The 57,671-nt window shown below is 52.0% G+C and carries 44 protein-coding genes and 1 pseudogene (2 of these 45 running past the window's edge); 27 read left to right on the top strand and 18 right to left on the bottom strand.

What is annotated here, in order from left to right; genetic code table 11:
• Together IPQ00_06410 and IPQ00_06405 are read right to left on the bottom strand one after the other, a co-directional pair.
• Positions 1–127, bottom strand: partial view of a DUF177 domain-containing protein gene (locus tag IPQ00_06410; GenBank protein ID MBL0240195.1) — the start only. Its footprint begins 386 nt before the window's first position; the window shows 127 of its 513 coding nt (coding positions 1–127); the start codon lies at positions 125–127; the stop codon falls past the left edge of the window.
• 101 nt (positions 128–228) lie between these two features.
• The gene (locus IPQ00_06405) at positions 229–1,299 is read right to left on the bottom strand and encodes a quinone-dependent dihydroorotate dehydrogenase (GenBank protein ID MBL0240194.1); all 1,071 of its coding nucleotides are present in this window, start codon (positions 1,297–1,299) and stop codon (positions 229–231) included.
• Positions 1,300–1,394: 95 nt separating this feature from the next.
• Between IPQ00_06405 and pyrR the strand changes: the two genes are divergently transcribed.
• The 4 genes and pseudogenes from pyrR to IPQ00_06385 all read left to right on the top strand — a co-directional run bounded on the left by pyrR (position 1,395) and on the right by IPQ00_06385 (position 5,392).
• Positions 1,395–1,958 carry a bifunctional pyr operon transcriptional regulator/uracil phosphoribosyltransferase PyrR gene (gene pyrR / locus IPQ00_06400; GenBank protein ID MBL0240193.1) on the top strand — a complete coding sequence of 188 codons (564 nt, stop codon included), beginning with the start codon at positions 1,395–1,397 and terminating at the stop codon, positions 1,956–1,958.
• 674 nt (positions 1,959–2,632) lie between these two features.
• Positions 2,633–3,528: pseudogene (locus tag IPQ00_06395) on the top strand (aspartate carbamoyltransferase catalytic subunit).
• A 30-nt stretch (positions 3,529–3,558) separates the two neighbouring features.
• On the top strand, positions 3,559–4,842 hold the full coding sequence (locus IPQ00_06390) for a dihydroorotase (GenBank protein ID MBL0240192.1): 1,284 nt from the start codon (positions 3,559–3,561) through the stop codon (positions 4,840–4,842).
• A gap of 37 nt (positions 4,843–4,879) precedes the next feature.
• Positions 4,880–5,392 carry a hypothetical protein gene (locus IPQ00_06385; GenBank protein MBL0240191.1) on the top strand — a complete coding sequence of 171 codons (513 nt, stop codon included), beginning with the start codon at positions 4,880–4,882 and terminating at the stop codon, positions 5,390–5,392.
• A gap of 461 nt (positions 5,393–5,853) precedes the next feature.
• Here IPQ00_06385 and IPQ00_06380 read toward each other — a convergent pair whose 3' ends face one another.
• Positions 5,854–6,630 carry a hypothetical protein gene (locus IPQ00_06380; protein ID MBL0240190.1) on the bottom strand — a complete coding sequence of 259 codons (777 nt, stop codon included), beginning with the start codon at positions 6,628–6,630 and terminating at the stop codon, positions 5,854–5,856.
• A 310-nt stretch (positions 6,631–6,940) separates the two neighbouring features.
• Between IPQ00_06380 and IPQ00_06375 the strand changes: the two genes are divergently transcribed.
• Positions 6,941–7,939 (top strand): hypothetical protein, encoded by a 999-nt coding sequence (locus tag IPQ00_06375; GenBank protein MBL0240189.1) that lies wholly within the window; start codon positions 6,941–6,943, stop codon positions 7,937–7,939.
• Here the strand turns inward: IPQ00_06375 and IPQ00_06370 are convergent.
• A complete protein-coding gene (locus IPQ00_06370; protein MBL0240188.1) occupies positions 7,924–8,817 on the bottom strand; it encodes an RluA family pseudouridine synthase in 894 nt (297 codons plus the stop codon). The genes IPQ00_06375 and IPQ00_06370 overlap by 16 nt on opposite strands.
• A 69-nt stretch (positions 8,818–8,886) precedes the next feature.
• Between IPQ00_06370 and IPQ00_06365 the strand changes: the two genes are divergently transcribed.
• The 5 genes from IPQ00_06365 to IPQ00_06345 all read left to right on the top strand — a co-directional run bounded on the left by IPQ00_06365 (position 8,887) and on the right by IPQ00_06345 (position 15,729).
• The gene (locus IPQ00_06365) at positions 8,887–10,371 is read left to right on the top strand and encodes a sigma-54-dependent Fis family transcriptional regulator (protein ID MBL0240187.1); all 1,485 of its coding nucleotides are present in this window, start codon (positions 8,887–8,889) and stop codon (positions 10,369–10,371) included.
• Positions 10,368–13,094, top strand: coding sequence for a hypothetical protein (locus tag IPQ00_06360; GenBank protein ID MBL0240186.1), 2,727 nt, complete (start codon positions 10,368–10,370; stop codon positions 13,092–13,094). Before IPQ00_06365 ends, IPQ00_06360 begins: the two co-directional genes overlap by 4 nt.
• Before the next feature lie 90 nt (positions 13,095–13,184).
• Positions 13,185–13,691: a hypothetical protein gene (locus IPQ00_06355; GenBank protein MBL0240185.1), complete on the top strand. Its 507-nt coding sequence runs from the start codon at positions 13,185–13,187 to the stop codon at positions 13,689–13,691.
• A gap of 9 nt (positions 13,692–13,700) precedes the next feature.
• Positions 13,701–14,792: a VWA domain-containing protein gene (locus tag IPQ00_06350; GenBank protein MBL0240184.1), complete on the top strand. Its 1,092-nt coding sequence runs from the start codon at positions 13,701–13,703 to the stop codon at positions 14,790–14,792.
• A 55-nt stretch (positions 14,793–14,847) separates the two neighbouring features.
• Positions 14,848–15,729, top strand: coding sequence for a hypothetical protein (locus IPQ00_06345; protein MBL0240183.1), 882 nt, complete (start codon positions 14,848–14,850; stop codon positions 15,727–15,729).
• Positions 15,730–15,877: 148 nt separating this feature from the next.
• Here the strand turns inward: IPQ00_06345 and IPQ00_06340 are convergent, their stop codons facing one another.
• A complete protein-coding gene (locus tag IPQ00_06340) occupies positions 15,878–16,081 on the bottom strand; it encodes a hypothetical protein (GenBank protein ID MBL0240182.1) in 204 nt (67 codons plus the stop codon).
• An 80-nt stretch (positions 16,082–16,161) separates the two neighbouring features.
• Here IPQ00_06340 and IPQ00_06335 point away from each other — a divergent pair, with 80 nt between their 5' ends.
• From IPQ00_06335 to IPQ00_06325, 3 genes are all read left to right on the top strand, one after another.
• On the top strand, positions 16,162–18,972 hold the full coding sequence (locus IPQ00_06335) for a hypothetical protein (GenBank protein ID MBL0240181.1): 2,811 nt from the start codon (positions 16,162–16,164) through the stop codon (positions 18,970–18,972).
• Complete coding sequence (locus IPQ00_06330) at positions 18,972–19,460, top strand: hypothetical protein (GenBank protein ID MBL0240180.1); 489 nt, start codon at positions 18,972–18,974, stop codon at positions 19,458–19,460. The genes IPQ00_06335 and IPQ00_06330 overlap by 1 nt, the downstream gene beginning before the upstream one ends.
• 263 nt (positions 19,461–19,723) lie before the next feature.
• Positions 19,724–21,115: a hypothetical protein gene (locus IPQ00_06325; protein ID MBL0240179.1), complete on the top strand. Its 1,392-nt coding sequence runs from the start codon at positions 19,724–19,726 to the stop codon at positions 21,113–21,115.
• A 453-nt stretch (positions 21,116–21,568) separates the two neighbouring features.
• On the opposite strand, the gene IPQ00_06320 is transcribed toward IPQ00_06325, so the two are convergent.
• From IPQ00_06320 to IPQ00_06305, 4 genes are all read right to left on the bottom strand, one after another.
• A complete protein-coding gene (locus IPQ00_06320) occupies positions 21,569–23,524 on the bottom strand; it encodes a CocE/NonD family hydrolase (GenBank protein ID MBL0240178.1) in 1,956 nt (651 codons plus the stop codon).
• Between the two features lie 147 nt (positions 23,525–23,671).
• Complete coding sequence (locus IPQ00_06315; protein ID MBL0240177.1) at positions 23,672–24,421, bottom strand: SDR family oxidoreductase; 750 nt, start codon at positions 24,419–24,421, stop codon at positions 23,672–23,674.
• Positions 24,422–24,517: 96 nt separating this feature from the next.
• Positions 24,518–25,696, bottom strand: a complete 1,179-nt coding sequence (locus IPQ00_06310) for a glycosyltransferase (protein ID MBL0240176.1) — start codon at positions 25,694–25,696, stop codon at positions 24,518–24,520.
• 17 nt (positions 25,697–25,713) lie between these two features.
• Entirely contained in the window at positions 25,714–26,874 is a 1,161-nt protein-coding gene (locus IPQ00_06305) for a radical SAM protein (protein MBL0240175.1), read from the bottom strand.
• 223 nt (positions 26,875–27,097) lie between these two features.
• Here IPQ00_06305 and IPQ00_06300 point away from each other — a divergent pair, with 223 nt between their 5' ends.
• Positions 27,098–28,288: a cysteine desulfurase gene (locus IPQ00_06300; GenBank protein ID MBL0240174.1), complete on the top strand. Its 1,191-nt coding sequence runs from the start codon at positions 27,098–27,100 to the stop codon at positions 28,286–28,288.
• Between the two features lie 73 nt (positions 28,289–28,361).
• On the opposite strand, the gene IPQ00_06295 is transcribed toward IPQ00_06300, so the two are convergent.
• Entirely contained in the window at positions 28,362–28,646 is a 285-nt protein-coding gene (locus tag IPQ00_06295; GenBank protein MBL0240173.1) for a hypothetical protein, read from the bottom strand.
• A gap of 426 nt (positions 28,647–29,072) precedes the next feature.
• Here IPQ00_06295 and IPQ00_06290 point away from each other — a divergent pair, with 426 nt between their 5' ends.
• The 4 genes from IPQ00_06290 (at position 29,073) to IPQ00_06275 (ending at position 35,153) form a co-directional block, all read left to right on the top strand.
• Complete coding sequence (locus IPQ00_06290) at positions 29,073–31,310, top strand: EAL domain-containing protein (protein ID MBL0240172.1); 2,238 nt, start codon at positions 29,073–29,075, stop codon at positions 31,308–31,310.
• A gap of 80 nt (positions 31,311–31,390) precedes the next feature.
• The gene (locus IPQ00_06285; GenBank protein ID MBL0240171.1) at positions 31,391–33,511 is read left to right on the top strand and encodes a S9 family peptidase; all 2,121 of its coding nucleotides are present in this window, start codon (positions 31,391–31,393) and stop codon (positions 33,509–33,511) included.
• Between the two features lie 72 nt (positions 33,512–33,583).
• Positions 33,584–34,057 (top strand): hypothetical protein, encoded by a 474-nt coding sequence (locus IPQ00_06280; protein ID MBL0240170.1) that lies wholly within the window; start codon positions 33,584–33,586, stop codon positions 34,055–34,057.
• Between the two features lie 316 nt (positions 34,058–34,373).
• Positions 34,374–35,153, top strand: a complete 780-nt coding sequence (locus IPQ00_06275; GenBank protein ID MBL0240169.1) for a tetratricopeptide repeat protein — start codon at positions 34,374–34,376, stop codon at positions 35,151–35,153.
• A gap of 52 nt (positions 35,154–35,205) precedes the next feature.
• Here IPQ00_06275 and IPQ00_06270 read toward each other — a convergent pair whose 3' ends face one another.
• A complete protein-coding gene (locus tag IPQ00_06270) occupies positions 35,206–35,451 on the bottom strand; it encodes a hypothetical protein (protein MBL0240168.1) in 246 nt (81 codons plus the stop codon).
• A 183-nt stretch (positions 35,452–35,634) separates the two neighbouring features.
• Here IPQ00_06270 and IPQ00_06265 point away from each other — a divergent pair, with 183 nt between their 5' ends.
• From IPQ00_06265 to IPQ00_06255, 3 genes are read left to right on the top strand one after another with little or no spacing between them, the layout of a single operon-like run.
• A complete protein-coding gene (locus IPQ00_06265) occupies positions 35,635–37,572 on the top strand; it encodes a CocE/NonD family hydrolase (protein ID MBL0240167.1) in 1,938 nt (645 codons plus the stop codon).
• 30 nt (positions 37,573–37,602) lie between these two features.
• On the top strand, positions 37,603–38,622 hold the full coding sequence (locus tag IPQ00_06260; protein ID MBL0240166.1) for a tetratricopeptide repeat protein: 1,020 nt from the start codon (positions 37,603–37,605) through the stop codon (positions 38,620–38,622).
• A gap of 55 nt (positions 38,623–38,677) precedes the next feature.
• Positions 38,678–39,046 carry a hypothetical protein gene (locus IPQ00_06255; protein ID MBL0240165.1) on the top strand — a complete coding sequence of 123 codons (369 nt, stop codon included), beginning with the start codon at positions 38,678–38,680 and terminating at the stop codon, positions 39,044–39,046.
• On the opposite strand, the gene IPQ00_06250 is transcribed toward IPQ00_06255, so the two are convergent.
• Positions 39,043–40,422, bottom strand: a complete 1,380-nt coding sequence (locus tag IPQ00_06250) for a HAMP domain-containing protein (protein MBL0240164.1) — start codon at positions 40,420–40,422, stop codon at positions 39,043–39,045. The two genes, IPQ00_06255 and IPQ00_06250, sit on opposite strands and share 4 nt — an antisense overlap.
• Entirely contained in the window at positions 40,419–41,108 is a 690-nt protein-coding gene (locus tag IPQ00_06245) for a response regulator (GenBank protein MBL0240163.1), read from the bottom strand. The genes IPQ00_06250 and IPQ00_06245 overlap by 4 nt, the downstream gene beginning before the upstream one ends.
• Before the next feature lie 164 nt (positions 41,109–41,272).
• Between IPQ00_06245 and IPQ00_06240 the strand changes: the two genes are divergently transcribed.
• Entirely contained in the window at positions 41,273–41,776 is a 504-nt protein-coding gene (locus IPQ00_06240) for a Spy/CpxP family protein refolding chaperone (GenBank protein MBL0240162.1), read from the top strand.
• A gap of 53 nt (positions 41,777–41,829) precedes the next feature.
• Here IPQ00_06240 and nagA read toward each other — a convergent pair whose 3' ends face one another.
• From nagA to IPQ00_06220, 4 genes are all read right to left on the bottom strand, one after another.
• Positions 41,830–42,981: an N-acetylglucosamine-6-phosphate deacetylase gene (gene nagA, locus IPQ00_06235; GenBank protein MBL0240161.1), complete on the bottom strand. Its 1,152-nt coding sequence runs from the start codon at positions 42,979–42,981 to the stop codon at positions 41,830–41,832.
• Between the two features lie 91 nt (positions 42,982–43,072).
• A complete protein-coding gene (locus tag IPQ00_06230) occupies positions 43,073–46,690 on the bottom strand; it encodes a carboxypeptidase regulatory-like domain-containing protein (GenBank protein ID MBL0240160.1) in 3,618 nt (1,205 codons plus the stop codon).
• Positions 46,691–46,886: 196 nt separating this feature from the next.
• On the bottom strand, positions 46,887–49,466 hold the full coding sequence (locus IPQ00_06225; GenBank protein ID MBL0240159.1) for a DUF1343 domain-containing protein: 2,580 nt from the start codon (positions 49,464–49,466) through the stop codon (positions 46,887–46,889).
• 68 nt (positions 49,467–49,534) lie between these two features.
• A complete protein-coding gene (locus IPQ00_06220; protein ID MBL0240158.1) occupies positions 49,535–50,452 on the bottom strand; it encodes a LysR family transcriptional regulator in 918 nt (305 codons plus the stop codon).
• A gap of 127 nt (positions 50,453–50,579) precedes the next feature.
• Between IPQ00_06220 and IPQ00_06215 the strand changes: the two genes are divergently transcribed.
• The 5 genes from IPQ00_06215 to lysA are packed head-to-tail and all read left to right on the top strand — an operon-like array spanning position 50,580 to position 57,294.
• Positions 50,580–51,557, top strand: a complete 978-nt coding sequence (locus IPQ00_06215; GenBank protein ID MBL0240157.1) for a hypothetical protein — start codon at positions 50,580–50,582, stop codon at positions 51,555–51,557.
• The gene (gene murQ, locus IPQ00_06210) at positions 51,541–52,458 is read left to right on the top strand and encodes an N-acetylmuramic acid 6-phosphate etherase (protein MBL0240156.1); all 918 of its coding nucleotides are present in this window, start codon (positions 51,541–51,543) and stop codon (positions 52,456–52,458) included. Before IPQ00_06215 ends, murQ begins: the two co-directional genes overlap by 17 nt.
• Positions 52,459–52,501: 43 nt before the next feature.
• Entirely contained in the window at positions 52,502–54,016 is a 1,515-nt protein-coding gene (locus IPQ00_06205; protein MBL0240155.1) for a sodium/solute symporter, read from the top strand.
• Complete coding sequence (locus IPQ00_06200; GenBank protein MBL0240154.1) at positions 54,000–55,826, top strand: glycoside hydrolase family 3 C-terminal domain-containing protein; 1,827 nt, start codon at positions 54,000–54,002, stop codon at positions 55,824–55,826. The genes IPQ00_06205 and IPQ00_06200 overlap by 17 nt, the downstream gene beginning before the upstream one ends.
• Positions 55,827–55,884: 58 nt before the next feature.
• Positions 55,885–57,294, top strand: coding sequence for a diaminopimelate decarboxylase (lysA, locus tag IPQ00_06195; protein ID MBL0240153.1), 1,410 nt, complete (start codon positions 55,885–55,887; stop codon positions 57,292–57,294).
• Positions 57,295–57,297: 3 nt separating this feature from the next.
• Here lysA and IPQ00_06190 read toward each other — a convergent pair whose 3' ends face one another.
• Positions 57,298–57,671: the end of a hypothetical protein gene (locus IPQ00_06190; GenBank protein ID MBL0240152.1), read on the bottom strand. It continues 1,126 nt past the right edge of the window; only the last 374 of its 1,500 coding nucleotides appear in the window; the start codon falls outside the window, past its right edge; it ends in the stop codon at positions 57,298–57,300.

The following is a 57,671-nucleotide window of genomic DNA, read 5'->3' as shown; positions in this document are numbered from 1 at the left end:
CCTCGCCGCGAAATCGCACGTTTTCGACCAACTCCGTACCTGTTAAATCCAGTCCGATCTCGGCGGCCGTGATCGATTCATCGATGGCCTTAGCCCGGGCCCCGATGTTTTCAAGTTCGATGTTCATCACCTTTCGTGCAAATATCCGTTTTTGCTCTTGGTTAAGGCAAAACAAGTATTATAGCTTCTCGGAGAACTGTGTCAAACAAATAAAGCCGCAATCGCTACTCATTTCGAATCCGACCCGACCGCGTCGTCGAGGTGTTTGAAACCACGCTGGCTCAAAATCGCTGCCAAACCTCGTTTGATCGAGTTCGCAAATCCCGGCCCCGCGTACACAAACCCCGTATAGGCCTGGACAAGACTTGCACCTGCGGCGATCTTATCGAATGCATCTTGCGCATCAAATATTCCGCCAACACCAATTATCGGCAATTTGCCGCCCGTATATCGATAGACGGTTCTGATTACATCCGTCGAACGCTCCCGTAGTGGTCGTCCGCTTAGTCCGCCAGCGCCGATCTCGTTGACATTTGCAGAATGGAGTCCATCGCGGCTTACGGTCGTATTTGTAGCAATTAGCCCCTCAAGCTGGTGTCGGATCGCAATGTCCGCGATCGCCTCGATCTCGCCCACCGTAAGGTCGGGAGCGATCTTCACTAACAGCGGCCGTTGCCCAAGTTCTCGGTTCCGCTTCTGAAGGCTAGACAGAAGTTCTTCAAGATTTTCGGCCTTTTGAAGTTCACGCAGGTTTGGCGTATTCGGTGACGAGACGTTGACGGCGACATAATCCGCGTAAGGGTGAATAAGTTCAAGACATTTAATATAGTTCTCCGTTGCTGCCTCCACGGGAACATCTTTGTTCTTACCGATATTTACGCCGACCACACGGGTTCTCTTTAACGCCCTAAGCCGCTCACTTACGGCGGCCGCACCGTCATTGTTAAACCCAAGTCGATTGATCAGAGCCTTGTCGGCCGGCAAACGAAAGAGACGCGGTTTCGGATTTCCGGGCTGCGGTTCCAATGTTACCGTACCGACCTCAACAAATCCGAAGCCGAGCTTCGCAAGCGGTTCCACGACAACGCAATTCTTGTCAAAACCCGCCGCGAGGCCGATTGGACTATCAAATTTCAAGCCAAATCGTTCGATCGGTCCAAAGTCGAACGGTTCGCACTTGCCTGACACAAATGCACCGGCACCTGCCTTAAGTGCCGCGATACCGAGCTCGTGGGCCGTTTCCGCTCCTAGGCTAAACATCACCGGCCTGATCATTTTTTCCCAAACTTTCGATAACATCAATGACGACAATTTTAGTCGAATCACTCCGTATTCGAAACTTCCCGAAGTCATCTTTGAACTTTACCTTTTCCTTTGTTACGATTTCTCTGCAAATGGGTGACGAAATACATCTTTTAGAAAAATCACGAATTATGAATTCGGCGGATATGGAACGAGTCCTTTCGAGGCTCGCATCTGAGATCGTCGAATCAAATCAAGGTACAGAAGATCTTTACATTGTCGGAATTCGGCGTCGCGGGGTTCCGCTTGCTGAAAGACTTGTCGACAAGATCGAGGCGGTCGAGGGCAAACGCCCTCTGTACGGCATCATCGACATCACTCTATATCGAGACGACCTCTCGACAGTCGGAGCGAATCCTATCGTTAATCGCACAGAACTCGAATTCGACATTGAGGGCAAAAATATTGTTTTGGTCGATGACGTCTTATATACGGGACGCACGATCCGTGCCGCCCTCGACCAACTGATGGATTTCGGCCGCCCTCGAAAAGTGCAACTGGCGGTTCTGATCGACCGCGGTCGCGAACATCGCGAATTGCCGATCCAGGCCGACTTTAATGGTAAGCTTGTGCCGACCAAACAAACCGAGATAATCAAGGTAATGTTAAAGGAATACGACGACATCGAGGCCGTTGGAATTTTTGAGAGACCGTGATCGAAGAACTAATTATAAGAAAAACCCCCCCCCCCCGGCCCCCCCCCCCAACCTCCCCACGCCGCCCCCCCAAGGCCCCCGGAAGCCTCTCAGGGCGCCGGGGGCAGCAACGGGGGCGGGGGCCCCCCGATAAAAAAATTTTAATAAAAAAAAATTTAGAAGAGTCAAACGGGGGGAATCCCTGTGGGCCCGCGTTGGGGTTGGCCGCCCCGCCGGGCTAACAAGGGGGGAAAAGAAAGGGGAAAACACCCCCAAACACCCGGGCGGGCCCCCGTAAATATGGAAAATACAAACAAATAAAACGAAAAAAGGAAAAAAAACAAAACAACCAACCCCACGACACAAAGAATTAAATATTAAATAAAATTTAATAATGAAGGAGAAAGGAAAAAAGCGGCAACAGGCGCCCCGGCCCCTCCCTCCCCCCCCCCCCCGGAACCCCCCCAAAAAGACAAAAACCCCAAAATTAAAAATTGGAGCTCCCCCCCCCGCCCCCGAGAAGGGGGGGGAAAAGGGGCAAACCAACCCCCCGGGGGGCCCCCCCCCCCCACCACCACCCCACCGGGGAAGGGCCGCCCCCCCCCGCACCGCCCGGGCCCGGCCCTCTACTTTCAATTACACAAAGCAGGGGGGAGAGCAAGGTTAACGCCTTGCTTTTTTTATAATATTTTTTAATGGATAAACCGTTCCAACGACGAGACTTACTTGGAATCCGCGACCTGACCCCCGCGGAGATAACGGGCATCTTGGACACGGCGGAAAACTTTAGTGAGATATCGACCCGCGAGGTCAAAAAGGTTCCGGCACTTCGCGGCAAGACGGTCATCAATCTCTTTTTCGGCTGACTCGCTTCGTTAACATCAGCGTTTCGTCATCAAGCGTGAGCAAGGGCGAAACGCTGCTCGACACGGCAATGAATCTCGACGCGATGGCTCCGGACTGCATAGTCGTTCGGCACGGATCAGCCGGTGTTCCGCATCAACTCGCCAAGGTCAGCCGCGCCGCGATCGTGAACGCCGGTGACGGCTCAAACGAACATCCAACACAGGCACTACTAGATGCGATGACAATCCGGGAGCACAAAAAACAGATCGCCGGCCTCGAGGTCGCGATAATCGGTGACATTCTCCACAGCCGCGTCGCTCGCTCAAATATTCACCTGCTCACAAAAATGGGAGCAAAGGTCCGCGTCGCGGGTCCGGGAACGCTCGTTCCGAGTGATTTTCAACATCTAGTCAAAGATAATTTACAGGTTTGTCCGCACGTAGAAGACGCCATCACCGGAGCCGATGTGGTAATGATCCTCCGCATTCAGAGCGAACGCCAGGACGCCGCGTATTTTCCTTCGCTACGCGAATACTCGATCCACTACGGACTGACGAACGAACGCCTCGAACTTGCCAAAAAGGACGCGATCGTACTGCATCCGGGCCCGATGAATCGAGGCATCGAGATCGCTTCCGATGTTGCCGACAGTTCGCGTTCACTTATTTTGGATCAGGTAAAATACGGCGTCGCGGTACGTATGGCCGTTTTATACCTAGCGACCGGAGGTAGCCCGAGTCGATAATCCGCCCGAGGAAATGGGTTTAATTTGAGAATGAAATTACTGATCGCAAACGGCCATCTGATCGATCCGGCCGCACAAGAAAATACGGGGATGAACGTCCTGATCGAGGACGGCAAGGTCACGGCTTGGATCAAACCAAACGACGATCAGCCTACCGACTGCGAGATATTTGACGCCTCGGGGTTGCTTGTCGCTCCGGGATTTATAGATATCCACGTCCATTTGCGTGAACCCGGGCAGGAACATAAGGAAACGATCGCAAGCGGTTGTGCAGCAGCGGTCGCAGGTGGCTGGACAAGCGTTTGTCCGATGCCGAATACCAATCCGGTCAATGATAATGCGGCGATTACGCGGTACATGATCGAGCAAGCGGAACGTGCCGGCCTTGCTAACGTATTCCCCATCGGAGCCATCACCAAATCATCCGACGGCTCGGAACTCGCCGAAATGGGCGAGATGAAAGACGCGGGTGCAGTTGCAGTTTCGGACGATGGTCGGCCGGTGCCAAATGCCGGGATAATGCGGCGAGCTATGCAGTATGCAAAGGATTTCGACCTGCCCGTGATCGACCATTGCGAAGACAAATCGCTTTCATCGGGAGGCGTTATGCACGAGGGCCGCATTTCGCTCCTGCTCGGCTTAAAAGGGATGCCCGCACTCGCCGAAGACATTGATGTCATCCGCGACATCATACTTGCAAAGGACACCGGTGCACACGTTCATATCGCCCACGTATCGACGAAAGGAGCTGTCGAGGCCGTTCGCCGTGCGAAAGCGGAGGGCATCAACGTAACGTGCGAGGTCACACCTCATCATTTTACGCTCACGGACAAGGCTGTCGAGGGGTACGACACCAACACCAAGATGGCTCCTCCACTGCGTTCGGAAGATCATCTCGAAGCAGTTCTTCGAGGTATAAGCGATGGGACGATCGACGCCATCGCCACCGACCACGCCCCACATCACGCTGATGAGAAGGCTCTTGAGTACGATAGAGCTCCCTTTGGCGTTACGGGCCTTGAAACGGGGCTTGGACTGGCGTTCACTGAGCTTGTCCACAAAGGCCTGATCGATCTCGTGCGGTTGGTCGAGTTATGTTCCACAAATCCCGCTCGTCTCTTCAAACTAATCGGACGCGGGACCCTCGCCCCGGGTTCGTTCGCAGATATTACGGTGATCGACCCCGATCTTCATTGGAAATATGCAAATGCCAGTTCGCACTCCAAGTCGAAGAATTCTCCATTTGACGGACGGCAGTTCACAGGTGCCGCCGTCGCAACGATCGTCGGCGGGAAGATTGTCTATCGCCGCTGATTGTGGCAGAATGCCCTGTAAAAACTGGGAGAAACTTATGAAAATATCTATTTTTGCGTCTATTTGTGTGTTCGTGTTTAGCGGTCTTGCCGTCGGTCAGAACAGGAGTGTTTATACCAGCACCAAGACCGGCGCTTGCAGGACTATTAAGCAATCATCCGAAGGTGCAGGACACTATATCGGCGAGTGTCCCGGAACCGCCGGCTACAAGGTTCAGGTACTTGAAGACGACCTCCGGCAGTCGATAAACATCATCACTCCGTCTAAGAAGAAGTTCGAACTTGATTTTTGGGGATTTTATTCAGGTTTCTCAACTGTTGGGGAAAAGATCGAGTGGCGAGTCAAGGGTAGCGTACCGGTCGCATTGATCTCACGTTTTAACGTCGCCGATGCAGAAGACAGCACGAAAAATACCTCATATCTTATAGTTTCAAAGATCTCAAAGACGATGTCTTGTGTAACCGATATTGTTGAACCTGGGGCCGGGCAGAACGAAACCGCCCGTGCTCTCGCCGACGCCGCTCTCCGCAAACCGTGTAAATCTATGTAGCATTCGAGTTCCTTAAGTAGGCGTTGCCCGACAATTGCTAATTCTGTGTGGCAGATCGTTCACTGCGGGCGCCGCGACGGCCGTTTGAGCTCAGGCCCGAGATTATGCAGACTTCTTGCGTATTATGCGTCTTTTTCCGCATTTTATGAATGAATCAGCACTTTAGTCATTATTCAAACTTGCTCAAGGAGGTATACGGCGCTATATTTGGGGTGGATAGTTAAGGCTCCCCGCCGATGCTGTCCAAAAACGGGAACGGACGTCCTTTGCGGTGTGGGAGACGCAATTGATGAATGTTCCTAAATTGGAAAGGGCGTCGTTCGAGGAGTGGGAGACTCGTCCGATGCCCTTTCCGCTTTGGAGATCAAGGGACTGCGAGTCGAAACCCGCAGCCCGATTCGGTACTGCATAACGTGTCGTGTGGGACGCTACGGCAGCAATACCGAATGGGAGATCAATCGTCAGGGGCCAGGCGGCGGATCGATCACGACCGGATCACAATTTCCGTCACGCCCCATCATTTTCTCATCGAGCGGTGCTCCTTTCGCGAATTTGCTGTGAAGTTTACCGGCGATAAACTTTCGGGTTCCCGGCGGAAATCCACTCTTGTCCGTCACCCAATCATAATAATTCAGAAAATCGTTGCGGTTGCCCGGCAAATGGCAATCGTTGTCAAACAACAGGTGAATATCGCCAGCTTTGCTTGCGGCCCACGACATCACCTCACGGCCATTTTCGTCCCTTTCGTGAATAGCGACCCTTCCTCCATCATTGAGGCTGAACGTAAGTCTTGCTAGTTTCGCGACCGCGTGTCCGTGAGCGGCCGGGACGCCGCCCGGGTACTCTGCGATCCAATAATCCGGGGCCGGAGATTCGCCGCCGAGGACTCCGATCGGGATCTCAAGATGTACATACTGTCGGCCGTTAGCCGGGGTTGGCATTTCGTTGAGATTGGATTTGCCCATTGCATCCGACCCGTGAAGATCGGAATCGTTAAGATTTAGAATTGTGTCGTAACCTCGGCCGTGACTGCGGGTCATAGTCGCGGCTCCGGTCGGTTTGAAGTATAGTTTTGTTGGCCGATTCGCGTCGGCAAGTTCGATGTCCGGCTTTGTTGGGCCGTTGTTGTAGACCTTCACCATGTGGTCCTTATCGGTTATGAATACAATGTTCCAGACTCTGTTCTTTTCATAAATGATTGCGTCCCCGCCGATGTCTATCGTTACTGCGATCGTCATTAGAATTATCTCCTTGGTTTGAGGGATTGTGGGTTGAACGCATTCGAAGCGACGGAGAAAGTTTGGTCATTACCAAACAATTTGTTTTTCGCTTTCGAACCAATACTTGTTCATCCAACCAATATATGCCGTTTTTTAGATTTTCATTACATATTTCTCAGATTTTTTTTTGTTTGCTGACGAGATAGCAGTATTCGAGATATTTGTGACAACTTGTCTATGCTCAGATGGCATCAATAGCCACATAGCTTCGCGGGTGCTGCAGTTTACCATTCGCGATCGTAGATATTGCCTCCCCAAACGGTAAAATATGACGATCAGACTTCGCTGGTTTGCAGTACTTTTTTTTCTTTTACTAATTGGTAATTCGATCGAGAGTTACGCTCAATCCGATATGCGTGCAGACGCCAGTTCGGGTGCTGGATGGCAGTGGCCTGCAAGTAGCGATGGAATAACCTATATTCCCGTGTGTTGGGAAAATCCGATCGGCTGGGAAACCGAGTCGGGATGGGTCAAAGCAGCGGTGATCGACACGTGGCAACGCTCCGCCAAGGTAAATTTTTACAATTGGACACCCTGTACCCGAACGAGCAAAGGGATCCGTATTCTGATCACAGACACGCGTTCAAACTCCGGCGTCGGACGCAATATGGACGGACGAAAGAGCGGAATGGAGCTCAACTTTTCCTTCAAAAACTTCTCGCCCGTCTGTCAGGCTTCGAATAAGCGGCAGTCATGCATTACTTCGATCGCGGTTCACGAGTTTGGGCACGCACTCGGTTTGATGCACGAGCAGGATCGAACTGATTCAAGTTGTAAGTCCGAAGCCGCTAAAAGCGGCGGTTGGCTACTTACGGCATATGACCCATATTCGGTGATGAACTATTGCAACCCGCGTTGGAATAATGACGGTCAACTCAGCACTCTAGACGTAAAAGGTATCCAGATCCTTTATGGGGCGAGGGCCGAGGCTCCGCTTGGGCGATTTTATGTGACGGACGTACTCAATACGGCGGGCGGTCAGAAGTGGGAGCGTATCGTGATGGAATTTGGAGCGGGCGGCACACGCCGGGAGTTTGTTCTCGACGGTTCCAAAAAAACACAATCTAATTACTGGACTTTCAAATTGCCCGGACGCTATTGCTACAAGATATGGTCGAACACGCTCTATACTGACGGCTTATATCGGGACGGTTATGGTGAGGGATGTTACACGCTGCAGGCCGGAAAGTCGTACTCGCTATCGCTCGCCTTCACGAAAAGCACGGCCAAGCGATCGTTCGACATCATTCTTCAGGCGGCAAACTGATCACTAGCGGCAAATCCGACGGGACATTCAAAATCTAATTGTCGCCCACCGCTCGGATGGCGAAAGGACAGCCGCCAAGCGTGTAGCAAAAGGCGGTCACTCTCACTACCGCCACGTTCGGTATCACCGATGATCGGATGCCCGATCGAGGAACAATGAATACGAAGTTGGTTAGTACGGCCCGTGACCGGTTCGAGTTCGACCAGAGTTCGGGTGGCAGTTCGTGCTTTTACCCAAAAGCGAGTTTCAGCCGCCTTTCCATCCGCTTTTATGTTCCATAGCTTGAGGTCGGCAAATCGACCGATCGGTGCGGAAATACATCCGTGATCGTCGGTCATAATTCCGTCAACCATAGCCATATACCGCTTATCAATAATCTTTCGCTTGAAATGCTCTGCCAATATCCGATGAGCCCTCGATGTTTTGGCAACGACCATTAGTCCCGACGTCTGCTTGTCGAGTCTATGGACCAAACCTGCCCTAATGTGCTTTGCCCCAGTTACGCCGATTTCCGAATTCAAATAATAACTAAGCGCATTTAGCAACGTGCCGTTTTTATCGCGGTGCGTCGGATGCACGAGCATTCCGGCAGGTTTGTTGACCACGATGATATCATCATCTTCGTAGTGCACATCGACCGGCACGTTTTCCGGCCGCATCGCCGTTTCTCTTGATTCGTCGATGAAAATCTCGATAAGGTCATTCGGCTTGAGTTTGTAACCGATATTTTCTGATCGGCCGTTTACTTCACACAATTCATTCTTGACGATGTCGCGCAGATACATTTTGCTCAAACAATTAAATCGGTCAAACAGAAAATCATCGAGCCTCACCTTATAGTGCTCGTCGCCCGCCTGAATCTCGATTCGTGTGTTCACGTTTCGATGATATCGCATTGTGAATTAGATTTTGACGTTTTGAACTAATATCCTACAATTTTGTCGGAAATGAAATTTGACCGACTCGAATTTATTGCCCGTGCGGCAACTGCTCTAACTGATGCCGAAGGGTTGCGGGCCGGTTCGGCATCGGTCGTGGATAATCTACTAAGGTTATTCGGGGGGAAATTCGCGTTTCTGGCGAGGCTTCGCCGCGATGGCGACATCGCCGACATCATTGCTTCCAGCGGACTGGGTGTGGCCGATTATCGCAGGCTTGAGTCACGCATTTCCAAAAGCAGTCTTTGGAAAATGCTGCACCTCGCTGCACCTTTCGCGATCGATTCACTTGGCGAGGACACAGTCCTCAATTTTCTATCGTTCGGTACCGGAGCAGTATCGCTGGTTGCGGTTCCCGTGATTTTTCGCGGTAAGAGTGTTGGCCTACTAGCGGTCGGATTTCCGGATCGCCGCGACATGTCAGAAAGCGAGACCATCAAACTTCTGATACCGGTTGCTACAGTGCTTGCACAGGCAATGCGAGTCGAGCGGGTCGTCGCCGAAGAGAGCCGAAAGATCACCGATGAAAATACTCAACTCAAGCAGGAATTAAGACTGAAATATGATTTTCGCCATCTGGTCGGAACATCAAGTGTTATCCGCCACATCCGAGATCAAGCTGATCAAGTCGCACGTTCGAACGCTGCGGTCCTGATCCGCGGTGAAGGCGGTACCGGCAAGGAGTTGATCGCCAGTGCCATACATTTTAATAGTTTTCGCTCCAAAAGGCCTTTTATTAGGATCAATTGCTCGGCTCGCAGCGAGAGCCAGGTCGAACGCGAACTCTTTGGCGAGGACGGCCACAAAAAGGGTGCTTTCGAACAAGCAGACGGCGGCACGCTCGTACTAGATGAGATCGGCGACCTATCGCTAAATACTCAGGCCAGATTGCTTAGGGCCGTGCGCGACCGAGAGATCGACGTCCCTGGTGCGGCGGATTCGATCCGCGTAAACGTCCGCCTGATCACCTCATCGTGCAAGGATATCGAAGACCTTATCGCAAATGGCAGATTTCGTGACGATCTGTTTTACAGCCTCAATATGTTTACGATCTTTCTGCCGCCGCTTCGTGAACGAAAATCGGATATCCTACTACTTGCCGAGTACTTTTTAGAAAAATATGAAAGCGTGTATCACAAACGTATAAGGCGTATTTCGACGCCCGCAATAGATATGCTGACGGCATACCATTTTCCCGGCAACGTCCGAGAACTGGAAAACGTGATCGAGCGGGCCGTGATAGTTTGCGACTCAAACGTGATACACGGCCACCATTTGCCTCCGACCCTGCAGACCGCTGAAAATAGCGGCACCGAGACGAATGTATCGCTCACAACCGCGGTCGAGGCGTTTGAGTGCGACCTGATCAAGGACACGCTCAAGTCAACACGCGGAAATGTAGCCAAGGCTGCGAAAATGCTTGATTCGACCGAACGTATCATTGGCTACAAGATCCGTAAATACAATATCGACCCGCATCGTTTCCGAAAATGAATATCGACCGCCATCTTATAACGGACCTGCCCGACCCGGCGTCTGCCGAGCGTTTTATATCGCAGCTGGCAGAAAAACACGCGGCGGTGGCGATAAAACTTGCTAAAAACGAAGCTTTATTGTCCGACGTCCTGACGCTTGCCGCATTTAGCCCGTTGCTCGCAACCACGCTACTACAACACCCCGACTATATCTGGTGGCTGGGCCGAAAACGCCGCGATTCAGGCGTTCGCGGTAAGGACGAACTGCTCGAATCGCTCGCGCGATTTTCGATGACCCAGTCGCAACTCGACCCACAAGTACTTTTTGCTCGTTTTCGCCGCCGCGAACTCCTCAGGATATATTTACGCGATATCCGCCGACTTGCTACGATCGCGGAGATAACCGAAGAGATCTCGAATCTGGCGGATGCCATCCTCGAGTCGGCCCTAAAGCTGGCACGACGTGAGATGGACAACAGGTTTGGTTCCCCCCAGGAAACCGATACCAAAGGCCGTCAGCGTCCCGCACGCTTTTGCATCGCCGCACTCGGTAAACTCGGTTCGCGTGAACTCAACTACTCATCTGACATTGATCTTCTATTCATCTACTCGAACGACGGCTCGACCTCAGGCATCGGTAGTCGCGGAACAGTCAGCAACCGCGAATATTTCATCAAACTTGCTGAATTTACGACAAAGCTTGTTGGACAACAGACGGGCGAAGGAGCCGCGTACCGTGTTGATCTAAGACTTCGGCCGCACGGTTCACTTGGTGCACTGACAATGTCGGTGGCTGACATCGTTCGGTACCATCGAAATGATGCCCGGCCGTGGGAACGTCAAGTTTTGATCCGCTCGCGTGGGTGCGCCGGCGACACCGAGCTTTTCGGCGAGTTTTTCTCCGAGGTCGAGCCATTGGTCTTCGAATCAGGCGAAACCGTCGAAGACGCCTTGCGAAATGTGCGGTTGTCGAAGGAAAAGATCGATCGCCAGAATATCGGTAAATTTGGATTTGACGTAAAACTCGGACGGGGCGGAATCCGCGAGATCGAATTTTTGGCTCAGGCCTTACAGCTTGCCCACGGAGGTGATGACCGCTGGCTGCGGTCACCGCATACGCTTATCAGCCTCTCGCGCCTCGCAGACCGTGGTTACCTTAGTGACACCGAGCTTTCCGAGCTTTCAGCGGCTTACGAATTCTTGCGGCGTACGGAACACGTTCTGCAGATGGAAAACGGCATCCAGACCCACATTGTGGCTGACAGCGGCGAAAAGCGCGAATTGCTCGCACGCCGGGTCACATTTGCCGTCGGCGGAGATTTTGACGAGGCACTTGCCCGCCATTCGGCGAATGTCAGCCGCGTATTTTCGAAGATATTTGGTGAAATCAACCTCGACGTTGCACGTGATACTGTCATTTCAGATATACCAAATGCCGGCGACCGAATTCGGTCAGGTGTTTTAGCATCGATCGAAAAATCGGATTTTGATCTGCCGGCGACCAAACAGGAAATGTCCGTACTCGATCGGATCGCCACCGTGTCACCCCGTTTTGCGTCGATGATCGCCGCCAATCCGCAGCTTGCGGCGGCACTTCCCGATCCGAATGATACGTCAGCCGAGCCGGCATTTGAGTCGATAATGATGGCGGCGATAGATGGTGCGTCCGGCTTCGGACCGCGCTTGTCTGCTATGCGGCAAGCGTGGTCGCGACTATTGATAGGCATCGCGGTCAGAGATGTTTTTTCATCGATCACAGTCCGCGAGGCAAAGCATTTGCAGACAAAACTCGCCGAGGCCAGCATTGCCGCTGCTCTTCGTGTAGTTCGTGAGGAATTAAATTCGAAATACGCCCTTACCGGAGATAACTTGGATCTTGCGGTGCTTGCCCTCGGCAAACTGGGCGGTCGCGGCCTAGATTATGATTCTGACCTTGATCTGATCTTGATCTACGACGATCTCCCGGCAACGGGAGCTACAGTTACAAATTCCGAATTTTATAGCCGGGCCGCCGAACTCTTTGTCACCGCCGTTTCGTCGATGACGCGCGACGGCAATCTTTACCGCGTGGACCTACGACTTCGACCCTATGGTTCGAAAGGAATGAGTGCGATCTCGAGTGAGTCATTTCTTAACTATATGCGTGACACCGCCGCGGTCTGGGAAATGCTCGCGTTCGTCAAACTTCGCAGTGTCGGGGGCGATCTGACGCTTGGAGCCTTGGTCGAGACCGAGACACGCCGCATAATTCACACGAAAGCCGGACTGATCGATCCCGGCACTTTGCGAGATGAGACTGCTCGTGTACGCCACGCATTGCAAACTCAACGCTCACACAACCGTCGCAATTCCGAGATCGATATCAAATATGGCTCCGGCGGAATGTTGGACATCTATTTCGCGATGAGATACCTCCAACTGCGTGATAACGTGCCGGATGAGGGCACCGATCGGTCGACCGCGTATATGCTTAAACGCCTTGCGGATGGTGGATCGCTCACTGCAGACGACTATCGGGATATTTTGAGTGGTTACGAATTTCTGTCGGAACTCGATCACGCATTGCGTTTGACCGTCGGACGGACGACACAACTCTCGACCGCGAACCAAACGGTTTTAGCGACGATCGCGCAGAGAATGGATCTTGATTCGACATCGGAACTGCTCGGACAACTCACTCTGAATCGACTCGCCGTAAGGTCCGCTTTCGACAATATCGTGGGCCAACAAACTAGCGATTAATCCGTTGAATGATGATCGATGGTTGTGTATTATTTAGAAGAAATGTCTCGACGAGCCAGCAGTCCCGAAAGCATCCGGATCGAAAATATTATGAAAAAAACTCTAGTCTCCATATTGGTGATACTAACGGCCGTATTAGCTGCCAATGCTCAGAAAGCCGAAAACACAGATGTTGCCGATGCGTCCGCTGCGGCACTAAGGGTCTACCGCGTATTGCAAACTCAGGATTGGGCCGGGCTTTTCGAAGTAATAAGCTTTTCGCCGGCTGTCCAACGACAGATGCCGACTGATGCCAACGACTTTGCGGACCAATTTGAAAGCGGGCTGAACGCCAATGCTGAGGACGCTGCGACGACCAAGAAGATGTTCGATGGAATGTCGGAGATCCAGGTCGGAACAGCCATTGTCAACGGTAAAAAGGCCAAGGTGCCGACCTCGTGCCGGATCACGATCGATAACAAATCGCTGATATTCAATGGAACCGCCCATATGATCAAGGTCGGCAAAGCGTGGAGATGGGATATGACATCGTCTGACGATCCCGCCGTGGCAACTGAGACCGCTCTTTCAGCCCTGCTTGGTATCCCGATAACTTAGTTCCGTCCGATGTATCGATTTGTATTCTCCATCCTGATCGCGCTTTTAGCCGCGACCGCTACGGTCGGACAGGCGGGCCGTGTCAAGGGCTACTCTGAGAGCATTGCCCGCGGCGATCGAAGTTCGGAATCGCCCGACAAACCCAAGATTCCGAGCAAGTCTGAGAAGGACGACGGAGTTGTTCGGATCGAGACCGATCTGGTCACTATCCCGGTGCGTGTAAGCACGCGAAAAGGGCGTCCCGTGACGGATATTGGCCGTTCAGAATTCAAGATCTTTGAAAACGGCGAGGAGCAGGAGATCGCGTATTTCTCCAATTCGGATGAACCGTTCACGGTCGCTCTATTGCTCGATATGAGTTACTCGACCGTCTTCAAATTACCGGAAATACAAGCGGCGGCGGAGGCGTTCATCGCACAGTTACGTCCGAGCGACAAGGTGATGATCCTGTCATTTGATGAAAAGGTACGGATACTCTGTGAAGCGACCGACAACCGTAGGGCATTACGTTATGCGATCGAGGCCACAAAGGTGGGCTCGGGCACCAGTCTTTATTCGGCGATCGACACGACTCTCAATGATAAGTTGAGAAATATCACGGGCCGAAAGGCTATTGTGCTATTAACCGACGGGGTGGACACGACTAGCGTCACGGCAACCGCCAAGGGACTACTTCGCGATGTGGATGAGATGGATACGCTCATTTATCCCATCCGCTACGATACATTTGACGACGTTCGCAAGATCCGCCGTAAGGACGCTCAAATACTTTACGACGACAATGACCGTCCGTATGTAGTCGAATCGCCGCTCGTTAAGGGTGAAAAGGAAGAGGACTATACCGCTGCCCGTGCGTTTTTGAGCGAACTCGCGGAACGATCGGGTGGGCGTTTGCAACGAGTTGCTTCCACGACGAATCTTAACGAAGCGTTTGCACGGATCGCCGAAGAACTTCGCAAAATATATAGTTTGGGTTATTATCCTAACAGTGAACGTACGCCCGACAGCCGCTATTACATTAAAGTACGTGTTTACCGGCCGGATCTCGACATTCGTGCGAGGGATAATTATAGTTCCGGACGCCGCCGCGATCCCCGATAGCGGCCGGGAAAAGGTTTGATCAATATTTTATTCTTAAGTTTTTGGAGGATTCTCAATGAAAAGTAAATTCAGCATCTTTGCTCTGTGCCTCTCGTTGGTACTGATGCTATCGGCCGCCGTTGTCGCTCAGGAAACGATGACCAACGATGAGGTAATATCACTTACCAAAGCGGGCCTGAGCAGTTCGATCATTGTCGGCAAGATCAAATCGTCAGCGACGAAGTTTGACCTATCGACCGACTCACTTATTAAACTCAAACAGGCCGGCGTTAGCGACGACATCGTCGGAGCGATGCTGGAATCCAAGAGCGGCCGTCCGCTTAACACCTCGACGACACCCTCAGGTGCCGCTTCGACCGAGGCCAACGGCGACCCGAACGATCCGATGTCGAAACACACGTACGGGATCTATCTCTTTGAGGAAAAAGACGGCGTTCGTAAAATGACCCGTCTGGACCCTAATGTTTCAGGCCAAAACCGCACCGGTGGTATGTTCACAGCGTCTGTGACACCTTTTGGACTAGGCAAAGTCAAAACGAAGACAAATCTGCCCGGACGAAGCGCCAAGGTGCAACTTGAAACTACATCTCCGGTCTTTTATTTTTATCTGGACGTTTCAAGCGGCGGTATGAACACTTCCAGCGGAATTCCTTCAACCCCGAACGAATTTACGCTTGTGCGTTTCAATCAACGTAGCGATAACCGCGAAGTAACCATCGCAAAGAGCAATTCGTGGGGCGCGAAAGGTGGCCTTTCTGACGAATACGTCGTCGGACTCAAAGCCGACGACTTGGGCAATGGAATCTTTAAGGTAACCGCCGCCGGCGACCTTAAGAAAGGCGAATATGGATTTATGCTGATGAACTCCGGTAACGCCAACACCGGAGCCGGAATCGGCGCCAAATTTTTCGACTTCGGCGTAATGATGACGCCTTAACTTCACTTTTATCCGAAACCAAAATGGCACCGAGCTAGATCGCGGTGCCATTTTCTCGCTCAGATCTCCAATATACGTGGCCGACCATCAAGCCCATAGAAAGCGAACGAATCCGATTTATAGAACGTATTTGCAACCACTCTGGTCATTACGCAGTGGTAGAGATCGGTTCGGTCTGTTCAAACCAGCATCGAGTACAAAAGTGATGGCGTTTGCGTTCGGCAGGCGTGAACGCCCTCGCGGCCGGCAGTCGGTCGACGATCATTTTCTCGTCGGCAGTCAAATCACGCCACACCTTTAGTTTTGCTTCACCGCATTTAGGACAATCGTCGACCGGTAGTTTCCCTTGCATATGTTTGTGCCATTACACCCGAAGGTTTAATATCTTTTATGACATAAACCTAAAATTCTGATTCCGCAACAAATACTTTGATGAAGATTAAAGCTTTTCTGATCGCCATAGTCGCAATTTTTATTTTCGCCATTGCATCGATTGGCCAAACGCCCGATCCGCTCAACGAAAACTTCGATTTCTACACTCGTGGCGAGTATCGCACGGGTGTACCGAGGCCGCAGAGCATCCTCAGATACGACGTAGGCGATCATAATACGACTTACGCCCAGATGGAACAGGTGATCGACGCGATCGCAAGATCCGCACCGGACCGCGTCAAGATATTTGACATCGGCACCACCAGTGAACATCGGATGCAGCATTTGGTCGCAATTTCATCGCCGGAGAATCTCGCCCGTCTCGACGAGATCAAGGCCGCCAATGCTCGTCTAGTCGATCCCCGGCGAACCACGGCCGCTGAGGCGGACGCGATCGCCCGTAGCAATCCGGCGATCGCGTGGATGGCATATACCATTCACGGCAACGAGTCATCATCATTCGAGGCTTTTATGCAGGTGATATATCAGCTTGCGGCCTCCAATGAACCGGCGACGCTCGATATACTAAAGAACACTGTTGTGCTAGTCCTGACGGGCGAAAATCCCGACGGACACGAGCGATTTGCCACGTGGTACAATTCGGTCGCCGTCGGTGATCCGAACCACAACGCGATCGAACATCGTGAACCCTGGTCTGTCTGGGGACGTGTAAATCATTACCGATTTAACCTAAATCGCGACACGCTCACCTTTACGCAGAAAGAATCGCGTAATATGCAAAAGGCGTTTATGGAATGGAATCCGCAGGTCGCGGTCGATCACCACGGCCAACCGTCGCAGTATTTCTTTCCGCCGGTATCTCTACCCATCAACCCCAATCTTCCGCAACCGCAATACAGCAAATGGTTAGATACGTACGGCCGCGCCAATGCCGCCGCATTCGACGGGAATCGCTGGGACTATTATGTGCGGGATGTTTTCGACGCATTCTATCCGGGCTACTGGGATATGTACCCATCGCTTCTCGGTGCGACCGGAATGACGTACGAGACCGATGGTGGCGGCTTTAAGGGATTACGTTGGACTCGAGATGACGGTACGATCGTCACATTTCGATCCTCGATCGCCAAGCATTTTGTTGCCTCAATGACCACGCTCGAGACCACCGCCAAAAACCGGGTCGAGCGGATCAAGGACTATTACGCTTTCCGTGCCAAGGGACTTGCGGACAACGCCAATTCTAAGCTGAAACGTGTCGTAATAGACCCGACTTCCGACCGCGTAAAGGCCGCTGAGTTGATCGAGGTGTTGCGTCTGTCAAATGTCGAGGTCAAGGTGGCGTCGTCTTCTTTCACATCTACCACGGCCCATTCCTATCTCGAAAAAAACTCAAAGGCCGTCTCTAAGACATTTCCGGCAGGCTCGTACATCATCGACCTCGACCAACCGCAGAGAATTTACCTAAAAGCCGTTCTCGAACAAGACACGCCGCAGGATAAAGCATTTGTCGATGATAATATGGCCAGATTTCGCCGAAATCAGATGCGCGGCAAGGGCCAGCCTAAGGAAGATTACGGCTTTTATGATATTACCGCTTGGTCGATGCCACTGACCTTTGGCGTCGATGCCTACTGGACCGAAGAATCCGGTAGCATTGCAGGAACACCTGTGGACACCACCACAATTGCCAATGCCAAGCGCGGGAGCGTTTCGGGACGGGCCCGGATCGCGTACATAATTCCGTACGAGACCGATTCGACCGGAGCGATGGTAATGCGGCTTTTGCAGAATGGTTTCAAGGTCGCCGTGACCACGCGCACACTTAACGCGGGCGGCCGCAATTGGAAGCCGGGGACATTTGTGATCCGCGTTTCACGTAACCCCGATTCGATCCACAACTCCGTGGCGGCTCTTGCCGCGGAAATGGGAGTTAACGTCACCGCTGTAAATTCGGGCTACTCCGACGAGGGCGACACAAGTATCGGCGGCGAAGCGGTGCTATCGCTCAACGCCCCCCGTATCGCGATCGTTGCCGACGAGGGCGTCACGCAGGAATCGTACGGATCGATATGGTGGACTTTAGACAAACACGGCGTAAAATTTACACCAATGACCATCGGTTCGGTCCGCGGCGGCGGTCTTACGGGCTACAACGTCCTGATCATCCCTGAGGGTTCGGCCGGCCGATATATGAGTTCGTTCGGCTCCGGCGGAGTGTCGGCACTGAAGGAGTTTGCCTCCCGCGGCGGCACGATCGTAACGATCAGCGGCGGCTCGGTCTTTGCGGCTCTCAAGGAGGTTGGCCTGACTACGTCAAAGCTTGTTGGTAGCGAAGACGACGACGAAAAGCCTAAAGGCCCGGGCGACGACAAAAAGTCGGCTGACCCCGCCCCTGAACCGACACCGAACATCGCAGGATCTGACCGAACGGACGGCATTGCTCCGTCACTTCCGCCGATCGCTTCGCCGTCTGCAAATGCCAATAAGGTTCCCGAGGCTTTGCCGGGAGCCATCTTCCGTGCAACCGTTGACCGTACAAATTACATTACATACGGCGTGGATCGCGACGAAATGCCCGTGCTGTTGGCGAGCGGTTACTTCTTTCGCTACTCCAAGGAAGGCACGAACGCTCTGGTCTTCGACGCTAACCCGAAAAAGCCTCTGACCATATCCGGCTTTGTTTGGGAAGGAAACACCGAGCGACTGCTCAGCGGCACCGCGTATGTCATCGACGAATCTATGGGCTCAGGCCACGTCGTACTTTTTGCAGAGGATCCTTTCTTTCGCGGGATGACGCGATCGACAACTAGGCTATTCTTTAATTCGATCGTATTTAATGGAGTATTTTGATGTTTACCGTTAAAGCAGGTTATTCCGGAGTGATCGAGTTAAATTCGAGCATTGAGAGCGTCCGTGAGTTTTTCTCGGATATAACAAACTTTTCGAGCTTAATGCCGGGCATTACCCAGATCCACACCGATGCCAAGGGTGTCGCACATTGGCGTATCCAGGCCGAGATCCCGGTTATCGGCCAGATGCTGCAGAAATTTGCGGTCGAACTCGCTGAAGCTAGCGACGATCGGATCGAATGGTCACCACTCAGGACCGAAGCCGAAAATTTCCTTCGTTATTCAGCTGATTTTTTCGAAAAGGCCAAAAACGTCACACACGTCCATTTCTCACAGCTTGTGGAACTCCGACGCAGATCAGCCCGCGACCTCCACCTGCTTGCAGGACTCGCGGGAGAAAGCCTGATCAGCACCGAGATGAATAAACGTATTACCGAGATGATAAAGGTCTTCATAGGCCGTGCAAAGGTGAAACTGGAACAGGAGTGAACGGGACGGGGCTAATGGAAATTGAACAGCATCGCATCAAAGAATTCGCCACCGCGTCTGATCATAAACTGTCTGTCGTAGTTCGATTAAGCCCTGAGTTCGACAGACTGCTTTCGACCCTTTCGATCCGGTAGTCGAACCGAACGATGTTGTTCCGCCCGACCTTCCAGAGCGGATTCGACCCGCGACCGGACGAGCCGAATTGTTAAGCGAATGGACAATGAGATCGAAATTTCGGATTTGTTCAAAAGGAGGAGATGATTATGATGACTATCAAACGTTTGGCTAGCTTTTCAGCGAATGCGGTAATGATACCGCTCTTGCTCATTTTTGCCAACGTCGATCTTTTGGGGGCATCGGGCTCCCCGGATCCGACATTTGGTACGGGCGGCGTAGCGACGAACATTTTCGCCGATATCCACCCGATCGCAGTGGAACAACAGCAAGGCGGAAAGCTGCTAGTGCTGTGCTACACGGGCGAAGGTTCAAGTAGACGCATTGTCGTCCGCCGCCACAACGCGAACGGATCTCTTGATTCCAGTTTTGGATTTCACGGGGAAGCGGTTAAATCCTATGTGCCGCTTTTCAACCTGGTCCAAAGGGTTTACGGAACACCGATCGCGTTCAAGGTCCAGTCCGACGGGAAGATACTCGTCGCAGGCGAAACTACAGACCCCAAGCTTGCCGCCGTGTGGCGATTCACCGCCGCTGGAATACTAGACACTACGTTCGGCGCGGGAAACGGGTATGTCGTATTGGGCCTGAACGTGATCAGCGGCACCTCCATAGACATTGATGTTTCGGCCGGGAAGCCGCTGATTTTCTATCAGGTCCAAAAAGTATTTTCGGGTCCCGGCTACCCGTTTCCGACGACGCGAACTGTCTCTTACCTGACCCGGCTCCGTACCGACGGCTCCGCCGATTCAACATTTGGAACGCTAGGAAATGTCTATATTCCATACACCTTTTCCCTGGGATCCGGCGTCACGGTCGCACCTGCCTCTGGAAAGATCTATGTTTTTGGATTATCCTCGTCCTCATTTTATGTCTTGGGCGGGAGTAATGCACCTCGCATTTTTCGCTTCTTGACTGGAGGATTAGCAGATCCCGGATTCCCGACGGTAGAGGCACCGACGAATTTTGATTCAGTTTGTTACGACGAGAACGGACCTTCCGCTGGGACATCAAACGTCCAATATCAGTCGCTGATGGTTCAAACCGGAGACAACATCCTCGTGTCATCGGCCTCATATAATCTCGGGGGCTGGATCTACTACCAGGCAAACACCTCTCGGTTCCTTTCCAACGGTTTTCCAGATCAGATTTACGGTGGGGCGTGGGGAGGCAAGTGTGAGGTCTCGGCGCTCATAAAGCCGGGTGATCCCCCTTTTTTCGTCTCCGACTCCAGAATATCTCGCGTTGTCCAGCAGTCGGACGGACGGTTTATTTTTGGGGTGTGGGACTCAGCATATCCATACCTAAAACGGCGTTTGGGGAACGGCGACTTAGACCCTTCGTTCCAACCGACATTGTCGCTGGGATTAGGGACGTTTTTGGACATCCTGATTCAGACGGCGGACGGAAAGGCGGTCATTCTCTCACGATTTCCCGATCATAATTGGAGCGGTTACAAACTGCTACGGCTGTTGCAGTGAAGCCGTCGAAAACCACGCTTTCGTATTTGAAGATTGCAAATGAATGTCAACGTGTTCGGCGGCCCCGACTTGGTAATCGGGTTTACTAAAATGGCCCCCGCCGAGCAGAGCACCGGTTCGTGTCGAAACAGAGGATTTCCTGCGTTACTCGGCGGATTTTTTTCGAAAAGGCTACGAACGCGACGATGGTCCAGTTCTCGCAATCGGCCGAACTCCGACGCAGATCAGCCCGCGACCTCCACCTGCTTGCAGGACTCGCGGGAGAAAGCCTGATCAGCAGCGAGATGAATAAACGTATTGCCGATATGATCTAAGTCTTTATCGACAAGGCGAAGGAACCGCTCGAAAAACAGGGTTAGCTCGAACTTTAGAAATTTGAAAGACGCGAAAATCAGAGATGAACTCTGACCTTCGCGTCTTTCCGGCGTTTCACGAACAACTTCTAGCCTTAGCTTACTTTTTCTTCACGACCGTGATCGTGAGTTCAGCCGGATATTGTTTGGAATGATGAACCGAATTGCGTGCGATCACGCCTTTCACTTCATCGTAGTTGTTTCCGCCCGTGTTCATATTGCGGTCAAAACGCGGAAAATTGCTACTCGATATCTCGATCCTGATTCGGTGGCCCGGCGCAAAATAGTTACTGGTCGTCATCGGCTGAAACATTACCTTATAGACCTTTCCGGCATCCATCCACGCCAGCGGTTTTTCGTATCCGTCGCGGTAACGCATTCGCTGGATCGTCTCGTCAAGATTCCACGCTTTCCCATTTTCATCAACGTCTATCAACTTGACGGTGAAATCTGTGTCCTTCGCGCTCGATGATACAAAAAGCGTTAGATCGATCGACCCGCTCAGTTCGATCCCTTCTTTCAGTACGTCCGAACTGTAAACCAGGATGTCCTGCCGCTCTTCCATTTTGCTCTGATCCCACGATCCGCCCGTTATCGCATTTCCCGTACAGCAGACGTTCCCGCCGAACGATGGGACCGGATTCATCGGATCGTAATCAAAGCTGTCGGGACTATCGGTGGCCGGCGGTGCCGCAACGAGAGATCCGTCGCCTTTTAACGAGTTTGCCTTGCCACTACTCGCCAGATAGAACTTCATCGGCTCGGCACCCTTCGGCGGCCACTGATCGGAAGATTGCCATTTGTTGCTGCCCATCGTGAAATACTGAACCTTAGGCATTTTCAGGATGTCGTTCTTTTCCCCTTTTAGGAAATGATCGAACCATCCATACGTCAATGCACTGTAATCGAGGCGAGCATCACCCATACTTCGTTCACCGACCACCGTGTTCTCGGTCGCACGCGTATAACTGCAATGCAGCGTCGGAGCGATCACAGCGTACTGTTTATCGGCGATGTCGGGGCTTGCGGTCTTGCGAACGTGGTTGTACGTCGCTAGGTTTGGGCCGACCGAAACGTCATACCAGGACATAAACCAAAATCCGGGGATGTTGATCTTCATATTGTCGTGAAACAGCCCGCCCTTATACCACGCCGCGTCGTTCGGCGTTCGGCGTATCATCGCTCCACCTGTAATGTTCGGCATTTCATCGGCAAATACTCCGTTTGGCCCATCAACCGCCTTGATGATATCCATCTCGGGCAGATGGCGAAGAGCTTTGGACCAGTCGACCGACGGAGCCTGCTCTGAGAGATCGAACAATTTCGACCCTCGTATCAGGTCTGCCTGCGACGTATTGGCCGGAAACATCGGCCGAACCTGATTCTGCTCACCGTACAGCCAAGCAATGAAGAGCATTTGGACGGCACCGCCACGATACCAGTTTCCCTGTTCGTAATACGGCCCGACACGTCCGACGCCCGCGCCAAATCCCTGTGCGATCATAGTCGTAAACGCCGGATTGCCGCGGGCCGCAACGCCCATTTGCCATTCCGCGGTCGATGAACAGCCGATCGTGCCGACCTTTTTGTTAGACCACGGCTGCGACGACATCCAGGTAAGTGCGTCGTCGCCATCGGTCGTCGGCGGCCCGAGGATGTCATAGTTGCCTTCTGAGAAGAAATGGCCGCGCTCGTTCATCACAACATACGCGTAGCCTCTCTTGATCGCGTCAATGATCGACGTCATATCTCGTGGAGCTCCAAGCCTGACGTCCCAGAAATTGAAATTGTACGGTGTTCGCGAAAAAATGATCGGGTATTGTTTTGACGCATCTTTTGGCCGGTAAATGTCAGCCGCCATTCGCTTGCCGTCACGCATCGGCACCATCACCTTTCGGTCGACCACCGCGATATCGTTCAATTCTTTCTCGATCGCGTGTCGCTTTGCGATCAACTCCGGATCCGGTCCCTGGCGGTTTTGGCCAACGGCGCCGGCAGACAGGAAGATCGATATTAATACCGACAAGCCAAGACTGCGTAAAAAACGATTTTTCATTTCTTTGCTCCTTATTCTTCTCCGGCCGCAGGCTGCCCGCTGACCGTTTTGTTGATTCGTTGATTTGTTATATTGATTCTATCGCACAAATGAAAAAAACCGGAGCAATACTCCGGTTTACGTACGTTTAGATAATTTTTGGGATCCCTAGGTGATCGCCCCGCCGTCGACTATGACGACCTCGCCGCTCATAAAGCTGTTGCGGTCAGATACCATAAACGCCGCATACTCAGCCAATTCTTCCGGACGGCCGACGCGACCCTTTGCAACCCAGAAATCGTGCATCTGCAGCAGACGCTCGGGCAGCGTGTGGCCGAGATCAGTGTCAAAGATGCCCGCAGCGATAGCGTTGACTGAAATGCCGAAGTTTGCGGCTTCCCGCGACAGGCATTTTGTAAATCCGATCATCGCGGCCTTGGATGTTGCGTAGTGGACTGATGTCGGCAGACTGCGAATCGCTCCGACCGAGGTGATATTGAGTATCGAACCTGCTCGCTCGCGAATCATCTGTTTATAAAATGGTTTGGTAACCGAAAAAAGGCTGTTTACGTTGGTATCAACAACCCAATCCCAGGATTTATCAGTGGTCGTGGCGAAATTATCGCCCTTGTTGACCGCTGCATTATTGACCAGAATATTTATCGCGCCCCACGCCTCTTTGATCTCGCGGGCAATATGCTTCATCCCGTAACGGTCCGTGACCGATACTTTGAAGCTGAGCGCCCGACGGCCGTGAGCCTCGATCTTTGCCCGCACTTCGTCCGCAAGTGCATCGCTCGAGTAATAATTAAATGCGACGTCTGCACCTTCGCGGGCAAAAACCTCACAGATTGCGGCGCCGATTCCGCGCGTTCCCCCTGAGACGAACGCTCGTTTTCCTTCAAGTAATAAGCTCAAACTATTGATCTCCAATTTGAAATGGACTACGAGTCCAAATCAAGAGGTTAAATAAATCAGGGTGTTGTGACAAGTTGCCGAATTGAATAATACGCATTAAGCCGCTGCCCTTGAGGTTGTAAAGGGATGCGGCAGCAAGGCATTGATCTCCTTGATGATCTGATCGGTTGAGTTCGGCATCGTCATACCAATGGTCGCCGCCTTCATCCGCGAATACTCTCCGTTGTCCGAAAGCAGGTTCTGGATGGTCGGCACAATGTCCGAACTCCGCTTAAGCAATATGCCGGCACCGCGGCGCTCAAGCAACTGCGACGTACCCGCTTCCTGCGGCATCGGCGGCGTTGTTAGATCGGCAATGATCGGCAACCGGCAAGCCAGTGCCTCAAATGTCGTCAATCCACCAAGTTTCGAAACCATTACATTGGCCGAATGCATAAGCTTTTCGATATCCTCGGAGTAGCCTATGACCTTTACCGGAAACTTCGCGGTCTTAGCCAACTTCTCCGCCTCGAGCCGCAATTCTTCGTTCTTTCCGGCCAAAAAGATCGCTTGGACATCGAGTTCACCTCTCACAAGTTCGCGAAAGATCTGTGGGATGTTACCGCCGCCGACCCAACCCGCATTGACAAATACAGTAAATTTGTCCGGGTCGAGCCCGAATACACGTCGTGCGTCCTGAGCGTCTTTCTCGTCGACCTCACGAAACTTAGGATTCACCGGCATTCCTGAAACTTTGATCTTTTCCGGTGCGATTCCATAATCAAGCAACTGGTCGCGAGCATCTTCGTTTGCAACTAAATATAGCGACACGTCTTCGCACGCCCAACCCTTCCAAAACCCGTAACACGGATCAGTTACAACAGTTACAAGCGGAACCTGATCTGATAGATTAAGTTCCTTAAGGATCCTCGCAAATATATGTTGAGTTAAAGGGTGAACACTTACTACAACGTGCGGGCACCATTTTTCAAACTGATCGCGGACGTAACCGATGCATCGCTTATGAAAAAATTCGCGGGTTTCCGGCCTTATCTTGTTGACCGCCCAATACAGATACTTCATCCAGTGCTGCTTATTCTTCAGCATCCAGTTGTATAGATCGACGAGTTTGCCGGTGACATTATGCGATTCTTCGACCGCCTTGATCACCCGGACCACCGACGAATCACCACTCCAGAATTTCTCAAGGCCATCGGAAATCGCCGCGGCGGCAGATCGATGCCCGCCGCCGGTGTCAGACGAGATGATCAGAATCTTGGGGGTGCTTTGAGGCATCGTTGAACGCTATCCAATTACGCCTTCATTGCAACTTTTTTTGCAGCCTCGAAGCCGACTGATTTTGCTACCTTTTTCATTTCGGATTCGAGCTTTTTGATCTTGACCAAATGCTTCGGATTAAACGGTAGCGACGGATAGAAGCAATTCGATTCGTGCGTGCAAAAGCAGCCGTTACCAGCTTCGCGGCGACGCTCTGCCATTAGGTCTGTGTTCCACGCTGCGTTAAAATCCCAATCATAATCCCGCAGATTAAGCACATCGGCTTTGTTTTCGCAAGAAGAAAGAGCTCCGTTGTCGTAAATGACCGCTCCGGCACTTCCGGCGTAACAGGTCAACTGAGCCTTGTTCTCTTCCTTGGTCTTAGCGATCAAGTCGTGCATATAGATGTCGACCGCTGCCTTAAAAAAGCCGGAGTCGCCGCCGTAACGGTTCTTGAGCGCCGCATTCTTGGTATCTTCGAGGATCATATCCGAGAGCTGTTGATAACGCTTGTGATCAAATTGGAGTTCGATCGGATCATTTGACGGTGGACGAATATAGTTAATATTGACCTTATCCGGCTTTAGGTCGTTTTTGAGAAAGTCGTACCAGTCGAAGATCGTATCTTCGTTCGAATGCATCACGCACGTGCAAGTCTGGATGTCTAGTCTCGGATACTGTTCCTTTTTCATCTGCTGAAGCGTCCGGGCAGTATGTATCGCCTTGTCCCAACTTCCCTCTTTCCGACGGATCTTTTCGTGGGCTTCTTTCATCCCGTCTATACCCAACGCTACACTCACATTGAGGTTCGGGCATTCGTCCATTATCTGAGCGACATCCGGAAAAATACGCGGATGGATCTGGCCGTTTGACATCAGATAGACCGAGTCGAGCTTGTTATTTTCATAAAATGCCCTGACGATCTGAGGCAGATCTTTTCGAGTAAACGGTTCACCGCCTGCCAACACAAGCACGCCCAAATTACCACGAAGCGTCTCCGAGATCTTGGCGATCTCGTCCGTCTTCATCTGCAGCTTTTTGCGCGGACGGTCATCAAGTTCGTCCGTAAAGAAACAATGCGTACATCGCATATCGCATACGCTCGTCACCAAAATATTGAGGAACACGGGCGTGATCGGTTTTCCGATCAAAATGCTCGCGTATCGCTTGAAGATCTCTTTTGTTGCAAAGTCCATTTTATAAATCCCTACACGGTGGCGGCCGAAACATACTTTTACCAGCACACCACTACCATCTAATTTACGCTAATACAGTAGTTTCGGCAACATAAACTCGATCACGGATTACGACCAATTATCGTCGCTAACCGTAATTCCCTACGTCACACGCAGTCGATTCACTTTCCCGTGTTAACTTAGATGCAGATTTTTCGATTTATGGATGTGATAGTATTCACTTATGTTTCGTCGTGTTTATCTAGACAATAGTGCGTCGACCGCCGCTGACCCGGCCGTCATTGATGCAATGCTTCCATATTTTTCCGAGTTTTACGGAAATGCGTCGAGCATCCACTTTCAGGGCCAGAAGGCACGTGCCGCGGTGGATAAAGCTCGTCATCAGATCGCGGAGTTGATCAATTCACGGCCGAACGAGGTTATCTTGACCTCCGGCGGGACCGAGTCCAACAATCTGGCGATCCAAGGCCTGGCCGAGGCGAACGAAAAGCACGGAAAACACATCATCACTTCAGCATTCGAGCATTCGACGGTCAAGAATGTTTGCGAAGAACTTGAGAAACGGGGCTATACCATAACCTGGTTGCCGGTTTATTCCGACGGCGTGGTTCGGATCGAAGACGTCAAGAACGCCGTTACTGATGAAACTGTTCTCATAACGGTAATGACGGCCAATAACGAGATCGGAACTATCCAACCGGTCGACGAGATCGGGCATTTTGTTCGCGGCATCCGAGACAGCGGCCAAAAGATCTGGTTTCATACCGACGCGATTCAGGCAGCGGGCAAAGTCCCGATCGATGTCGAGGCGATCGGTTGCGACCTACTATCTATCTCAGCCCATAAGATATATGCTCCAAAGGGTGCCGGTGCACTTTACGTTCGACGAGGAACACGGATACGAGCTCAAAATTTCGGCGGCCGGCAGGAACGCGGACTAAGGGCCGGAACTGAATCGGTCGCAAATATCGTGGCTCTTGGCGAGGCCTGTGCTATAGCCAAGTCCGAACTGTTAGAGGTTGGAAACCGGATAAAAGCGATGCGGGACCTTTTCGAAAGCCGGGTCGGCGAAGCGATCCCTGATATTGTGTTGAACGGCTTCGGTTCTGATCGGGTTCCAACCGTAGCAAATATCTCGTTTGACAGGGTCGAAGGCGAGGGATTGCTTATCAATCTGGATATGCACGGCGTAGCCGTATCGACCGGGTCTGCGTGTTCGTCGGGCACCATCGAGCCTTCGCGTGTCATAAAGGCTATGGGCCGCGAGGATACGATCGCCCGCGGTGCTATCCGCTTCAGCTTTGGCAAATACAACACCAACGAAGATCTCGATTATGTGCTTGAGGTACTGCCGGCCGCGGTCGAGAATCTCCGCAAGCTCAGTCCCGCCAAAACGTCGACCTCAAAGAAATAAAAAGGCCCGTCTCTTTCGAAACGGGCCGCAGTTGTGAGGTATTCACCCCCTCGCGAGTGGGAAAGGAACAAAGTTATCCGGCAATAATTATGCCGCAGTTGACGGGAACGTCATCTTTGCCTTCGCCGAAGCCAGCGATGATGATTCCCGTAAAGCCGAAGATGATGATCCCGGTCAAACCAGCGATGATAATTCCATCCTTGCTCGACGTGGTGCTGCCGGCCCTTGCTGTGTTTTCATTCTGAACACACGGATCGTTGCTGAAACCGGCGATGATGATGCCGTCACCGGCAAACGCTACCGACGAACCGATCATTAGGATTGCTGCAAGTACGAACGTTGTGATTGTCTTTTTCATTTTCTCTTCTCCCAAGAAATTAGTTTTAGTTTGAAGCATTATTGCCCCTTTTCATCCATCACTATTACAAGCCGCGTGCCACACTTCCTGCACGTACTTACTCGCTCGGTTAAACTGTTGTATTATAGGGGTTTAGAGCAGTATTGCGGAAAAATATCGAGGAACTTTGGCTCCAAATAATTGTGTATACTTAGTGCACACTATTTAGCCTAGGACCACGCAAGTGCCTCATTCAGTTCGAGTTACAGATTTGTATAGTAGCTATCCAATTCTTAAGTGTATAACTCGTATACACATTAAATGACCCAGCGATTTTTTTACTAGCTTTTTCTATGTTTAACGTGTTAAACTCTTTGTTGTGAGCCCAACCGGAGCTTGATCTTCACATCCTCGCACCGCTTTCTAAAGGTCACTGCCTTCCTTTATATGGAACGAAAACTGGCGTACACAACCGCGAAAGGAATCGTTATCCTCGCAGGAATATTATCCATCTCGATAGCCTCGGCTAATCTTGCGATGGGAGTTTTCAGCTGGGGATTCGTTTTCGTCGTGGCATTCGCGGTCGCTGCTGCCCCGCGAATGAGCCTCGCATTGCCGCGTTCAAAGTTTGCGATCAGTTTTGCGGATGCCCTTATCTTTCTGACTTTTCTCTTATACGGCGGCCCGGCCGCTGTCATAGTTGCGGCGGCTGAGACATTCGCAAATTGTCTCTATTTACGTAAAAAGGGTTTCCCATTTGGCCCATTCATGATCCCGACCAATGTGTCGATCGCAACGGTATCGACCGCGCTTACCATACTTGCGTGGGACGCCGTAAATCTGGCAGCGTTTGGCCATCTCGACTTGCAATCTACGCCTGCTCTCGTCGCCTATCTAGGCTTTTTGGCACTCGTACAGTTTGCGACATCGTCATTTATGGTCGCTCTGTTTCAGTCGCTTAAGGATGGTTCCAACGTATTTACCACTTGGAGCAAGGACTGTTTTTCAAGTTCGATGACTCAGATCGTCGGCGCCGGGCTTGCAGGCCTAATATTTAGACTGATCACTTTCGGCGACATTATAACGGGCGGTATCGCCACTGTTGCCCTATCTATCGCGTATCTTAGCTATAGGCAAACCATTCGTGAGGTCAACGAAGCGATCGACCAGGCAGAGGAAGCGGAGCGTGAAAAGGCGTGGGTTGAGCGGGATCTTCGCCGCGAAGCGGAACGTCACGCCTCGCAACTCGCCCTCTCGCTCGAAAAAGAAGAGCTCGCCAATGTCGCCCTGCGAAAAAGCGAAAAGGACTTTCAGCACGCGGCACTCCACGATTCATTGACCAATCTGGCAAATCGCAAACAACTTGGCGACATCCTTCGTACGATGATCCGGGACTACAAGGAGGATCCGTCTGCGACATTTCAAGTTCTTTTCCTCGACATCAGCCGATTTAAGGACATCAACGACAGTCTTGGCCACACGTTTGGGGATAAAGTGTTGATGGTGGCAGCCAAGCGTTTTGTGAGAATGCTGGCTCCGACCGACGTTGTGGCCCGGATCGGCGGAGACGAATTTGCCATAATTCTGCGAAACGTATCGACGGTTGGTAAAGCCCAGAAGGTGGCTCGCCGTATCTATGACAGTATTTCGCAACCCTTTTCGCTTAGCGGAAATAACATATTGATCAGCGTAAATGTCGGGATCGCACCGTGCGACGCTGAGTACAACACACCGGAAGAGGTTCTCCGCGATGCCGACATTGCCATGCATTACGCCAAAGAACGAAACGTCGGCGTCGCAGTGTTTACCAAGGAATTGCGCTTCCGTTTCATCGAACGCGTTCGCTACGAAAATGACCTTCGCGAAGCCATCGACCGCAATGAACTGTCGATGAACTATCAGCCTCTAGTCGATCTGCACGACGGCGATCTGCTAGGTTTTGAGGCTCTACTGCGATGGAATCACAGTGAATTCGGCAATATACCTCCAAACAAATTCATCCCGATTGCCGAGGACTCAGGATTGATAATACCGATCACGATCTGGATTCTTCAGCAGACGTGCGATCAACTCGCCCATTGGCAAAAGATCAATCCGTCCTACAGAGACTTGATCATCAGCGTCAATATCTCCGGCAAGCACCTAATGCACGGCGACTTGATCGCGGATGTTGAGCACGCACTCGAAATGTCCAAGATCGCCCCATCGTCACTCAAGCTTGAGATCACAGAGAGTACCGCGATGGAAAACGCCGATCACACGATCAACGTTCTCAATCGGCTCAAGCAACTCGGCGTTAAGCTATCGATCGACGACTTCGGTACCGGCTACTCGAGCCTTAGCATTCTGCATCGGCTACCGTTCGACTCACTCAAGATCGATCGTTCCTTCGTGTATGCGGTCGGTGAAAACGGCGAAAACTCCGAGATTCTGCAGACGATCATTGCCTTAGCCAAAAACCTGAAGATGCGCGTCATCGCTGAAGGCATCGAGACCGAGACACAACTCCACCTACTCCAAAATCTGGGCTGTGATTACGGCCAGGGATATTTATTGGCACGTCCGCAAACTGCCGAAAAGATCGACCGGGCACTTTATGAATGCAAGAAATGGCTACCCGTGGCTCTGAACCCCGAAGCCGAGAGCAACGCCGTTAGCGAAGATCATCAGATCTCAGCATTCTAGTTAAGCAATAAGGTTTTGAATACGACACATCGCGTTCTATACTGATTGAAAATCTTTTCGATCAGGAGTAATTGCGCATAATGATAAAGAGAAGCATCGCATTTCTATTTGTTTTTGCCTTTTTGGCCGCCGGTGTCCCGGCTCAGAAAAGGCTGGATTATCCCCAACCCCGACGCGGCGATCAGGTCGATGAATATCACGGCATTAAGGTCGCCGACCCGTACCGTTGGATGGAAGACACCGACTCGGCCGAGACCCAGTCGTGGATCGAAGCCGAAAACAAGCTGACCGACACATACCTTGCGACTATTCCCGAACGAGAAAAGATCAAAAACCGTTTGACGGAGATCTGGAACTACGAACGTTATTCGGCTCCGTCCAAGGTCGGCAATTATTATATTTACAGCAAGAATGACGGGCTACAGAATCAGAGTGTGCTGTTTAAGACGTCCTCAATTGACGATGCGGGCTCTATATTTTTTGATCCGAACAAGATCAAGGCGGACGGCACCGCCGCCCTTAACGGATCGTCATTTACAGATGACGGCCGACTGTGGGCATACGGCGTCTCGATCGCTGGTTCGGATCGTACTGAATGGAAAGTAATGGATGTTGCATCCGGCCGTCTGCTACCGGACACGCTCTCGCCCAATCGTCAGGGCGGCGTTTCGTGGCTCAACGATAACAGCGGCTTTTACTACAGCCGGTTTCCGGACGCTACAGTCGGAGCCGAGCTCAAGAGCCAGAATTTTTATCAAAAACTTTACTTCCACAAGCTCGGCACTCCGCAATCGAACGACTACGTTGTTTACGAACGCCCGGATAACAAGGAGTATTTTGTCAGTGGAAATGTGTCGGAAGATGGAAATTGGCTGATCATCTCGGTCGGTAAGGGTACCGAGCGGATGAATATGGTCTATTTCAAGAATCTCTCAAGCGAAAAGTCTCCGATAATGCCGATCGTCACTGACCTGAACAATAGCTGGAGTTTTATCGGTAACGACGGCCCTGTCTTTTATTTCCGAACCGACAGTGGAGCGACACGTGGCAAGGTCGTCGCCCGCAATGTACTTGACCGTTCTGGAAATTGGCGTGATGTCATCCCCGAGTCTGCCGACACACTTAACGGCGTTCAGTTCATCAACAACCAGTTCGTCCTAAATTATATGAAGGACGCATATACCAAGATCAAAATATACGAGATGAACGGCCGATTTGTCCGCGATGTCGAGTTACCCGGAATCGGTTCGGCCGGAGGCTTTGGCGGCAGACGCACGGATTTTGAGACGTTCTACTCATATTCGAGCTACAATGCTCCGCCGACGATTTACCAGTATGATATGCGGACCGGCAAGAGCAAGATGTTTCGTCAAGCCAAGGTCAAATTTGACCCGACCAAATACGAGGTCAAGCAGGTCTTCTATTCGAGCAAGGACGGCACCAAGGTGCCAATGTTCTTAACCTATAAGAAAGGCCTAAAGTTGAACAGTAAGAATCCGACGATCCTATACGGTTACGGCGGCTTTAATATAGCCCAGTCACCGGGTTTTTCGGTCTCGCGTATAGCTTGGATGGAAATGGGCGGCGTTTACGCCGTGGCGTGTATCCGAGGCGGATCGGAATATGGCAAGACGTGGTGGGAAGGCGGTTCCAGGCTAAAAAAACAGAACGTCTTCGACGATTTCATTGCCGCCGGCGAATATCTCATCAACAGCAAGTACACGTCTAAAAAGAAACTCGCCATACAGGGCGGTTCTAATGGCGGCTTACTGGTCGGTGCCGTGCTCAATCAGCGTCCTGACCTCTTTGCGGCAGCACTGCCTGCCGTGGGTGTGATGGATATGCTCCGGTTCACCAAGTTTACCATCGGTTGGGCCTGGACGTCGGATTACGGCTCGCCCGAGGACCCGACAGATTTTCGCGCAATGTATGCTTATTCGCCGTATCACAATGCAAAGCCCGGCACGAAATATCCTGCAACGATGGTGACAACGGCCGATCACGACGATCGCGTATTCCCCGCACATAGTTTCAAATACACGGCCGCGATGCAGTACGCCCAAAAAGGTAAAGAACCGGTGCTGATCCGTATCGAAACCAAGGCCGGTCACGGTGCCGGCAAACCGACATCAAAACAGATCCAGGAACTAGCGGATATTTATGGCTTTTTGGTTAAGAGCCTTAAAATGAAGGTAAAATAGTTTTACGCTGAACCGGACGTGCACGTAAATCGGACGTCCGGTTCTGATTACCGCCATCAAATTAATTCTGTAATGAAATTACGAACTACTGCGGTTTCTTTTGTTCTCATCGTACTCGTCGCGTTCACGGCTGTCGCCCAAACTGCGGAGGGGACGTCGATGAGTGACTCAATATGGGTCGGGTTTGATCTGGACAAGGTGATGACCTTCTATTTCGAAAACGGCGGTATTTTGTCCTACCGAAACGGCGGTAAATCGTTTCGTAACGGAAAATGGACGCAGGACGGCAAGACCATCAAGTTTCAGATGAATAACGGGTATCGCGTCTTTACCGGCACGATCCACGAGGACACGATCAAAGGAACGTCCTCAAATGAGGCCGGAAAGGAATGGAATCTCTCGTTTTACCGTGTCGATCCGCCAAACTGTGACCCCACGTCATTTGTACTGGCAGGAGCCTGTAAACAATTGTCCTCGGCAAAACCAAGTAGGAAGAGAGTAAAAAAAGGGATCAAGAAAGGGATCTTAAAGCAGATCCGACAATGACCTTGAGGTATTTCGAGAGCGTCGCTGAACTCCCAATATTCGGGAACATTCGCAGATCTCGCTCCGGACGTAAAATCACGCAATCGTTTATTTCAGCATATGTGAAAGTTCGTTTGCTATGCAAACAATGCCCACCGACTCCGCTCTTCCTTACAAATGTCGACATTAATTCAGGCTGGGTATTAGTTGATCAGCATTGCTATTCCGTTCTTTTCACATTTTCAAAGAACTACAAATATCTGATAAACTCTGCAAAGGTCAGCGCGTTTTGATCGATCGACAGTTTTATTTTGCCTTGGCTAACAGGAACAAATCTATGAAATACATCTCGAGTACCATAATCTTAAGTGCATTTGTGTTTGTTGTTTTTACGTCCCTTGGAGCCGGTCAAAATACGGTTTGCGAAAAAACAGATTATCAGTGCAAGGTTCGCTCATATACTACGCAGATCAGAGACCGACCTACGGCTAACGAGCTGTATTACAATCGTGCACTCGCCTACCACGCATTGGGTAAGGACATTGAAGCGGTCGCGGATTATACGGTTTATATCAACTCAAAACCGACGAATGTGGAATATTTCGCTGACGGTTACTCCGGAAGGGGTGACGCGAATAAAGCTCTCGGCAAACATACGGACGCGATCGCTGACTATACTGCGTCCCTCAACCTATTTACGAGCACGAGCACCCTTAACAATCGAGGCAACACCTACTTCTCGATGAGCCAATACGCTAACGCGCTTGCCGATTATGATCGAGCCATACGGCTTGACCCTAAGGACGCCGAACCATACTACAATCGAGCAAAGGTATATAGTGCTCAGAAACTCTACTTAAAGGCCATCGCCGATCTGAATATTTATGTGGACCTTAACAAGACTCATATTCCCTTCCTGTCGGATGGATATCAAAACCGGTCGATAGCTTATATGAATCTTGGCAATAGTGCCGCGGCACTTAAGGACATTAGCTCCGCCATCGATCTAGACCCAAAGTCATCACGCTACAAAACTCGAGCTATCTTCTACCGTAAACTTGGCAAGGTGGCTCTTGCTGCGGCTGACGACAAAACTGCAGCGGATCTCGAAAATTGATTCAAGCGATTTTGAATAATTGTTATGCTAGTAGCTTTCTGATGGTCGATCTTTAGGAATTTTTCCTATTATCCCAAAAGCTTGGGGTGCGGCTTTTCACCGGATTACGTCGAGCCCGCTCGATCTGGTTTGCTCGAAGTTGTAGTTCCTCTTGCTTATGTCGTTGGCGTTCGGCTCCGCTCAGCGGCGGTGCACCACGTTCGCCCCAATAGTATTTGTAGGTGACGATAAAGAGTGCCGCACTGCCGGCCAGCGTCAGCAGTCCTACAAAGATCAACAACCAAATCAATCCCGACATCGCTATATTATATCCCCCGGCCGCCGGATCGCTACGCCCCGCAAGACGAAATAATAGTACGAATGTGTCACACGCTTTTGTTTTGAATCAAATTGAGCGAAAATTGCGTATAACAAGTAGATTAACCGCCCCAAGTTTGTCGTAAGCACCCCGCCGGATCGATCGGCCGTTAGAGGAGAGATTATGAGCATAAAGTCAGTTTTTCTTTTCGTTTTCGTCGCACTTTTTACATTTGGACTAAACGCCCATTCGTTCGGGCAGACCCCGGCGGTCGCTCCAAATGAGCTGGCCAAATACATCACCGACAATTACACAAAACGCGAAGTGATGATTCCGGTGCGTGACGGCATCAAGCTTTTTACTGCGATCTACGAGCCTAAGGATAAGTCGCAAAAGTATCCTATGCTCCTCAATCGGACACCATACACGGTCGGACCGTACGGCGTGGCCAACTTTAAGCAAAGCCTCGGTCCCGACCCGTTATTTGCCAAGGAAGGCTACATCTTTGTCTATCAGGACGTACGCGGCAAAACGATGAGCGAGGGCGAATTTATGGACGTTCGGCCCGATATCGCGAATACTGACAAGACCAAGATCGACGAATCGACCGACACCTACGACACTATCGATTGGCTGGTCAAAAATGTAGATAACAATAATGGCCGGGTCGGAACGTATGGCATTTCTTACCCCGGATTTTATACGAGTGCGGGCTCGATCGATTCGCACCCGGCACTAAAAGCGTGTTCGCCACAGGCACCGGTCTCTGATTGGTATATGGGCGATGATATGCATCATAACGGTGCTATATTCCTGACTCAAAACTTCAATTTTTTCACAAGTTTTGGCCAATATCGCCCGTCGCCGAATTTTGATTTTAAGTACGTAAAGAGCTGGACCGGCCCGCGCCCGACAGATGCGTATAATTACTTCCTCAACGCGGGCGGGCTAAAAGAGATCGCCGACGAGTATGAAAAGAATCTCGGGGTTCGGATCAAGTTTTGGGATGATATGATGCAGCACCCCAACTACGACCAGTTTTGGAAGGATCGCAATATTCTCACAAAACTCAAGAACATCACGTGTGCGACTATGACCGTTGGCGGCTGGTATGACAACGAAGACCTTTACGGAGCCCTTGGTACATATCGACACATCGAGAAACAGAACCCCGGCATCTTTAATGTGCTTGTCGTCGGCCCTTGGGATCACGGCGGTTGGTCGCGAAATGACGGTGACTGGCTCGGAACGGCATACTTCGGACAAAAAACCGGCGAATACTTTCGCCAAAATATGGAAGTCCCCTTTTTCGGCCATTTCCTAAAAGACAAGGGTGACATTTCCAAGATCAAAGAGGTAAACGCGTTTGATACAGGCTCGAACGAATGGCGTGCTTTCGACAATTACAGTCCATCTACAAGTACAGACACGCCGCTTTATTTGACCGCTGGCGGCACCGCTCGGTTTGAGTTGCCGGCGAGTACCGGGGGATATTCCGAATACGTTTCCGACCCTTCGAATCCGGTTCCGTATACACAGAAGATCACGAATAATTATCCGCGTGACTTTATGACCGAAGACCAGAGATTTGCATCAACACGACCGGACGTATTGGTCTTTCAGACCGCTCCGCTCACTGAGGACCTCACCATCGCCGGCGATATTAAGCCGACATTGTTCATTTCCTCGACCGGCACGGATTCGGACTTTGTCGTTAAGCTAATCGACGTATTTCCGAATGATTATCGCTATCCGGCGGGCGAAAAGCCGCCGCAAAACTCAGCATGGAGCGTATTTCAGCCCGGCGGTTATGAAATGCTGCTGCGCGGTGAACCGATGCCGGCACGATTCCGGAACGGATTTGAAAAGGGTGTTCCGCTTACGCCGAATGCTCCGACCAAACTTGCATTTACAATGCCGGGCGTCACGCATACTTTTAAGAAGGGCCATCGCGTGATGATCCAGATCCAGAGCACGTGGTTTCCGCTCGTGGCACGCAATCCGCAGAAGTTTCTTACAAATAACAAAATTGGTACCGCGGCCGACTTTCAGAAAGCAACTCAGCGTGTCTATACCGGCGGACGTTACCAATCGGCGATCATCCTGCCGATCCAGAAGTAGTAGTTAAACCACAAGACGAAGAGAAAATTAATGAAAAGACTTACGATCGTGCTATTGGCAACTTTTGTTTTATCGGCTGCCGTTTATTCTCAATCGGTTGACACTGTCTACAAAGAGGGCGTTGCACTTCTGCAGGCGGGTAAATATATCGAAGCTGCGGAAAAATTTCGAACAGTGATCGCAGTCCGAAAGGACGTGCCGACCGCTTATTATTTTCTTGGACTGTGTTACCAAAACCAAAAAATGCACAAGGAATCGATCCTTTCGCTTCAGGAAGCTGTACGGATAAAAGCCGACTATTTCGAAGCGTGGGTCCAACTCGGCAACGAACTTGATTACGACGATCGTTATTCCGAAGCTGTTCTGGCTTATCAATCAGCGATCGGGATACGTCCGCGGGACTCCCAACCGTATTTTGAATTAGGTGTCGCTCACAAGTCCAAAAAGAAATATGCAGAAGCCGAGACCGCGTTTAGATCGTCGATCGAGCTCAACCCAAACTACGCGCCGGGTTATCTACAGTTGGCAGTAACGCTGCAATATCTAGGTAAAGCGAACGAGATCGTCACTTTGTTAAATAAGGGACTCGCACTCGCAGGTGACAATGCTGAGTTTCATCGCCAACTCGGCCTCGCATACAACTCACTAAAGAAATATCCTGAGGCAAAGTCCGCATATGAGAAATGTCTCGTTCTCCAACCGGCAAACAGCCAGTGTCAGTATGGGCTCGGCAATATTCAATACAATCAGGGTCTATATGCGTCGGCGATCCCATTTTATCTCAAATCCGTGGCGATCACCCCGAAGTGGTACGATGCCAATTTTTATCTTGCCGAAAGTTATAGAATGACACGAAATTACGCCAATGCTGTCATATACTTTAAGGCGGCGATCGATCTCGACAGCAGTGAACCACGCGGCTACTATCGCCTTGGCCTCGCTTACAATTCGCAGGGAAATAAGGTAATGGCCCGACAGCAATATGAGTCTCTCAGGCCGCTGGATCCGGCGTTGTCCAACGATCTGTTGAAGGTAATAAACGGTAAATAGTCTAACTTGGAGAAATGGTTCCCGTTTAGGTACATTCGGGAACCAAGGAGAATGAATGCCAGTTAATGCAATTATATTTGGTGTGATTTTGATCGTTATCGGCGGAGTAGGATATGTTCACGGAATGATGAACGAAAAGGCCAGTATTACGGCCCTGATCCCTGCGTTTTTCGGGATCGTATTGGCCGGCCTCGGTGCTGCGGCAAATGCGAGCGAGGGTATGCGAAAGCATATTATGCATGTAGCAGTTACAGTCGCATTACTCGGTTTTATACTTACGGCGGGACGCCTGGTTTCGAAGATCGGCGAGTTGTCGATGTCCGCAGCCGTCGTCTCACAGATCGCGATGGCCGCGATTTGCCTGATCTATGTTGTCCTGTCGATACGCTCGTTTATCGCGGCCCGACAGGCAGGCATCGTCTAGGCCTTAGTTCGATCGCTGCGGTTAAGTATTATTTCAACCTCGAGCCCGCCGTTCTTATTGCGTGCGGTGATAGTGCCCTTGTGTGCCTGTATCGCCCGGTCCGCGATCGCCAATCCAAGACCGATGCCCCCGGTTCGTCGTTCGCGGGCCTCACCTACGCGGTAAAAAGGCCTGAACAGATTTGCGAGTTCCTCCTCCGGAACGCCGCCGCCGTGATCGGCGATCTTTATGACCGCCTTGTCGGCATTGGCATCCAGCGATACGTCTACGTCCGAACCATCCACCGTGTATCGCACGGCATTTCGCAAGACATTTTCGACTGCACTTCTCAGAAGATTGTCGCTACCGACGACGCGGCAATCGTCGATCTTCGACATTTTAACTGACTTACCTTTCGCTTTTGCTTCAAAATCAGCATCTTCTGAAACGTCACTGACTAGATCGGCAAGGTCTATCCATTCATGTTCGAGGTCGTCAGCACCGCCTTCGAGCTTGGCAAGAATCAAAATGCGGCCGATCATTTCGTTGAGGCGGTCCGATTCCTTCTCGATCCTTGCGAGTAGCGGCAATGAATCCGGCCCTGCCTTTTGCTTTGCGATCTCGAGTGCCACGTTCATACGGGCTAGCGGCGAGCGAAGCTCGTGAGAAATGTCCTGTGTAAGCCGTGCCTGCGAAGTCACGAGCGACTCGAGTCGCTCGGCCATAACGTCAAAATCACGAGCCAGGTCAGCCAGTTCGTCACGGCGGCGCCCGATCTGCGGTAAGACACGAGTCTTAAGGTCACCAGCGGCCAATCCTCGCGTCGCTTCCCTTATCTTTCGGATCGGCGAGGTCAAATTGAGTGCAAGCAGGTAGCACAGGGCGAGACCGGTCAGTAGCAATCCGCTTAGCCGAAAGAGCCCAATCCACGAACCAAAAAATAATGATGGCGGACCAGTCCGCTCCCATTGCAAAACTAGTACAAATTTGCGGCCGTCCGGGAAATCTACCGGTGCAGCACCGATCGAACGATCCTCGCTAGAAAAATCCACCTCTGCGGTCCGACTCGTCAGTGTCCGGCCGATCAGCTCTCGTGAGTCCTCAATATCGTCCGTGGTGCCGTACCATACATTACCATCCTCGGCGACCAGATCGACCTCACGTGGCGGCTCGAGATCGCGTAGCCTGGTCAAAAATGCCTTGACGCCCGATTCGCCCTCGCCGTTTGCGATCTGTGTTGCGGTGCCGGCGTAAACGATCATCTGGTTACGCGTTGACCGTTGCACGCGGTTCATCATCGGCTCGGTCTGAAACGAACGCGTAACAAAAAGAATGACGACGTTCGACAGAGCGATCGCTACCAAAAACCACAAAAAGATCTTTATGAATAGCTTCATACTAGAGTGTAAATATATCCAACCGACCGTATCGTCTTGATACGGTCACTTCCGTCAGCCCGCGGCCCCATTTTCTTACGCAAGTTGCTGATATGCATATCCAGACTGCGGTCAAAGGCTGAAAGTTTACGTTCGAGGACGCTTTCACTAAGATCCTCTTTCCGAACGATCTTACCAGCCTCACTTAGAAGTTCTCGCAGCAGTTCGAACTCGACCGATGTCAGATTAACGTCGGTACCATCAACGGATACCAGACGCGATGCCGGAGCTAATTCTACTCCGTCGATGTTGATCTTTTCCGACGCAGTTGTCCCGTCATCGTCTCCGGCGGCTCTCCTGAGGATCGCGCGTAGCCTAGCGGCTAGTTCCCTCGGATTGAACGGTTTGGGCAAATAGTCGTCAGCACCGATCTCGAGTCCAACGATCCGCTCCATATCATCGCCGCGAGCCGTAAGCATTATCACCGGCAGTTTAGACTCGAGCCGTAAATTCCTCAGAACGTCGAATCCATTCATCTTGGGTAACATTACGTCAAGAATCGCCATATCGTATTCGCCCGACAGTGCCGCGGCCAATCCGCTCTCGCCGTCATTGACCGACGAGACGTCAAACCCCTCAACAGTCAGGTATTCTGAGACCAGTTCGCACAACTCTTCGTCGTCATCGATGATGATTATCTTATTCATACCTGAAAGCATTCTACGTCATAAATGTCCGCCGTGGGGGCGGTTTTACAATTCTTTACACAAACTCACAATTGTCCTACATTCGGGCAGATGTCGATTTCGTCTTACTGTTTAGAGGCGAACAAAGTCGCCGGATACCAGTGATAATAAATATGGAGACACTTATGAAAAAGATAATTGTTGGAATTTTAGCAGTTGTGGTACTTGTGGGCGGCGCCATTTTTGTAGTGGCTCAGAGAGCCGCTCACAGGGGTATGGGCGAATTCGGCGGACGTCGCGGCGGCCCGGGTATGGCGATGATGTTTCTGCGGGGTTTGGACCTGACCGATGTGCAAAAAGCCAAGGTCAAGGAAATAACCGAAGCAAGCAGAACCAGCATTGAACCGCTCGCTCAACAGATGCGTGACGGTCGCAAACAGCTTGCCGATCTAGGTACTGACGGATCGTTCGATCAAGCAAAGGTCGAGGCGATCGCGGCCGAGCAGTCAGCTCTTATGGGCAAAATGATCGTTGAAAAGGAAAAGACAAAGGCCCAGATCTTTGCGATCCTGACCGACGAGCAAAAGGCTAAGGCGGCTCAACTTAAGCAAGACCGTGCCGGACGCGGCAAAGGCCACAGGGGATTTGGCAGGGGATTTGGCTCTCCGGTTGGTGGAGATGTTAAGTAATTGCAGTATATTGCAGAACGAGACGGCCGCAGGACTTCGGTTCTGCGGCCCCTTTAATTGTGCAGGGCGACACCCCGAACAATGGTATGTCGGACCGAACCGTCGGCATCCAGCAACACGATATCGGCACACTTTCCTTCGTCCAGTGATCCGAGTTGGTCGTCCATACCGATAAGCCGAGCGGGATTTCGCGACGACATTAAAGATAATTCACGATTTGAATAGCCGAGCTTGGACATTTGGCGAAATGCGTCGAGCATATTTATCACCGAACCGGCGATGCTTCCTCGTTCGTTTCGTGTTCGACCAGCTGTGACCGACACGTTTTCACCCCAGAGCTCAAAGCTGCCGTCACCGAGTCCCGTTGGGGCGACCGAATCGCTGATCAGCAAAACGTTCTCCGGCAATTTAGCATCGACTGCCAGTTTTAACATTCGCGGCTCGACGTGGATGCCGTCAACAATAATGTCGAAGGTCACATCGCTCTTGGTCAGAGCCCATCCCGCGACTCCGAGATCGCGATGATGTATGCCCGTCATAGCGTTATAGAAATGCGTCATATGCCGTGCACCGGCCGAAAAGGCAGCATCAAGCGTGGCGACGTCGGCATTTGTGTGCCCGATCAACGGAACCCAGCCTTCGCTGACGAGTAGCCGGATCAGGTCGATTCCACCAGTTACCTCGGGTGCCAGGGTCGTCAAATGTGCACCGCTTTTCAGTCGCGGCAGGTCGATCGACAGTGTGTCGCCAAATCGTTTGAAATACTCGGGCCGCAGTGCTCCGCACATTTTTTCATTCGCAAATATGCCCTCATAATGAACGCCCACAGCCTGTGCAACCGGCTTTCCGCCCTGCAAGGCACAAAGCTTTTCGATCTCACCGATCACTCTGTGATAGTTCGCGTCCGAATCCGGAACAAGCGTCGGCACCCAGGATGTGATGCCATTTGCGGCTAAGAATTCCGCGACGCGGAGCATATCGTCAGCGTCTGCCTCGTTAATATCCACGCCAACTGCCCCGTGAATATGAACGTCGATAAAACCCGGAAACGCTGTCAACCCGGTGCCGTCGATGACCATATCCACCCCCGAATCGAGTGTGCTCGTCGAGATTTTGGTTATGCGGCCATTCTCGATCAGAATTGAGGCTGGTTTACTTGTCGACAATGTCGAAAGCTCAGCATTTTTGATCAGGATCGATGCCATATTTCGATTTTTTCACATTCCCGGCGAAAAGCGAAAGACCCGCAGATCCTCTCGGAACTACGGGCCTCTCGGCTAGATCAAAGTATCATGCTTAGAAGTTTAGCTTGATACCGAGTTGGATAACACGCGGATCGCGATACGAGGTCACCTGACCGAACGTCGAAGAACCGTTTCCGCCGGTGCTCGTTCCGATCGGCATATTTGTCGGTCGAGTCGTAGCATTCCAAACCACTGTGCTCAAAGCACGGAAGTTGGTCCAGTTCATCACGTTAAATGCCTCACCACGCAACTGCAGACGAAAACGCTCACTGAAACGGATGTTCTTCGAAAGCGTAAAGTCTACTCTGCGTGTGCTGGGGCCGTTGATGATACCGCGGCCGCCATCGCCAACACGGTTCGTGATCGGGAAATTCGGATCGGTACTGCTGATCGGAGTAACCTGAAAACAAGACGTGTCAAACCACTGCTGTACTGTATGCGAAGCATTAGCATTCGGATCACATGTCAGATTAGGACGGGCACCCGCGACCAGTGCCGGGATCAATCCAAGTCCTGCTGCGTCAAACGCTGACGCCGTCGGCGTAAACGGAAGTCCAGTCTGATATGTCACAATTCCCGATGCCTGCCATCCGCCCAGCACCTTACCCGCAAAGCCCTTTTGATCCTTGAAGAACGGAATTTCGTACACATAGTTGATCGTCAATACGTGACGGCGATCAAGTGCGGCACGACCCTTTTCAAGGCTCATATCGTAGGTGTTCTGCGGCGAGGTCGAACGATCGTTCTGAGCATCTGTCAGATTCTTAGCCCACGTGTATGCTACGTTGACCTGCGATGCACCGTCGAAGCGATGCTGTCCCGAGAACTGAAGACTGTGATAGCTCGAATTGTAACGTGTCTCAACTGCCTGGATCGAACGATAACCGCGGTACGGCCTGATCTGATCAAGTATAGCAGTTGCTGCCGAACTCAAGAATGCGGTTCCGGCGACCATACACGGTCCAAGCGTGACGCCCGGGCCGCCGATATATGTCGCACCGGTCGCACATCCGGTAGCTCCGCGACCGATCGCCGCATTCGGCTGGAGTAGGTTCTTTTCAAAACCGCCGATCAGGTGGGTTCCCTTCGAACCATAGTAACCGACGGTGACAACCGTCTTGCTGGTCAACTGACGCTGAACGTCCAGCGACCAATGCTGCATATACGGCGTCTTCCAATTCGGGTCAATCGAACGGATATTTGCGGCTGCTGCTCCTGCAACAACTGCGGTACAACCGCCCGGCGTCGGATTAGCAAGGTTGGTACCCGTAACGGAACACGTCTGCTGGAATGGCGGATTGAGTCCGATCATCTGCAGCACCATACCGTTCAGTACCTGTTCGTGATAGATACCGTAGCCCATACGGACCGAGGTATCACCCTTGCCGAACGGATCCCACGCAATACCGACGCGAGGTGCAAAGTCCTTCTTGGAAACATCCAGGATAAACTTGCCCCAAGGCGACTGTGTGGTCGTGCAGTTCGGGAATCCAACGTTGTTTTGTGAGTTGTTGATCATTCCGTTACAGAAGTTTCCGGTTCCGACCACGCGGTTACCCGCACCTGTCACTGCCGGAGCAGCGGCCGGATTCCACAATTCGGGAACGAAATTCGTCAACCGTCCGTTCTTGTCCCACGGCGAACCGAAGAACGAATATCGAACACCGGCATAAAGCGTAATGTTACGACGGATCTTCCATTCGTCCTGAGCAAATGCTTCAAAAGCCTTTTGACGAAGGTCCGCTGTGTAGTCGTAGCTTGCCTGTGTGAACGATACGTTCGTTCCCATCAGGAAGTTTGCCCACAACTGCTGGGTCGTATTACCGCCGGTTGCAATGACGTTAGCAGTTCCACCCGGTGTGTTGAATCCGGAGAAGATACCTTCGTTATTACCGGCAAGAGCATTTTCGTTCTTGCGGTACTTCGAGTACATCGCTCCAAACTTCATCGTGTGATTGCCCTTGATCCAAGTTGCCGAGCCGGCTGTATTGGCCTTCCAGGAGAAGTTGTCATACGGGCCGAAGCTCTGAAGAGCACTAAATCCGTTTCCGCTGATCGTTGGAACGCGATCACGCTGATTCGTATAAGCAAGCGGCGGATTGATCGGCGAACGTGTACGAGCAAGCAGTCCGATGTTTTCGCTGAGGATCGCACCATATCCAAAGGTATAGCGTGCTTCGACGATCAGCGACGGGGTCAGAGCATAGGTCGTCTGGAACGTATGAGTTTTGCCGGGCGAGTTCGTCGACGTTGTCGAAACTCCCGGAAGACCGGAACCTGACGAGAACAACGAGTTAACATCGATCGTCGGGATCTTGTCCTGCTGATATCTGTAGTACATCGACCATTTGTCCGAGAAACTGTGGTCGATCTTCAAAACCTCTTGGCGAAAATCCGCGACATTTGGTGCAACCGCGATCAACTGGTTTGCGATCGATGTGTTCGGCAATGGCAGATTGTTGTAAACAAATTGAATGTACTGTGCGGCAACCGGATTAACGTTCGGCAAAGTGGAGTTTGCAGCCTGAGTCAGAGTACAAACCGCTCCTGTTGCCTGCAGACAGATAGGAACCGTAAAGAAAGCAGCACGCTGCTGAGCAGTCGGAACCGTTGAGGTCAGCGTCTGTGAGCGGCGGTCTTTACGCTGCTCTTCCGAGAAGAAGAAGAAGGTCTTTTCCCATCTGCGGAACCAACTCTTGTCGTTTTCGCCAAAGTTCAGGAAGAAAACGGGGCCGCCAACCGTAAATCCATAGTTGTTGTAACGAAATGGAGGCCGAATCGCCTTGCCGTCTGCGTTACGGCCGAGAACCGGATTGGTCTGGCTGTTAATGAGCGGCGAATTTGCATTGAATTTGTCATTACGAACAAATTCGAAAGCGCTGAATCTGAACTGGTTCGTACCGCTGCGGGTAACGACGTTGACCTGTCCGCCGCCGCTTCGTCCCGACTCTGCCGGATAAAGCGAACGGAGAACGCGAAACTCGCCGATCGAATCGATGCTAGGGTAAGCCTGGATCGTCAGATTTGAACCGCGATCAGTGATGTCCGCACCGTCAACCGTAAAGGTATTTTGGCTCGAACGTGCACCGTTGACCGAGATCGAAACGATGTTCGCCTGGCCGTCCGGGTTCACTGTTCCCTGATACACCTGATCCGAGAGGTCATTAGTGACGCCCGGAGCGAGTGTTATAAGCTGTGTGAAATTACGGTTATTGATCGAAAGTTCGCGAACCTGATCGCCATTGATGACCGTACCGCTAGTTGGCGACGTTAGGTCGACACTCACCGGGTCGGCAGTAACCGTGACGGTTTCCGAGATATTACCGGCCGTCAGCGTAACATCGACCGTGCGGCGTTGGCCCACGTCGATCTTAATGTCGGTGCTGACTGCTTTTTTGAAATTGGCGGCCTCGACCGTGACACTATAAGTACTGATAGCCATATTTGGAGCGGAAAACTGGCCGTCTCCATTCGTGGTTAAGGTACGTACAACGAGATTTCCTTTCGAGGGGTCCGTTATTGTAACGGTGGCACCCGCAACCGCGGCGCCATTGGCGTCGCGAACGTTGCCTGCGATCGATCCTGTGACCTCTTGTGCGAATGATACCGCACTAAACGAGAGTAGGCAGGAGATCGCAAAAATTAACGAAAACAATGCTTTTTTGCTCATATTTTCCTTTCCTTTGTCGATTTTTCTTCTGAAGCCAAGAGTTTAATCCATAAGGAATATTGACATTTATGGAGATTTATTCAAATTTTCGTTATCACTCAGGATACAAAAAATACGTCCAAATCCTGTAAATGTAATAAAATGGCTACTTTCTTACAGTCGTGCTAATTCTTTTATGTTCACAACTCTGAACTGACTATTTGTAAAGCAAATATAATGCCCGACGACGCGCAAATTCTTCATTTTTTGTACGCATCGCATCGTCGATCATCTGCGGCGTGTCGCCGCGTTTGACCGATTCGAGCACTTCGGCGTTTACAAGCAGTCTGGCGTATTTCTCGACTTGCCAGTCGGATGGGTAGAGTTTTCGCAATCCGGCAGCTATTTCAAAGCCGGTTCGGACCGAGTTGAAAGAGTCGCGATCGGTGACAATGATATTAATACCGCTGCATTCTTCGTCCTTAAAGACGGAGGTCGTGGGCTTAAATCTTACGGGTACAAACCGCACACCTTTGATATTTCGATGATTCAGAAACGCGGCAAGCTTTCGGCCGTCCAACCACGGAGCACCGACGATCTCAAAGGGCGTGTCAGTCCCTCGACCGACGCTGACATTTGTCGTCTCCAGCAGCCCGATGCCGGGATACAGAGTTGCCTCGGTCAAAGAACGCATATTCGGGCTCGGGTTGACCCAAGTCTGTCCTGTCTCGTCAAACCACATAGCCCGCGTCCAGCCTTCCATCTTGATCACCCGGAGGTCAGCACCGATCTTTCGCTCGGCGTTCATCATTTGCCCGAGTTCGCCGATCGTCAGGCCATAACGCACAGGCGTCGTGTGGGCGGCAATGAAGGAAAGTTTATCTTCGTCGGCAAGCGAACCTTCGACGGCGTTGCCGTTTATCGGGTTTGGACGGTCGAGAATGAAGACGGGCTTCCCTGCCTTTGCCGCCTCCTCCAGGACATTCTTGAGCGTCGCCGTGTAGGTATAAAATCTCGCTCCGATATCCTGAATGTCATAGACGATCGCGTCGAGATCCCTAAGTTGCTCCGGCTTGGGCCGCCGGGTTTCGCCGTAGAGCGAGTATATCGGCAACCCAGTTTTCTCGTCTTTACCATCGTCGATCTTTGCCTGATCGAGTTCCCCGCGAATGCCGTGTTCCGGTGCAAACAGCGACACAAGTTGTACATTCGGAACTTCTTTCAGGATGTCGATCGTCTGCTTACCGGCAAGGTTGCGTCCGGTATGATTGGTGACAAGCCCGATCTTAAGGCCTTCGAGCTGTTTGAACTTGTCGCGTTCGAGAATGTCGATGCCGTTGAGGACTGGAGCGGCAAGCATCTTGCTTGCCACCGGCGAGGCCGCCGATGCCGTTGCTGCCGGACGATTCGCAGCCGCGACGAATTTCCTAAATCGCGGCACCTGAGCAGCGATCGCAGAATTATATGTACTCTCAGCGAGCCTATAAACCTCGATCGGCGTGTCTTCTATCGCGGACGCGACAACGGTCGCGACCTTCGCCCGCACCGGTGTAACATCACCTTTGCCGTCCGGGTGAACGCGGTTCGAGAGGAAAACAACAAACGTCCCCGAAACCCGGTCGATCCAAACGCTCGTCCCCGTAAAACCCGTATGCCCAAACGACCCAAGCGGAAAAAGCTCGCCGCGATTGGACGAGAACGAAGTATTAATATCCCACCCAAGCCCACGTGCATCTCCCGTTTCCGAAACCACGATCGGAGCGGTCATTCGTGCGACGGTCTGAGCTGACATCACCCGTTTCCCAACCAGCGTCCCGCCGTTCAGCAGCATTTGGCAGTAACGGGCGAGATCGTCAGCGGTGGAGAAAAGACCTGCGTGGCCGGCAACACCGCCCATTCGAAATGCAGTCGGATCATGCACTTGTCCGCGCAAAATCTTGTCCCCAGTTTTTGCGTCGCCTTCAAAAGTCGAACCGAGATAATTACTCTGACCTCTTATGTTCTCCGCTGGGGCATAATCTGTGTTATTCGTACCCTCCGTGATTACACGGTCGTGAACAAAGATCTTCCTTGGATTCTTCAGATCAACAAACCGCGTGTCGCCGTGCACGAATGTAGGCTTCGCAGTCAGCGGGTCAAGAAATGTTTCTTCCGCAAATAGGTTTAATGGTCTACCCGTAATTCTAAAGACAATGTCTCCCAGCACAATAAACCCAATATCCGAATAAACAAACCTCGTCCCCGGCGGATTTCTCAGTTTCTCCTTCTTTAATGCCGCGAGCATGCCATCCCGCCCGGTCCATTTTTCGCCGAGGTCGAAATCGGGACGGTAGCCGGAGGTGTGCGTGAGAAGCTGTTGGATGGTGACTTTCTTCGCTTCGGGGTCGTCGATATCGGGAATGTACATCCCGATCGTATCGTTCAGGCGAAGTTTGCCTTGTTCGACGAGGATCATTATCGACGTAGCAGTTGCTATCGGTTTTGTTAAGGACGCGAGATCAAAGATCGTATCGACCGTCATTTTTTCGACCGTCGGAACTAATGAGCGGTTGCCGTAGGCTTTGCGGAAGACGATCTTTCCTTTGTGCCCGACCAGCACGACCGCACCGGGAAGTTTTTTATCTTTGATCGCGTCGGCAACCAGAGCGTCGATCTGATTCAGCTTCGCCGCGTTCATCCCGACCGTTTGCGGTGCCGCAACCGGTAGACCCTGTGAGGGAGAACTAACCGCAGATAAACACAGAAGAACGCCGATAAAAAGAGAAAGCCAAAAAAAGCTCCGAAATCTGCTAGTCATAATGTGATCAAATCTTGGAATAAATAAATAATTTCTTATCTGCGTTATCCGCGTTTATGTGCGGCTATTTATTTTCGGGCTTTTAGCTCTTTATCGCGTTCGATAAAGCTCTCTTTGCAAAGTCTCGAAAATTCTTTCGCGATCGGCGAAAAATATCCACCTCTAAGCCGCGCAAGCCCTAGTTCCCATTGGATCTCAGCTCCCTCGATGCCCCACGACACGAGTTTGCCGTCGCGGATCTCCTTCGACACGGACTTGGCACCGGCGATCCCGACACCCAGATTATTTTCGACCATTTGGTTGATCGCTTCCTGCCGCGAAAGCTCCATCACGACGTTCGGCCGGACATTCGCTGCGTTGAAAAACTCGTCAACCATTCGGCGAGTATTACCGCCGCGTTCGCCGAGTATCAGTTTTTCTCCGGCAAGTGCTGCGGCAGAAATAAAGCGCTCTTTGGCAAACCTATGCGTCGGGTGTGCGATCGCGACGATCTCATCGCTAAATAATAGATCGGCCGTGATGCTCGAGTTTTCGACCGGGAGCGACACAAACGCGGTGTCGATCTCGCCGTGCATTATCTTATCGACCAAAGCGTTACTCGTACCCGAGCTTACGCAAAGCTCCGAATTCGGAAACTTTACGCGCAGCATTTGCATAATGCCCGGCAGTTGCTGGGTAGCAAACATCGCTGACGCTGAACCGATCCGCAGTCGCCCGTGCTCGGCACCACCAAGCTCGGCGATCTCCGCCAGGGCCGTATCGTGTTCGCGCAGGATCTTTCGGGCACGTTCGAGCAGGTACTCGCCCGCCTCAGTGATGATCACTCGCCTCGGCGTCCGCGTAAATAGCGGCAGTCCGACCTCGTCCTCGAGTTGCCTGATCTGCATTGATATCGCTGCCTGCGTGACGTTGACGCGGCGAGCCCCAGCCGTGAACGTCTTAGCTTCGGCAATCGCCAAAAATGCCTTTAGTTGTCTTATCTCCATAGGTCGTCCGCGCTCCGAATGTGCGATTAGTTTAGCTTATCGACTACATAAAATCCGTTAAATTTGATTATAAGTCAAGTATGCCCAAGAATAGAAGTGTTCATTTTCGCATTTCACCTGTTCGCCGATGCCGAAAATTACCAAAACTAAAAGTCGCAAGGGCCGGTCGTACCTTCTATATCTGGGAGTTGACGGAGGCGGCACAAAAACTAATGTCGCGTTGATGAATGAGGCAAAGGAAGTCGTCGCCGAAGGCACCGGCGGGCCGTCGAATCCTCTACGGGTCGGCGTCGAAACGGCCGTCGCAAATATTGCTAAAGCCATCGATGCCGCCTGTGACTCGGGCGGCGTTTCGCGCGGCGACATCGTCGGAGCAACACTCGGCCTCGCCGGCGTTCGCCGACAGGACATTCGTGAACGCGTTCGTGAGAGCTTTGGCCTTCGATTTCGGGTCCGTAAGGTTAGAGTCACCACCGATGCGGAAATAGCTCTTTACGGCACTACGCTCGGCAAGGCCGGCATCGTCGTTATCGCCGGGACGGGGTCGATCTGTTTCGGTATTAACGAGGCGGGCGAGACGGCAGTCGCCGGAGGTTGGGGCCCGGTCGCGGGCGACGAGGGCGGCGGCCGAGGCATCGCCGGCGAAGCCCTGCATCGGGTGGCTAAGGCATCGGACGGCCGCGGCCCGGCAACTAAGTTGAGCGACAGTGCGGCCGAATATTTTCGTGCTTCAAATATCGAAAATCTGATCGGTGCGATATACGCCCCGAAGATGGACAACAGCCGCATCGCCGGATTTGCCAGATTCGTCTCCGAAACCGCCGCAGACGGTGATAAGATCGCGATCGAGATATTGGAGGATGCAGGCCGAGAACTTGGCACAGCGGCGGCCGCCGTAATCACCAAATTGGGGCTTCAGGATATGGCGATCCCGGTGGGTTGCGTAGGTAGCGTATTTAACGCAGGTGACCTGGTGACAGCCCCAATGAGGGCGATCATTAAACGCGTCGCCCCAAAAGCAAAACTGGCGGAACCGCTGATGCCGCCATCGCACGCAGCCGCATTGATGGCTCTCGAAAACGGAACAAATGGATCTGGACGCTAAAACCATTGCCTTGCCGGTCACCGAGCAAGAGAACTCGAAAACCGCGGCGATCGATACTCTGCCGACGCTCGATGCCGCCCGGCTCATTAATAATGAGGACAAACTCGTTGCCGACGCGGTCGAAAGCGTCCTGCCGGTTATCGCATCAGTGGTCGATCGCATAGTCGAGCAGATCAAGGGTGGTGGGCGGCTGTTTTACGTCGGAACCGGCACCAGCGGTCGGCTAGGCGTACTCGACGCATCCGAGATCCCGCCGACGTTCGGCGTCCCGTATGAGATGGTGCAAGGCGTCATCGCCGGCGGATATGATGCATTGTATAAGGCAACCGAATCGAGCGAAGATGACTTCGATCAAGGGCCCGAAGACCTGCGTCAGCGAAATTTGGATTCAAATGACGTCGTCATCGGCATTGCGGCATCCGGCCGAACGCCGTACACGATCGGTGCCGTCAGATACGCCCGATCGATCGGTTGCTTTACGGCTTGCCTGACCTGTGTTCCTGATTCTGCGATCACGGCCGAGGCAGAATCATCGATCATTCCGGTCGTCGGCCCCGAAGCCATTACCGGATCGACCCGTATGAAAGCGGGAACTGCCCAAAAAATGGTTCTTAATCTGATCTCGACGCTGACGATGATCCGCCTCGGATACGTCAAGGGCAACCGGATGACTAACGTCAAGTCATCGAATATCAAACTAAAAGAGCGTTCCCTGCGTATTTTGATGGCGGAAACTGCTCTTGACGAACGCTCGGCCGCAACGCTGCTCGAGGAGGGCGGCGGTGACCTGCGTGTGGCACTGGTTATGTTTATTACACGCAAAGGTCCTATTGCGGCACGTGACGCACTCGAGCGCACCAACTTTGTCGTTGCAGATGCTGTGTTACTCTTGGAAAATTAAGTTTTAATTTAAGACAGACCTTTTCGCTCGTCCCCGAATTGCTATGCAAACACTCGACCTGATCATCATCTTTGGGTACCTGATCGGCATTACCGCCTTCGGTATCCTTTTTTCCGGCAAACAGGAAACTACCGAGGACTACTTTGTAGGTGACAGATCAGTGCCCTGGTGGGCGATCGCGATGTCGATCGTTGCGACAGAAACGAGCACGATCACATTCGTATCAGTGCCGGGCATCGCATTTGCCAAAAACGGCAATTTTCAATTCTTGCAGCTTGTCTTCGGCTATATGCTCGGCCGCATCGTGATCTCGGTCATATTTATCCCAATGTATTTCAAGGGCGAGTTGCAGACCGTGTATCAATTGCTCGGCGACCGCTTTGGCACGCGTGTCAAGATGCTGGCGTCGGCTCTCTTCGTTGTAATGCGTAACGTCGCCGACGGCGTGAGACTGCTTTTGACGGCGATCGTTCTGGCGGCAGTTTACACATCATTTAATCCGGGATCGGACGCGACGACCATTATTATCGGCTCGATCGTCTTGTTGGGTATCGTGATGATCATTTTCACCTTTTACGGTGGAATGGAAGCGGTTATCTGGGTCGAGGTCGTGCAACTCGTCATCTACATCGGCGGCGCGATCGCTGCAGCGGTCGTACTTATTCAAAATATCGACGGCGGATTTTCGCATGCAGTCGCTCTCGGCGAACAGTTCAACAAATTCAGCGTATTCGATTTTGGTTGGGATATGACCAAGACATATACGTTTTGGGCGGGCCTTTTCGGCGGCTGTTTTCTGACAATGTCGACTCACGGCACTGACCAATATCTGGTTCAGCGTTATCTTTGCACCAAAAAGCCGGCGTCGGCATCGCTCGCTTTGCTTTCGTCCGGAGCAGTCGTACTTGGGCAATTTATCGGATTTTTATTTATCGGCGTTCTGCTGTTCGCGTTTTACGCTCCGTTCAATTCGCCGGACTATGCTCAGGCCGGCGTTGTCGGATCCGGGATCTCGGCCAACTTCCCTTTTCTAAAAGGTGACCAGGTTTTTCCTAATTTCATTACCGAGCATATGCCGCCCGGACTTTCCGGCTTGGTTGTAGCGGCGATCTTTGCGGCGGCGCTGTCGTCATCGCTCAATTCCATTGCCGCAACGGCGGTCAATGACCTTTACAAACCGTTTGCTAAAAACAAGTCGGACGGTCATCTGGTCAAATTGGCCGGTTGGCTGACGGTGATCGTCGGCATAATCCAGATCCTCGTTGCCATCGCGTTTATGAAGTCCGGCGAGTCTGCCCTGGCTCTCGCTCTGTCAGTCGCATCGTTGATCAACGGGCCGATACTCGGCGTCTTTCTGGTTGGCACGTTTCTCAAGCGGGCCCGCGAAATTCACGCTTTGATCGGTATGATCGCGAGCATATCATTGATGCTGTATATCTTGCTCGGCACCAAGGTCGCTTGGACGTGGTACGCTCTGATCGGCAGCATTACAACCGTAGTGGTCGCATTTTTAGCGACTCTGATCTTACCCAACAACAAAGATGAAGTTTCTGTTTAGTCTAGTAATATCGCTTATATTGATTCTGAACTCGCTAGCCGGCACCGCGCCGACCCGCCCCGTTCAGTCTCAGGGGTGGAGTCCGTCTAAAAAGGCGTGGAGTCACGCCGATAAAGTCCTAGAAAAGATGTCGGTCGAGGAAAAGGTCGGCCAACTCGTCCACGTCGGGGTAAACGCCAAATTTGCTAACCGCGAGAGCCCTTTTTTTAAGGACCTCCAGCGGCAGGTGGTCGAGAATAAGATCGGCGGGATCATCTTTTTCGGTGCACCGCTTTACGAAACGACGATTCTTGCCAATCGTATGCAGTCATTGGCAAAATTGCCTCTACTGATGTCGCTCGATGCCGAAACCGGTATTGGAATGCGTTTTGAAGACGCGACGAACTTCCCCTGGGCGATGGCCGTTGCCGCAACCGGCGAACCGGAGTATGCCCGCAGAATGGGCGTTATCACAGGACGCGAGGCAAAGGCGATCGGCATCCGGCACGTTTATGCTCCGGTACTGGACGTCAATAATAATGCCGCTAATCCCGTTATCAACGTCCGGAGTTTTGGCGAAGATCCGTCCGATGTAGCACGCTTTGGCGTCGCCTTTGCTCAGGGCATCCAGAGTCAAAAGGTCATTGCCACCGCCAAGCACTTTCCCGGACACGGCGACACCGCAGTCGACTCGCACCGCGGGCTCCCCATCATTGATCACTCTCGCGAGAGCCTCGAAAAAACAGAATTGGTGCCCTTCCGAGCCGCCGTAAAAGGCGGGATCGCGTCGGTAATGATCGCTCACATTGCTCTGCCCCAGATCGACGGCGAAGAGATCAAGCCGCTTGCCAACTATCGCGGCGGCGATGCCGAGGCCGGGGCCGAGATCGTTAAGGAAAAGGCGACGATACCCGCGACGCTTTCCTACAAAGTTCAAACCGATATTCTTCGCAAAGACCTTGATTTTAAGGGGCTGATCGTTTCCGATGCGATGAGTATGAGCGGCCTGACGATCTACTTTACACAGGAGGAAGCGGGCGTCCGAGCTTTTCTCGCCGGCACCGATATCCTCGAAAAGCCGGCGGATGTCGATGCTATGCTGCGTGGCCTCACCGATGCTGTCAAAAGCGGCCGTATTCCGATGGAGCGGCTAAATGAATCGGTTCGACGGCAGCTTGCGTGGAAATACGAGGTCGGCCTATTCGACGACCGCACTACTCCGGTCGATCAGATAGATCAGATCGTTTCGGGCGTCGAAACTACAAAGTTGACTGACGACATCGCGACCAAGGCCCTTACGCTCGTCAATAACGGAGGCGGAGCGATCCCGCTCGATCGGTCGAAACGCATCGCCGTTCTAGGCATATCAAATGGGTTTGACGGCCCACAGACTATGGCGAGCCTAAACGGTTCGCTCCGTGCGGCCGGCGTTCGATTCACCCCGGCATATCTCCAGGAAAATTCGACGCCTGAGCAAATTGCCGCTGCAGCCGCCACCACTGCCGGCGCCGATATCGTCGTCGTGGGACTATATGGCCGCGTTCGGTCGGGTGCCAAAAACAGCGTCGGCATTCCCGATGGGGGTGCGGCGTTGCTAAAAGATCTGATAGCCGCTAAAAAGACGGTGGTCGGCGTCAGTTTTGGCAATCCGTATGTACTTGGTTCATTCCCGGAGATAAACGCTTACCTCGTCGCCTATGGCGACATGCCGAGCCTCCAACGGGCGGTTGGTCGTGCCCTCACGGGCCAACAGGATATTACCGGACGTTTGCCGATCACTCTGCCGGGTCTTTTCGCCCGCGGCATGGGAATTCAATTGTTAAAGAAATAGAAAACTCGTCCGGCGATCGTGGCTAGTGCGTTCCGTAACATCGCCGACAAAAATACTTATGGCTCAAGCTTGGGAGATCGAGAATTTTCTCGACATTCGCGACAACCAACTCTATTTCAACGGTATTTCTGCCGTCGCTCTCGCTCGTGAATTCGGAACACCGCTTTTCATTTTCAGCGAGGACCGAATTAGGCACAATATCTCAAGGCTAAAACGGGCGGAGTTTGCCATAGGCTGTCCGCTAAAGGTCTGTTACGCCGCTAAGGCGAATTCGACTATGGGAATTCTCCGTGCCGTAAAGGACGCTGGCAGCGACCTTGAGGTGAATTCCGGCGGTGAGCTTTGGAAAGCACTCGAGATCGGATTTACCGGCGATCAGATCATATTCAACGGCACCAGCAAAGAGGTCTGGGAACTCGAAATGGCGATCAATGCCGGAATCTACGCGATCCAGGTCGATTCCGTTTACGAACTCTCGCTGATCGAATCAACGGCCCAAAGACTCGGTAAACGGGCAAATGTCAGTCTTCGTCTTGTTCCGGAGATCGAAACAAGCACTCATTCGGGCCTGCAAACGGCGTTACGGACATCAAAATTCGGAATGATGCCTGACGAAGCCTTTTCCGCATTCGATCGATATTCCAATTCGCCGCATCTGGATCTGTGCGGCGTTCACCTGCATATCGGATCGCAAAACCCCGAGTCAGAACCATACGCCAAGGCATTTACGATGTTGTTTGAGAGTCTTTTGAGGGTGTACCGCGAAACAGGCATCCGTCTCAAGCACATTAATCTCGGCGGTGGATTTCCCGTCAACTATCTGCGTGATCGGAGTCTCGAATCTGCGTTTCCCTCCGAGCAGAGGGCGATGTTTCAGGCCGACTTTGAGCCATCCGATGCGATCCGCGAGGCTTGGGACGCTGTCAGGATCATCGCCGAGTCGGCAGGTGCTGCCGATCTGCTCAATGGTATTACTTTGCTGATCGAACCGGGTCGGAGCGTTGTCTCGGACGCCGGCGTCTGTCTGACGACGGTCCGAAATCACAAATCGCGACCCGTAGACGATGAGTCCCACCGGACGGACGAATGGCTCTTGACGGATGCCGGCTTTAATATCCTGCTGTCGATGGAAACGTACAAGTGGTACTACCACCTGATATCGGCGGAGCGTTCGGCTGAAAATCACGACACGCCGTACAAACTCGCAGGCCCACTCTGCGACGGCGGCGATGTGTATTTTGACATCGAGGGCCAAAACCGCCTGCCAGACCATCGACGTCTGCCGGCGGACGTCAAAACGGGTGAAATTCTCGCGTTGCTCAACTGCGGAGCCTATTCGCTTGCTCAGGCGTCACAGTACAACGGACGTTTTCTGCCGCCCGTCATATTGATCCGCTCAAACGGAACCGCCGAGGTCATCCGCGAACGCGATAGTTTTGCGGATCTCGTCGCGAGGGATATTTATTAGAACTTAGAGATCGGCACGGCGGATAAATAAGCCGAGTTGCGATCGGTCGGATTCTGACAAAGCGATCTTCGCCCGATCATAGACGTCTGAGAGCATCGCCAACATTACCGCCTGACCGCTACTATCTCGGATCGCTCCAATCAACTCGATATTGGAGCTTGAGATCTCCGATGCTTTTTCACTAAGGCCAAATGCCGCGTATCGCAAAGCAAGCTCATTCATCACGCCAGATCTCGCCCCCAATTGCGGGATCGACTCCGCGACTAGCGAGGCTTCGTCAAGGAACTTGAGTGCAGTTGCGTCATCACCCCGATCCTTCGCGGCCACTGAAAGCCCGATCAACGCTCCTGCACAGTTTGAGTCATCGCCCAACTGCT

It is taken from the genome of Chloracidobacterium sp. (genome assembly GCA_016720705.1).
GTDB lineage: Bacteria > Acidobacteriota > Blastocatellia > Pyrinomonadales > Pyrinomonadaceae > OLB17.
This window is presented reverse-complemented; position numbering and strand designations above follow the sequence as displayed.

Coding starts and splice junctions, on each gene's coding strand:
- IPQ00_06275 (MBL0240169.1), top strand. CDS start 34,374: ATGAAATACATCTCGAGTACCATAATCTTAAGTGCATTTGTGTTTGTT.
- IPQ00_06265 (MBL0240167.1), top strand. CDS start 35,635: ATGAGCATAAAGTCAGTTTTTCTTTTCGTTTTCGTCGCACTTTTTACA.
- IPQ00_06270 (MBL0240168.1), bottom strand. CDS start 35,451: ATGTCGGGATTGATTTGGTTGTTGATCTTTGTAGGACTGCTGACGCTG.
- nagA (MBL0240161.1), bottom strand. CDS start 42,981: ATGGCATCGATCCTGATCAAAAATGCTGAGCTTTCGACATTGTCGACA.
- IPQ00_06230 (MBL0240160.1), bottom strand. CDS start 46,690: ATGAGCAAAAAAGCATTGTTTTCGTTAATTTTTGCGATCTCCTGCCTA.
- IPQ00_06200 (MBL0240154.1), top strand. CDS start 54,000: ATGAAGTTTCTGTTTAGTCTAGTAATATCGCTTATATTGATTCTGAAC.
- IPQ00_06240 (MBL0240162.1), top strand. CDS start 41,273: ATGAAAAAGATAATTGTTGGAATTTTAGCAGTTGTGGTACTTGTGGGC.
- IPQ00_06215 (MBL0240157.1), top strand. CDS start 50,580: ATGCCGAAAATTACCAAAACTAAAAGTCGCAAGGGCCGGTCGTACCTT.
- IPQ00_06205 (MBL0240155.1), top strand. CDS start 52,502: ATGCAAACACTCGACCTGATCATCATCTTTGGGTACCTGATCGGCATT.
- IPQ00_06375 (MBL0240189.1), top strand. CDS start 6,941: ATGACGATCAGACTTCGCTGGTTTGCAGTACTTTTTTTTCTTTTACTA.
- IPQ00_06385 (MBL0240191.1), top strand. CDS start 4,880: ATGAAAATATCTATTTTTGCGTCTATTTGTGTGTTCGTGTTTAGCGGT.
- IPQ00_06285 (MBL0240171.1), top strand. CDS start 31,391: ATGATAAAGAGAAGCATCGCATTTCTATTTGTTTTTGCCTTTTTGGCC.
- pyrR (MBL0240193.1), top strand. CDS start 1,395: ATGGGTGACGAAATACATCTTTTAGAAAAATCACGAATTATGAATTCG.
- IPQ00_06290 (MBL0240172.1), top strand. CDS start 29,073: ATGGAACGAAAACTGGCGTACACAACCGCGAAAGGAATCGTTATCCTC.
- IPQ00_06340 (MBL0240182.1), bottom strand. CDS start 16,081: ATGCAAGGGAAACTACCGGTCGACGATTGTCCTAAATGCGGTGAAGCA.
- IPQ00_06260 (MBL0240166.1), top strand. CDS start 37,603: ATGAAAAGACTTACGATCGTGCTATTGGCAACTTTTGTTTTATCGGCT.
- IPQ00_06320 (MBL0240178.1), bottom strand. CDS start 23,524: ATGAAAAATCGTTTTTTACGCAGTCTTGGCTTGTCGGTATTAATATCG.
- IPQ00_06225 (MBL0240159.1), bottom strand. CDS start 49,466: ATGACTAGCAGATTTCGGAGCTTTTTTTGGCTTTCTCTTTTTATCGGC.
- lysA (MBL0240153.1), top strand. CDS start 55,885: ATGGCTCAAGCTTGGGAGATCGAGAATTTTCTCGACATTCGCGACAAC.
- IPQ00_06350 (MBL0240184.1), top strand. CDS start 13,701: ATGTATCGATTTGTATTCTCCATCCTGATCGCGCTTTTAGCCGCGACC.
- IPQ00_06365 (MBL0240187.1), top strand. CDS start 8,887: ATGAAATTTGACCGACTCGAATTTATTGCCCGTGCGGCAACTGCTCTA.
- IPQ00_06325 (MBL0240179.1), top strand. CDS start 19,724: ATGATGACTATCAAACGTTTGGCTAGCTTTTCAGCGAATGCGGTAATG.
- IPQ00_06390 (MBL0240192.1), top strand. CDS start 3,559: ATGAAATTACTGATCGCAAACGGCCATCTGATCGATCCGGCCGCACAA.
- IPQ00_06335 (MBL0240181.1), top strand. CDS start 16,162: ATGAAGATTAAAGCTTTTCTGATCGCCATAGTCGCAATTTTTATTTTC.
- IPQ00_06300 (MBL0240174.1), top strand. CDS start 27,098: ATGTTTCGTCGTGTTTATCTAGACAATAGTGCGTCGACCGCCGCTGAC.
- IPQ00_06305 (MBL0240175.1), bottom strand. CDS start 26,874: ATGGACTTTGCAACAAAAGAGATCTTCAAGCGATACGCGAGCATTTTG.
- IPQ00_06250 (MBL0240164.1), bottom strand. CDS start 40,422: ATGAAGCTATTCATAAAGATCTTTTTGTGGTTTTTGGTAGCGATCGCT.
- IPQ00_06255 (MBL0240165.1), top strand. CDS start 38,678: ATGCCAGTTAATGCAATTATATTTGGTGTGATTTTGATCGTTATCGGC.
- IPQ00_06310 (MBL0240176.1), bottom strand. CDS start 25,696: ATGCCTCAAAGCACCCCCAAGATTCTGATCATCTCGTCTGACACCGGC.
- IPQ00_06220 (MBL0240158.1), bottom strand. CDS start 50,452: ATGGAGATAAGACAACTAAAGGCATTTTTGGCGATTGCCGAAGCTAAG.
- IPQ00_06405 (MBL0240194.1), bottom strand. CDS start 1,299: ATGTTATCGAAAGTTTGGGAAAAAATGATCAGGCCGGTGATGTTTAGC.
- IPQ00_06245 (MBL0240163.1), bottom strand. CDS start 41,108: ATGAATAAGATAATCATCATCGATGACGACGAAGAGTTGTGCGAACTG.
- IPQ00_06380 (MBL0240190.1), bottom strand. CDS start 6,630: ATGACGATCGCAGTAACGATAGACATCGGCGGGGACGCAATCATTTAT.
- IPQ00_06330 (MBL0240180.1), top strand. CDS start 18,972: ATGTTTACCGTTAAAGCAGGTTATTCCGGAGTGATCGAGTTAAATTCG.
- IPQ00_06345 (MBL0240183.1), top strand. CDS start 14,848: ATGAAAAGTAAATTCAGCATCTTTGCTCTGTGCCTCTCGTTGGTACTG.
- IPQ00_06295 (MBL0240173.1), bottom strand. CDS start 28,646: ATGAAAAAGACAATCACAACGTTCGTACTTGCAGCAATCCTAATGATC.
- IPQ00_06280 (MBL0240170.1), top strand. CDS start 33,584: ATGAAATTACGAACTACTGCGGTTTCTTTTGTTCTCATCGTACTCGTC.
- IPQ00_06360 (MBL0240186.1), top strand. CDS start 10,368: ATGAATATCGACCGCCATCTTATAACGGACCTGCCCGACCCGGCGTCT.
- IPQ00_06355 (MBL0240185.1), top strand. CDS start 13,185: ATGAAAAAAACTCTAGTCTCCATATTGGTGATACTAACGGCCGTATTA.
- murQ (MBL0240156.1), top strand. CDS start 51,541: ATGGATCTGGACGCTAAAACCATTGCCTTGCCGGTCACCGAGCAAGAG.